42 protein-coding genes, 2 tRNA genes and 1 pseudogene (1 of these 45 running past the window's edge) are annotated in these 57671 nt (G+C 70.7%); 40 read left to right on the top strand and 5 right to left on the bottom strand.

The genetic code is table 11. The features are described from left to right. From RM704_RS38780 to RM704_RS38730, 11 genes are all read left to right on the top strand, one after another. Positions 1-2551 carry the 3' portion of a valine--tRNA ligase gene (locus RM704_RS38780; protein ID WP_033526462.1) on the top strand. The gene continues 74 nt to the left of window position 1, outside the view, so only the last 2551 of its 2625 coding nucleotides appear in the window; its start codon lies beyond the left edge, outside the window; it ends in the stop codon at positions 2549-2551. A 230-nt stretch (positions 2552-2781) separates the two neighbouring features. Next, on the top strand, positions 2782-4290 hold the full coding sequence (folC, locus tag RM704_RS38775) for a bifunctional tetrahydrofolate synthase/dihydrofolate synthase (RefSeq protein ID WP_033526463.1): 1509 nt from the start codon (positions 2782-2784) through the stop codon (positions 4288-4290). Positions 4291-4300: 10 nt separating this feature from the next. Continuing rightward, on the top strand, positions 4301-4654 hold the full coding sequence (locus RM704_RS38770) for a DUF4233 domain-containing protein (RefSeq protein WP_033526464.1): 354 nt from the start codon (positions 4301-4303) through the stop codon (positions 4652-4654). Between the two features lie 76 nt (positions 4655-4730). After that, complete coding sequence (ndk, locus tag RM704_RS38765; protein WP_033526465.1) at positions 4731-5144, top strand: nucleoside-diphosphate kinase; 414 nt, start codon at positions 4731-4733, stop codon at positions 5142-5144. A 434-nt stretch (positions 5145-5578) separates the two neighbouring features. After that, positions 5579-6598, top strand: coding sequence for a rod shape-determining protein (locus RM704_RS38760; protein WP_005479350.1), 1020 nt, complete (start codon positions 5579-5581; stop codon positions 6596-6598). A 174-nt stretch (positions 6599-6772) separates the two neighbouring features. Continuing rightward, complete coding sequence (gene mreC / locus RM704_RS38755) at positions 6773-7726, top strand: rod shape-determining protein MreC (protein ID WP_033526466.1); 954 nt, start codon at positions 6773-6775, stop codon at positions 7724-7726. A gap of 28 nt (positions 7727-7754) precedes the next feature. Next, complete coding sequence (gene mreD / locus RM704_RS38750; RefSeq protein WP_033526467.1) at positions 7755-8426, top strand: rod shape-determining protein MreD; 672 nt, start codon at positions 7755-7757, stop codon at positions 8424-8426. Between the two features lie 183 nt (positions 8427-8609). Then, complete coding sequence (mrdA, locus tag RM704_RS38745; RefSeq protein WP_033526468.1) at positions 8610-10940, top strand: penicillin-binding protein 2; 2331 nt, start codon at positions 8610-8612, stop codon at positions 10938-10940. Further along, positions 10937-12133: a rod shape-determining protein RodA gene (rodA, locus tag RM704_RS38740; RefSeq protein WP_033526478.1), complete on the top strand. Its 1197-nt coding sequence runs from the start codon at positions 10937-10939 to the stop codon at positions 12131-12133. The genes mrdA and rodA overlap by 4 nt, the downstream gene beginning before the upstream one ends. Positions 12134-12222: 89 nt before the next feature. Continuing rightward, positions 12223-13785: a CYTH and CHAD domain-containing protein gene (locus tag RM704_RS38735; RefSeq protein ID WP_033526469.1), complete on the top strand. Its 1563-nt coding sequence runs from the start codon at positions 12223-12225 to the stop codon at positions 13783-13785. Positions 13786-13989: 204 nt separating this feature from the next. Next, complete coding sequence (locus tag RM704_RS38730) at positions 13990-15942, top strand: TIGR03960 family B12-binding radical SAM protein (protein WP_033526470.1); 1953 nt, start codon at positions 13990-13992, stop codon at positions 15940-15942. Between the two features lie 77 nt (positions 15943-16019). Here the strand turns inward: RM704_RS38730 and RM704_RS38725 are convergent, their stop codons facing one another. After that, positions 16020-17516, bottom strand: a complete 1497-nt coding sequence (locus RM704_RS38725) for a collagen-like domain-containing protein (protein ID WP_033526471.1) — start codon at positions 17514-17516, stop codon at positions 16020-16022. Positions 17517-17756: 240 nt separating this feature from the next. On the opposite strand from RM704_RS38725, the gene RM704_RS38720 reads away from it, so the two are divergent. From RM704_RS38720 to obgE, 8 genes are all read left to right on the top strand, one after another. After that, positions 17757-18935: a glycosyltransferase gene (locus tag RM704_RS38720; RefSeq protein ID WP_033526472.1), complete on the top strand. Its 1179-nt coding sequence runs from the start codon at positions 17757-17759 to the stop codon at positions 18933-18935. Positions 18936-19024: 89 nt separating this feature from the next. Then, a complete protein-coding gene (locus RM704_RS38715; protein WP_033526473.1) occupies positions 19025-20194 on the top strand; it encodes a hypothetical protein in 1170 nt (389 codons plus the stop codon). 48 nt (positions 20195-20242) lie between these two features. Then, positions 20243-21103, top strand: a complete 861-nt coding sequence (locus tag RM704_RS38710) for a TIGR03936 family radical SAM-associated protein (RefSeq protein WP_033526474.1) — start codon at positions 20243-20245, stop codon at positions 21101-21103. A 246-nt stretch (positions 21104-21349) separates the two neighbouring features. Beyond that, entirely contained in the window at positions 21350-25549 is a 4200-nt protein-coding gene (locus RM704_RS38705; protein WP_311592559.1) for an Rne/Rng family ribonuclease, read from the top strand. Positions 25550-25825: 276 nt separating this feature from the next. Then, positions 25826-27127, top strand: coding sequence for a phospholipase D-like domain-containing protein (locus tag RM704_RS38700; RefSeq protein WP_033525815.1), 1302 nt, complete (start codon positions 25826-25828; stop codon positions 27125-27127). Positions 27128-27323: 196 nt separating this feature from the next. After that, positions 27324-27644, top strand: coding sequence for a 50S ribosomal protein L21 (rplU, locus tag RM704_RS38695; protein WP_033525816.1), 321 nt, complete (start codon positions 27324-27326; stop codon positions 27642-27644). Positions 27645-27658: 14 nt separating this feature from the next. After that, complete coding sequence (gene rpmA / locus RM704_RS38690) at positions 27659-27913, top strand: 50S ribosomal protein L27 (protein WP_033525817.1); 255 nt, start codon at positions 27659-27661, stop codon at positions 27911-27913. A gap of 145 nt (positions 27914-28058) precedes the next feature. Then, positions 28059-29495 (top strand): GTPase ObgE, encoded by a 1437-nt coding sequence (gene obgE / locus RM704_RS38685; protein WP_033525818.1) that lies wholly within the window; start codon positions 28059-28061, stop codon positions 29493-29495. A gap of 153 nt (positions 29496-29648) precedes the next feature. Here obgE and RM704_RS38680 read toward each other — a convergent pair whose 3' ends face one another. Further along, positions 29649-31718 carry a CDP-glycerol glycerophosphotransferase family protein gene (locus RM704_RS38680; protein WP_033525819.1) on the bottom strand — a complete coding sequence of 690 codons (2070 nt, stop codon included), beginning with the start codon at positions 31716-31718 and terminating at the stop codon, positions 29649-29651. 344 nt (positions 31719-32062) lie between these two features. Between RM704_RS38680 and proB the strand changes: the two genes are divergently transcribed. From proB to RM704_RS38655, 5 genes are all read left to right on the top strand, one after another. Then, complete coding sequence (gene proB / locus RM704_RS38675) at positions 32063-33169, top strand: glutamate 5-kinase (protein ID WP_033525820.1); 1107 nt, start codon at positions 32063-32065, stop codon at positions 33167-33169. 173 nt (positions 33170-33342) lie between these two features. Further along, positions 33343-33810 carry a DUF8830 family protein gene (locus RM704_RS38670; protein ID WP_033525821.1) on the top strand — a complete coding sequence of 156 codons (468 nt, stop codon included), beginning with the start codon at positions 33343-33345 and terminating at the stop codon, positions 33808-33810. 166 nt (positions 33811-33976) lie between these two features. Continuing rightward, positions 33977-35263 (top strand): glutamate-5-semialdehyde dehydrogenase, encoded by a 1287-nt coding sequence (locus tag RM704_RS38665; RefSeq protein ID WP_033525822.1) that lies wholly within the window; start codon positions 33977-33979, stop codon positions 35261-35263. Positions 35264-35393: 130 nt separating this feature from the next. Beyond that, positions 35394-35996, top strand: coding sequence for an SCO2584 family spore wall biosynthesis protein (locus RM704_RS38660; protein WP_033525843.1), 603 nt, complete (start codon positions 35394-35396; stop codon positions 35994-35996). 122 nt (positions 35997-36118) lie between these two features. Then, positions 36119-37189 carry an SCO2583 family membrane protein gene (locus RM704_RS38655; RefSeq protein ID WP_033525823.1) on the top strand — a complete coding sequence of 357 codons (1071 nt, stop codon included), beginning with the start codon at positions 36119-36121 and terminating at the stop codon, positions 37187-37189. Positions 37190-37277: 88 nt separating this feature from the next. On the opposite strand, the gene RM704_RS38650 is transcribed toward RM704_RS38655, so the two are convergent. Next, on the bottom strand, positions 37278-38411 hold the full coding sequence (locus tag RM704_RS38650; protein ID WP_033525824.1) for a M48 family metallopeptidase: 1134 nt from the start codon (positions 38409-38411) through the stop codon (positions 37278-37280). A 98-nt stretch (positions 38412-38509) separates the two neighbouring features. Between RM704_RS38650 and RM704_RS38645 the strand changes: the two genes are divergently transcribed. The 9 genes from RM704_RS38645 (at position 38510) to RM704_RS38605 (ending at position 44025) form a co-directional block, all read left to right on the top strand. Then, on the top strand, positions 38510-38680 hold the full coding sequence (locus RM704_RS38645; RefSeq protein WP_033525825.1) for a hypothetical protein: 171 nt from the start codon (positions 38510-38512) through the stop codon (positions 38678-38680). Between the two features lie 177 nt (positions 38681-38857). Next, positions 38858-39025: a hypothetical protein gene (locus RM704_RS38640; protein ID WP_033525826.1), complete on the top strand. Its 168-nt coding sequence runs from the start codon at positions 38858-38860 to the stop codon at positions 39023-39025. A 58-nt stretch (positions 39026-39083) separates the two neighbouring features. After that, entirely contained in the window at positions 39084-39794 is a 711-nt protein-coding gene (gene nadD, locus RM704_RS38635; RefSeq protein ID WP_033525827.1) for a nicotinate-nucleotide adenylyltransferase, read from the top strand. Positions 39795-39810: 16 nt separating this feature from the next. Then, entirely contained in the window at positions 39811-41607 is a 1797-nt protein-coding gene (locus RM704_RS38630; protein ID WP_033525828.1) for an LCP family protein, read from the top strand. Positions 41608-41756: 149 nt separating this feature from the next. Beyond that, on the top strand, positions 41757-42203 hold the full coding sequence (gene rsfS, locus RM704_RS38625; protein ID WP_033525829.1) for a ribosome silencing factor: 447 nt from the start codon (positions 41757-41759) through the stop codon (positions 42201-42203). Beyond that, positions 42200-42868, top strand: coding sequence for a histidine phosphatase family protein (locus RM704_RS38620; protein WP_033525830.1), 669 nt, complete (start codon positions 42200-42202; stop codon positions 42866-42868). The genes rsfS and RM704_RS38620 overlap by 4 nt, the downstream gene beginning before the upstream one ends. Before the next feature lie 132 nt (positions 42869-43000). Further along, positions 43001-43073 (top strand) — tRNA-Ala (locus RM704_RS38615). A gap of 400 nt (positions 43074-43473) precedes the next feature. Then, positions 43474-43707: a hypothetical protein gene (locus RM704_RS38610; RefSeq protein WP_005479297.1), complete on the top strand. Its 234-nt coding sequence runs from the start codon at positions 43474-43476 to the stop codon at positions 43705-43707. Positions 43708-43952: 245 nt separating this feature from the next. Continuing rightward, a tRNA-Ala gene (locus RM704_RS38605) sits at positions 43953-44025 on the top strand. A 61-nt stretch (positions 44026-44086) separates the two neighbouring features. Here RM704_RS38605 and RM704_RS38600 read toward each other — a convergent pair. Together RM704_RS38600 and RM704_RS38595 are read right to left on the bottom strand one after the other, a co-directional pair. Then, positions 44087-45637, bottom strand: a pseudogene (locus tag RM704_RS38600) (NADH-ubiquinone oxidoreductase-F iron-sulfur binding region domain-containing protein); the annotation flags it as partial. After that, a complete protein-coding gene (locus RM704_RS38595; protein ID WP_311592540.1) occupies positions 45634-47016 on the bottom strand; it encodes a ferric reductase-like transmembrane domain-containing protein in 1383 nt (460 codons plus the stop codon). The pseudogene RM704_RS38600 and the gene RM704_RS38595, both read right to left, overlap by 4 nt. Before the next feature lie 404 nt (positions 47017-47420). On the opposite strand from RM704_RS38595, the gene leuS reads away from it, so the two are divergent. The 7 genes from leuS to RM704_RS38560 all read left to right on the top strand — a co-directional run bounded on the left by leuS (position 47421) and on the right by RM704_RS38560 (position 57576). After that, a complete protein-coding gene (leuS, locus tag RM704_RS38590; RefSeq protein ID WP_033525833.1) occupies positions 47421-50288 on the top strand; it encodes a leucine--tRNA ligase in 2868 nt (955 codons plus the stop codon). A 201-nt stretch (positions 50289-50489) separates the two neighbouring features. Continuing rightward, positions 50490-51290: a hypothetical protein gene (locus RM704_RS38585; protein WP_033525834.1), complete on the top strand. Its 801-nt coding sequence runs from the start codon at positions 50490-50492 to the stop codon at positions 51288-51290. 90 nt (positions 51291-51380) lie between these two features. Further along, positions 51381-52226 carry a DegV family protein gene (locus RM704_RS38580; RefSeq protein ID WP_033525835.1) on the top strand — a complete coding sequence of 282 codons (846 nt, stop codon included), beginning with the start codon at positions 51381-51383 and terminating at the stop codon, positions 52224-52226. Between the two features lie 219 nt (positions 52227-52445). After that, positions 52446-53642 carry a ComEA family DNA-binding protein gene (locus RM704_RS38575; protein WP_033525836.1) on the top strand — a complete coding sequence of 399 codons (1197 nt, stop codon included), beginning with the start codon at positions 52446-52448 and terminating at the stop codon, positions 53640-53642. A 68-nt stretch (positions 53643-53710) separates the two neighbouring features. Next, on the top strand, positions 53711-56269 hold the full coding sequence (locus RM704_RS38570; RefSeq protein ID WP_033525844.1) for a ComEC/Rec2 family competence protein: 2559 nt from the start codon (positions 53711-53713) through the stop codon (positions 56267-56269). A 4-nt stretch (positions 56270-56273) separates the two neighbouring features. Further along, positions 56274-57092, top strand: coding sequence for an arylamine N-acetyltransferase family protein (locus tag RM704_RS38565; RefSeq protein ID WP_033525837.1), 819 nt, complete (start codon positions 56274-56276; stop codon positions 57090-57092). Positions 57093-57159: 67 nt separating this feature from the next. Further along, positions 57160-57576 carry a hypothetical protein gene (locus RM704_RS38560; RefSeq protein WP_033525838.1) on the top strand — a complete coding sequence of 139 codons (417 nt, stop codon included), beginning with the start codon at positions 57160-57162 and terminating at the stop codon, positions 57574-57576. Positions 57577-57671: the final 95 nt, after the last annotated feature.

The raw sequence follows: 57671 nt of genomic DNA, 5'->3' as shown, positions 1-57671 counted from the left end.
AGAGGGGACGCTGTACGAGCGCTGGGTAGAGCGCGGTTACTTCACGGCCGACGCCAAGAGCGACAAGCCCGCGTACACCATCGTCATCCCACCGCCGAACGTCACCGGCAGCCTGCACCTCGGGCACGCCTTCCAGCACACCCTCATGGACGCCCTCACGCGCCGTAAGCGCATGCAGGGTTACGAGTCCCTGTGGCTCCCCGGCATGGACCACGCCGGCATCGCCACCCAGAACAAGGTCGAGCAGCAGCTCGCCGAAGAGGGCAAGTCCCGCCACGACTTGGGGCGCGAGGAGTTCGTCGAGCGCGTCTGGCAGTGGAAGGAGGAGTACGGCGGCAAGATCCTCGGCCAGATGCGTCGGCTCGGGGACGGAGTCGCCTGGGACCGTGAGCGGTTCACCATGGACGAGGGCCTGTCCAAGGCCGTCCAGACCATCTTCAAGCGGCTCTACGACGACGAGCTGATCTACCGCGCCGAGCGCATCATCAACTGGTGTCCCCGCTGTCTCACCGCGATCTCGGACATCGAGGTCGAGCACCAGGAGGACGCCGGCGAGCTGGTCTCCATCCGCTACGGCGAGGGGGAGGACAGCCTCGTCGTCGCCACCACCCGCGCGGAGACGATGCTCGGTGACACCGCCGTCGCCGTCCACCCGGACGACGAGCGGTACCGCCACCTGATCGGCAGGCAGATCAAGCTGCCGTTGACCGACCGCTCCATCCCGGTCGTCGCGGACGCCCACGTCGACCCCGAGTTCGGCACGGGCGCGGTCAAGGTGACCCCGGCGCACGACCCGAACGACTTCGCGATCGGCCTGCGCCACGACCTGCCGTCCCTGACGATCATGGACGAGCACGGCGTCATCACCGTCCACGGCCCGTTCCTCGGCCAGGACCGCTTCGAGGCCCGCTCGGCCGTCGTCGGCGCGCTGCGCTCGCAGGGCCGGATCGTCGCCGAGAAGCGTCCGTACGTCCACTCCGTCGGCCACTGCTCGCGCTGCAAGACCACCGTCGAGCCGCGCCTGTCCATGCAGTGGTGGGTCAAGGTCGCGCCCCTGGCCAAGGCGGCCGGTGACGCGGTCCGCGACGGCCGCGTCAAGATCCACCCCGAGGACATGTCGAAGCGCTACTTCGACTGGGTGGACAACATGTTCGACTGGTGCATCTCGCGCCAGCTCTGGTGGGGCCACCGGATCCCCGTCTGGTACGGCCCGAACGGCGAAACGGTCTGCGTCGGCCCCGACGAGGAGCCGCCCACCGGCGAGGGCTGGACCCAGGACACCGACGTCCTGGACACCTGGTTCTCCTCCGGCCTGTGGCCGTTCTCCACGCTCGGCTGGCCCGAACAGACCGAGGACCTGCGGAAGTTCTACTCCACCGACGTCCTGCTCACCGGCCACGACATCATCTTCTTCTGGGTCGCCCGGATGATGATGTTCGGCCTGTACGCGATGGACGGCGAGGTCCCGTTCAAGACCATCGCGCTGACCGGGCTGGTCCGCGACGAGCGCGGCAAGAAGATGTCGAAGTCCTTCGGCAACGTCGTCGACCCGCTCGACTGGATGGACAAGTACGGCTCCGACGCGCTCCGCTTCACCCTCGCGCGCGGCGCCAACCCGGGCACCGACGTCCCGATCGGCGAGGACTGGGTCCAGGCGTCCCGCAACTTCGCCAACAAGATCTGGAACGCGACGCGCTTCGCGCTGATGAACGGCGCGACCGTCGAGGGCCCCCTGCCGGAGGCGTCGAAGCTCTCGGCGACCGACCGCTGGATCCTCGCCCGCCTCAATGAGACGGTCGAGCAGGTCGACGCCTACTACGAGGACTTCCAGTTCGCGAAGCTCAGCGAGGCGCTGTACCACTTCGCGTGGGACGAGGTCTTCGACTGGTACGTCGAGCTGTCCAAGACGACGTTCATGGCGGGCGGCGAGCCGGCCGAGGTCAGCAAGCGCGTCCTGGGCGAGGTCCTGGACGTCACCCTGCGCCTCCTCCACCCGGTCATCCCGTTCGTCACCGACACCCTGTGGACGACGCTGACCGGCGGTGAGTCCCTCGTCATCGCCGACTGGCCGAAGGACAGTGGGTTCCGTGACGACGCCGCCGAGCGCGAGATCGAGCTGGTCCAGCAGGTCGTCACCGAGGTCCGCCGGTTCCGCGCCGACCAGGGTCTCCAGCCCGGCCAGCGCGTCCCGGCCCGGCTGACGCTCGACGGTACGGCGCTGGCCCCGCACGAGGCCGCGATCCGTCAGCTCCTGCGCCTCCAGCCGGAGGGCGAGGGCTTCGCGGCCACCGCGACCCTGCCGGTGGCGGGCGCCGAGGTCGCCCTCGACCTCTCCGGTGTCATCGACGTCGCCGCCGAGCGCAAGCGTCTCGCGAAGGACCTCGCGGTGGCCGAGAAGGAGAAGGCCCAGGCCACGGCCAAGCTCGGCAACGAGGCGTTCCTCGCGAAGGCGCCGGACCAGGTCGTCGACAAGATCCGGGGCCGCCTCGCCAAGGCGGACGAGGACATCGCCCGCATCGCCGCACAGCTGGACCGGCTGCCGAAGGCGTAACCGATCGTAGACAGGCGTAGGCCCCCGGTGCTCCTCAGGCACCGGGGGCCTTCGCACGCTGGGGGACCGCGCGAGTCGGCGCTCAGGAGGCACCGCCCGCCCACCCGTGGCCGGCCCAGCGGCACGACTGCCCGCGGCCGAGCATGCCCCACCCGCAGCCGCCGCACGACCCGCATCCCGCAGCCATGAGGCGCCCAGGCTCGGCGAAGACCCACCCGTAGACTGACCCCGTGAGCGAACGCAGTGAGCAGCAGCCCGACCCGAGCGACCCGTTCGAGGAGATCATCGCCGCGGAGACCGACCGGGATCCGGACCTCGCGGTGATCGAGGCCGGCAGCCGTACCCTGCGTGCCCAGGGCGGCGCACCGCAGTCCGACGTGCCGACCAGGCCCGCCGACCCGGCCGTCGACAAGGCCCTGCGCGAGGTCGAGGCCGACCTCGCGACCCGCTGGGGCGAGACCAAGCTGGAGCCGTCGGTGACGAGGATCGCCGCACTGATGGACGTCCTGGGCGAGCCCCAGCGCTCGTACCCCTCCCTCCACATCACCGGCACCAACGGCAAGACCTCCACCGCCCGCATGATCGAGGCCCTCCTCGGCGCCTTCGAACTGCGCACCGGCCGGTACACATCCCCGCACGTCCAGTCGATCACCGAGCGCATCAGTCTCGACGGCGCCCCCATCTCGGCCGAGCGGTTCATCGAGACGTACGAGGACATCAAGCCGTACATCGAGATGGTGGACGCGGCCCAGGAGTACCGGCTCTCCTTCTTCGAGGTGCTCACCGGCATGGCGTACGCCGCCTTCGCGGACGCGCCCGTGGACGTGGCGGTCGTCGAGGTCGGCATGGGCGGCTCCTGGGACGCCACCAACGTCATCGACGGGGACGTCGCCGTCGTCACCCCCATCGACCTCGACCACACCGACCGGCTCGGGACGACGCCCGCCGAGATCGCCGTCGAGAAGGCCGGGATCGTCAAGCAGGACGCGACGGTGATCCTGGCGCAGCAGCCGGTGGACGCGGCGCAGGTGCTGCTGAAGAAGGCCGTGGAGGTCGACGCGACCGTGGCCCGCGAGGGTCTGGAGTTCGGTGTCGTCTCGCGGCAGGTCGCCGTCGGCGGACAGATGCTCACCCTGCGTGGCCTGGGCGGCGAGTACCCCGAGGTCTACCTCCCGCTGCACGGCCCGTACCAGGCGCACAACGCGGCCGTCGCGCTCGCCGCCGTGGAGGCGTTCTTCGGCGTCGGTTCGCAGCGGCCCGAGCCGCTCGACATCGAGACCGTCCGCAAGGCCTTCGCGGCCGTCTCCTCGCCGGGCCGGCTGGAGGTCGTACGGCGGTCCCCGACCGTCGTCCTGGACGCCGCGCACAATCCGGCGGGCGCCCGGGCCACGGCCGAGGCCGTCGGTGAGGCGTTCGACTTCAGCCGGCTGATCGGTGTGGTCGGGGCGAGCGGCGACAAGAACGTACGGGGTCTCCTGGAGGCCTTCGAGCCGATCTTCGCCGAGGTCGTGATCACCCAGAACTCCAGCCACCGGGCGATGGACGCCGACGAACTGGCCGGCATCGCGGTGGAGGTCTTCGGCGAGGAGCGGGTGCAGGTCGAGCCACGGCTGCCCGACGCCCTGGAGGCGGCGATCACGCTCGCCGAGGAGGGGGGCGAGTTCGCGGGCGCCGGCGTTCTCGTCACCGGTTCCGTCATCACCGTCGGCGAGGCCCGGCTGCTGCTGGGGAAGGGCTGAGTTCCACGACATGCGTACTCTCTGTGCTTCGACACTGATCGGCGAGTTCTTCGTGATCGGCTTCGCCGGGCTGGTCGCCATGAAGGACCCGGATATGACCATGACCACGGTCTGGACGGTCAGCGGCATCGCCATGTTCCTCTGCGTCCTGCTGTGCGGTCTGGCCACCAGGCCCGGTGGGATCCAGCTCGGCTGGGCGCTCCAGATCGCGCTGATCCTCTCCGGGTTCTTCGTTCCGACGATGTTCTTCCTGGGCGCGATCTTCGCCGCCCTGTGGTGGGCCTCGATCCACTACGGACGGAAGATCGACGAGGCCAAGGCCCGGTTCGCCGCCCAGGCCTCGGCAGAGGCGGGCGCATCCTGACGCTGCGTAATACGGTGCCGGACTCGCCCTGTAGCCTCTGAGCTCCGCACCCGTGTGAAACGAAGGAGTCACCACAGTGAGCCAGCGCACCCTCGTCCTGCTCAAGCCCGACGCCGTACGGCGGGGCCTGACCGGCGAGATCATCAGCCGTATCGAGCGGAAGGCCGGCTGGCAGATCACCGCGCTGGAGCTGCGGACCCTGGACCAGGACACGCTGGAGCAGCACTACGGCGAGCACAAGGGCAAGCCGTTCTACGAGCCGCTCGTGGCGTTCATGGCCTCCGGTCCGGTCGTCGCGCTGATCGTCGAGGGCGACCGCGTCATCGAGGGTGTGCGCGCGCTGGCGGGCCCGACCGACCCGATCGCCGCCGCGCCCGGCTCCATCCGTGGCGACTACGGCGTGATCGTGCGTGAGAACCTCATCCACGCCTCGGACTCCGAGGAGTCGGCCGAGCGCGAGGTCAAGATCTTCTTCCCCGGGCGCGCGTAGTAGCGTTCGCGACGGCGGGGGCCGGCGAGTCCGCTCGCTCCCGCCGTCCGAACACTTCTGGAACACGCGGAACATCCTCGGGAACACCCGGAGCAACCTCTGGAACTCCCGGGGCACTTCTGGAACACCCGGCCACCACCCACACGGCCTACACCCCGGCTGACCAGCCAACCCGCCGAAAATCCGGCCGTACAACGGCATATGCGCGGCGATCGGGGGAACGTGCACCCCCGGTGGACCGTCTCCAGAGGCGAGGCGGCGCATCGCATGCCCACAATGGCGAAGACCCTCGCGCAGTGTTCGTGCGGGCGAGACTACGATGTAAGCCTTCACGTCACAGCACCCACTTCGCCGACCCGGAAAGCCCTGAAAAGCCCTCAAAAGCCGTCAGTGCTCCGCTTGGGAAGGCCACACGAATCCTGATGGGGAACTCAATGTCGTTCATCGGCCGTGACATGGCTGTCGACCTCGGGACCGCCAACACGCTGGTGTACGTCAGGGGTCGCGGGATCGTACTGAACGAGCCGTCCGTCGTCGCGATCAACACCAACACCGGTGGCATTCTCGCGGTCGGCGCGGAAGCGAAGAAGATGATCGGGCGGACCCCCGGCAACATCGTTGCCGTACGTCCGCTGAAGGACGGTGTCATCGCCGACTTCGAGATCACCGAGCGGATGCTCCGCTACTTCATCCTGAAGATCCACAAGCGGCGGTATCTCGCCCGTCCTCGGGTCGTCGTCTGCGTGCCGTCCGGCATCACCGGTGTCGAGCGTCGCGCCGTCATCGAGGCGTCCTCCCAGGCGGGCGCCCGCCAGGTGCACATCATCGAGGAGCCCATGGCCGCGGCCATCGGCTCCGGCCTGCCGGTCCACGAGGCCACGGGCAACATGGTGGTGGACATCGGCGGCGGCACCACGGAGGTCGCGGTCATCTCCCTCGGCGGCATCGTCACCGCCCAGTCCATCCGCGTCGCGGGCGACGAGTTGGACAACGCGATCATCCAGCACATCAAGAAGGAGTACTCGCTCCTCCTCGGTGAGCGGACGGCCGAACAGATCAAGATCACGATCGGTTCGGCGTACGACCTCGACGCTGACGAGCACACCGAAATCCGCGGCCGGGACCTGGTGTCCGGGCTGCCCAAGACCGTCGTCATCTCCGCCGGGGAAGTGCGGAAGGCCATCGAGGAACCCGTCAACGCCATCGTCGATGCCGTCAAGACGACCCTCGACAAGTGCCCCCCGGAACTCTCCGGCGACATCATGGACCGGGGCATCGTCCTCACCGGCGGCGGCGCCCTGCTGCGCGGTCTCGACGAGCGGCTGCGCCGGGAGACCGGAATGCCGATCCATATCGCCGAGGACCCGCTCGACAGCGTGGCGCTCGGCTCCGGCAAGTGCGTCGAGGAGTTCGAGGCGTTGCAGCAGGTGCTCGACGCGCAGCCCCGCAGATGACTTCACCCTTCGATTCCGCCGTACGGGACGTTCTCCTCTCGTGCGGCGGATCGTTGATATTGAGGCATAAGCTCCCACAAAGCGCCCCTGTCGTTCCCGTATCGGGATTCCCAGGGGCTACCCGAATTCCCCAATTCCTGTCGAATTCCTATGAGGAAGGCACGGCCGCCGCACGTGAGGGACACACGAGAGAGCCGGCTGCTCCTGGTGCTGCTGATCGCCGTCGCGTTCGCGCTGATCACGGTGGACATCCGCGGCGGAGAGGACTCACCGGTCGACGGTGCCCGACGTGCCGCCGCCACCGTCTTCGGCCCGATCGAGGACGGTGTGTCGACCGCCGTCGACCCCATCGGCAACGCCATAAGCGCCGTCCGTGACTCCGGCTCCCGCCACGACCGCCTCGCCGCGCTGGAGAAGGAGAACGCCGAACTGAAGGCGGCCCTCGGCAGCGACGACCGCAACGGCAGCAGGGTCGAACAGCTCGACAGGATGCTGAAGACCGCCGCGAACGGCCGGTACGGCATCAAGGGCGCCGAGGTCATCGCCATAGGAGCGGCCCAGGGCTTCTCCTGGACCGTCACCATCGACATCGGCACCAACGACGGCATCACCCGCGACATGACCGTCCTCAACGGCAACGGGCTGGTCGGCCGCGTCACCACCGTCGGACCGAACACCGCGACCGTCCTCCTCGCCAACGACCCAGACTTCACCGTCGGCACCCGGATGGAGGCCACCGACGAACTCGGCTTCGCCTCCGGCCAGGGCGACCGGCCCCTGCGCGTCGAACTGCTCAACGGCAAGGCCAAGGTGAAGGAGGGCGACCGCCTCGTCACCTTCGGCTCCCAGGCCGACAAGCCCTTCGTCCCGGGCGTCCCGGTCGGTGTCGTCTCCCGCGTCGACCCCTCCGGCGGCGACCTCACCCGCACGATCTACGTCAAGCCGTTCGTGGCCTTCACCCAGTTGGACATCGTCGGCGTCGTCGTCCAGCCGCCCCGCAAGGACCCGCGCGACACCGTCCTGCCGACCAAGCCGAAGGCCACCCCCACGCCCACCGTGACGGTCACGGTCACACCGGGCGCGGGCGAACCCGGCGACGGCACCGACGGACAGCCGCAAGAGCAGTAGACGTAGGACAGTAGGAGCTGACCCCCTGATGCGCTTCAACCGGATGCTGCTCTCCACCACCCTGGTGATCGTCGCCCTGGTGATCCAGGTGAGCGTTCTCGCCAGACTCCATCTCCCGGGCGCCGTACCGGACCTGGTGCTCCTCACCGTGCTCGGCCTCGCCCTGGTCTACGGCCATGTCGGCGGCGCCCTCATCGGCTTCGGCGCCGGGCTGCTGTCCGACCTCGCCCCACCCGCCGACCACGCCGCCGGACGGTACGCCCTGGTCCTCTGCGTCATCGGCTACCTCGCCGGGCTGGCGAAGCCCGAGACGGGCCGCCTGAAGTCGGCGACCGGGCCCATGGCCGTGGTCGTCGTCGCCGCGCTCGGCGCGACCCTGCTGTACGCCGGTGTCGGCGCCCTCGTCGGCGACGACGCGGCTCGCCACGTCGGCCTGTCCAGCCTGCTGTTCACGGCCGCCCTGTACGACCTGCTGCTCGCGCCCTTCGTCGTGCCCGGCGTCATGGCGCTCGCCCGGCGTGCCGAGAACGACCCGCTCGCCGATACGGGCAGCGCAGCCAAGGCGTCCGACGTCTCCTCCGGCTGGCTCTCCTCCGGCACCGGCCTGCGCATCGGCAGCCAGCGCGGCGGACTCCGCATCAAGGCCGCGCGCTCACGGATGGCCAGGGCGGGACGCATCAAGGGGGTCAAGCGGCTGTGACGGCACCGCACATGACACATGGGACGGACGCGGAGACACACGTGGGAACCGATCACCGTCGAGCGGTGTACCCCATGTACCAGCACTCTGCGCGGCACCCGCACCATCCGCACCGGCATCACCGGTGCACGCACCGCACGTTCGCGCACGGCACGTTCACGCACTGAGAGGGGGAGACAGGCAGTGACCAACATCCCGGAGACCGGGCGGACACCACGGGTCCAGATCCGGCTCGTCATCATCCAGATCCTCGTCTTCTCCCTTCTCGGCACCCTCGGAGGCCGCCTCTGGTACCTCCAGATCCGTGAGGGCGACGCCTACGCCAAGGAGGCCTCCGGCAACCACGTCCAGCAGGTCGTCCAGCCCGCCGTGCGCGGCTCGATCCTGGACGCGCGCGGAGTGCCGATCGCGGACAACGAGACCCGCCTGGTCGTCTCCGCCTCCCGCACCGACCTGCTGAAGATGGACGACGACGGCAAGGCCGTCCTCACCAAGCTCGCCGGCGTCCTGGACATGAAGCCCCAGGACGTCATGGCCAAGGTCCGGCTCTGCGACTCGGAGACCCCCCAGCCCTGCTGGAACGGCTCGCCCTACCAGCCGATCCCCATCACCGACGAGGCCACCGCCAAGCAGGCCCTGCAGATCCGCGAGCGCTCCGAGGACTTCCCCGGCATCACCGCCGAACCGCAGGCCGTCCGCCGCTACGCGAGTCCCGGCGGCTCCAAGACCTCGCAGGTCCTCGGCTACCTCTCCCCGGTCACCGACGAGGAGATCACCAAGGCCCAGGACACCGACTCGCCGTATCTGCGCTCCGACCAGGTCGGCCGCTCCGGCCTGGAGCGCCAGTACGACAAGGAACTGCGCGGCAAGGCCGGCGTCACCCGGTACGAGGTCGACAACCTCGGCCGTGTCATCGGCGAGGCCGAGGCCGACCCCGCCCAGCCCGGCGCCAACCTCGTCACCAGCATCGACGCCCGGGTACAGCGCATCGCCGAGTACGAACTCAACGAGGCGATGAAGGAAGCCCGCAAGCAGAACGACCGCAACACCGGGACGAACTACAAGGCCGACTCCGGTGCCGTCGTCGTGATGGAGGCCAAGACCGGCCGCGTCGTCGCCATGGCCTCCAACCCGGACTACGACCCGAACGCCTGGGTGGGTGGCATCTCCGCCAAGGACTACGCCAGGCTCACCGGCAAGAAGTCCAACTACCCGCTGCTGAACCGCGCGATCCAGGGCCAGTCGGCCCCCGGCTCGGTCTTCAAGGTGATCCCGACGGCCGCCGCGGTGAACGCGGGCTACTCCTTCAACGGCCCGTACCAGTGCTCCAGTTCGTACTCGATCGGCGGCCAGGTCTTCAAGAACTTCGAGTCCCAGAGCCACGGCGCGATCAGCCTCGGCCGCGCCCTGGAGGTCTCTTGCGACACCGTCTTCTACCGCCTCTCCCACGAGGAGTGGAAGCGCGACGGCGGCACCAAGCCGAAGAAGAACGCCAAGGACTGGTTCTACAAGACCGCCCACCAGTTCGGCCTCGGCGCCGAGACCGGCATCGACCTGCCCAACGAGGTCACCGGTCGCATCCCCGACCGCCAGTGGAAGCAGGACTACTGGAAGGCCAACAAGGACGCCTGGTGCAAGTACGGCAAGAAGGGCGGCTCGTACGCCGAGCAGATCGCCTACGAGAACTGCCTCGAAGGCAACCGCCTGCGCGCCGGTGACTCCGTCAACTACTCCATCGGCCAGGGCGACACCCTGGTCACCCCCATTCAGATGGCCACCATCTACGCGGCCATCTCCAACGGCGGCACCCTCTACGACCCCACGGTCGGCAAGGCCATCGTCAGCGCCGACGGCAAGAACGTTCGGGAGATCGAGCCCAAGGCGCACGGCAAGCTGCCGATGACGAAGCAGACCCGCGACGAGATAGACGAAGCTCTCGAGGGAGTCGCCACCCGGGGTACGGCGGCCTGGCGCTTCCAGGGCTGGCCGCAGGACAAGATCCCGATGCACGCCAAGACCGGTACCGCCGAGGTCTACGGCAAGCAGACGACCTCATGGTTCACCACGTACACCGAGGACTACGCGATCGTCATGACGATCTCCCAGGGTGGTACGGGCTCCGGCGCCTCGGCACCCGCCGTGCGCAAGCTCTACAACGCGCTCTACGGCGTCTCCGAGGACGGAAAGATCGACAAGAGGAAGGCCCTGCTGCCCACCCCGCAGAAGGGACTGCCGAAGATCGAGTCCGACGGCTCGATCGACTCCCCGAAGCTGGAGACCTACCCGCCGAAGAAGTCGGAGAAGGAGGCCGCCGAGGACGGCACCCAGGCCGTCGCCGCGGGGCCGGGCGCCCTGCCGGTCTCCTTCGACGCCCCGGCGGCGATCCTCGGTACGCGTGGCGGCGGCACCAACCGCGCCGCACGCCGACGCGAAGACCGCGGTCGACGGCGTACGGGCGGCGGAGGCCGTTGCGGCGGCCGCGGCAGCGGCACGGGACGGAGGAGGTCCGGATGACCGGCAACAGCTTCTCCGTCTCCGGGTACGGGCCCGAGCGCACCGGCTGGACCCGGCTGTTCGCCCGGGACTCGCTCGCCCGCCGGCTCGACTGGCCGATACTGTTCTCGGCCATCGCGCTCTCGCTGATCGGCGCGGCCCTCGTCTACTCGGCGACCCGCAACCGCACCGAGCTCAACCAGGGCGACCCGTACTACTTCCTGCTCCGCCACCTGCTCAACACCGGCATCGGCTTCGCCCTGATGATCGGCACGGTCTGGCTGGGCCACCGCACCCTGCGCACGGCCGTGCCCATCCTCTACGGCATCTCGGTGCTGCTGATCCTGCTGGTGCTCACCCCGATGGGCGCGACCATCAACGGCGCGCACGCGTGGATCGTCATCGGCGGCGGGTTCTCGCTCCAGCCCTCCGAGTTCGTGAAGGTCACGATCATCCTGGGGATGGCGATGCTGCTGGCGGCCCGGGTGGACGCGGGCGACAAGGCCCACCCCGACCATCGCACGGTCGTCCAGGCCCTCGGGCTGGCCACCATCCCGATACTGATCGTGCTGCTCATGCCCGACCTCGGCTCGGTCATGGTCATGGTGGTCATCGTGCTCGGGGTCCTGCTCACCTCCGGCGCGTCCAACCGCTGGGTCCTGGGCCTCATCGGCACGGGCGCGCTGGGCGCGATCGCCGTCTGGCAGCTCGGAGTGCTCGACGAGTACCAGATCAACCGCTTCGCGGCCTTCGCCAACCCCGAACTCGACCCGGCAGGCGTGGGCTACAACACCAACCAGGCCCGGATCGCCATCGGCTCCGGCGGGCTGCTGGGCACCGGCCTGTTCAAGGGCTCGCAGACCACGGGACAGTTCGTGCCCGAGCAGCAGACCGACTTCGTCTTCACCGTGGCGGGGGAGGAGCTCGGGTTCGTGGGCGCCGGGCTGATCATCGTGCTGCTCGGTGTCGTCCTGTGGCGTGCCTGCCGCATCGCCCGCGAGACCACCGAGCTGTACGGCACGATCGTCGCCGGCGGCATCATCGCCTGGTTCGCCTTCCAGTCGTTCGAGAACATCGGCATGACCCTCGGCATCATGCCGGTGGCGGGGCTGCCGCTGCCGTTCGTGTCGTACGGCGGTTCGTCGATGTTCGCGGTGTGGGTGGCGGTGGGGTTGCTCCAGTCCATCAGAGTGCAGCGCCCCATGTCGGCGTAGGGCACGGCGCTCCTTCGGGGCAGGCCGTCGCTCCCCACCGGGGGCATGATGGTCTGCCCCTTTGCCGAATATGCGACTAGATTCATTTCATGGCGGACACCAAGCGCGAGATCGAGCGGAAGTACGAATCCGACGAGAGCGGCCTGCCGGACCTCACCGGTGTGGCTGGGGTCGCGACCGTCATAGACAAGGGCGTGGCGGAGCTGGACGCCGTCTACTACGACACCCCCGACGAACGCCTCGCCGCCGCGTCCATCACCCTGCGGCGCCGTACGGGCGGCAGCGACGCGGGCTGGCATCTGAAGTTCCCGGTCTCCTCGGGGGTACGGGACGAGATCCGAGCCCCGCTGTCCGACACGTTGCCCGACGAACTCGCCGGGCTGGTCCGCTCCCGGGTCCGGTCGGCCGAGCTGGTCCCGCTGGTCCGTATCCTCTCCACCCGCGACGTCAGCGAGCTCCTCGACGCGGACGGCACGCTCCTCGCCGAGGTCAGCGTGGACGCCGTGGTCGCCGAGCGGCTCACCGAGGAGGGCCGCACCGCACAGTGGTCCGAGATCGAGGTCGAACTCGCCGACGAGGGGGACCCCGCATTCCTCGACAAGGTCGAGAAGAAGCTGCGCAAGGCGGGCGTACGGTCGTCGGACTCGCCGTCGAAGCTGGCCAGGGCCCTTCAGGAGACAGCACCCAAGAAGGGCAGGAAGAGCGGCAAGGGACAGAAGAGCGAGAAGGGCGAAGGGCGGGCCGGGAAGCAGGCGGAGGACGGAGGGTCCGCCGAGCCCGTCACGCCGGGGGACCACGTCCTCGTCTACATCCGTGCCCAGCGTGACGCGATCGTCGAGCTGGACCCCGCGGTCCGCCGGGACGTCTTCGACTCCGTCCACAGCATGCGGGTCGCCACACGCCGTCTGCGCAGCACGTTCAAGTCGTTCGGGAAGGTCCTGGACCGGGCGATCATGGACCCGATCGGCGAGGAACTGAAGTGGCTGGCGGGCCAGCTCGGCGTCGACCGTGACCAGGAGGTCCTGGCGGAGCGCTTCACCGAGGCCCTCGACAACCTCCCCGAGACCCTGGTGACGGGGCCGGTCCGTACGCGCCTGCGCACCTGGACGGAGAAGGACGACGGACCGGGCCCCCGCGGCGAGCTGCTCGACGCCCTGAACGAGCCGCGCTATCTGGAGCTGCTGGAGTCCCTCGACGCCGTGATCGCGGACCCGCCGCTGCTCAAGGCCGCCCACGGCGATCCCGAGAAGGTGATCACCAAGGCGGTCGAGAAGGGCTTCGGCAAGGTGGCGGCCCTGGTCGAGGAGGCCCTGGCGCAGCCGCCCGGGTCCGACCGTGACGTGGCCATGCACGAGTCCCGCAAGAAGACCAAGCGCACCCGGTACGCGGCCGAGGCGGCACAACCCCTGCTGGGCAAGCCGGCCAAGGCGCTCGTCAAGGACATGAAGTCCCTGCAGAGCCTCCTCGGCGACCACCAGGACAGCGTGATGGCCCGCGAGGCCCTGCGCGACCTCGCCTTCCAGGCCCATGAGGCGGGGGAGAGCGCCTTCACGTACGGACTGCTGTACGGCAGGGAGGAACGCCGGGCGGAGCTGGCGGAGGGGGCACTGCCGGGGGAGTGGGCCAGGATCAGCAAGGACATGCCCTTCTGAGCCCGCTCTTCTGAGCCCGCTCTTCTGAGCCCGCTCTTCTGAACCCGCCCTACTGAGCCCGCCCTACTGAGCCCGCCTGGGCCCGCCCTCTGAGCGGGGGACCCGTCCGCAGGCGGTTCACCGGTAAACGGGCGTGCGAGGGGTGTCTCCGGGGGCGTTACGCTAGATGGTCACCCCTGTCCGCTCACGAAGGTAACCCCCGCGATGTCTGTCGAGTCGGTCTTCCCACAGCTAGAGGCCCTGCTCCCGCATGTGCAGAAGCCGATCCAGTACGTGGGCGGTGAGCTCAACTCCACCGTCAAGCCCTGGGAGTCCGCGGACGTCCGCTGGGCGCTCATGTACCCGGACGCGTACGAGGTCGGTCTGCCCAACCAGGGCGTCATGATCCTCTACGAGGTGCTGAACGAGCGCGAGGGCGTCCTCGCCGAGCGCACCTACAGCGTCTGGCCGGACCTGGAGGCGCTGATGCGGGAGCACGGCGTCCCGCAGTTCACCGTCGACAGTCACCGCCCGGTGAAGGCCTTCGACGTGTTCGGTCTGTCCTTCTCCACGGAGCTGGGCTACACCAACATGCTGACCGCCCTCGACCTGGCCGGCATCCCCCTGGAGTCCAAGGACCGCACGCTCGACGATCCGATCGTGCTGGCCGGCGGCCACGCGGCCTTCAACCCGGAGCCGATCGCCGACTTCATCGACGCGGCGATCATCGGCGACGGCGAGCAGGCCGTGCTGGACATGACCGAGATCATCCGTGCCTGGAAGGCGGAGGGCAGGCCCGGCGGCCGCGAGGAGGTCCTGTTCCGCCTCGCGCGGACCGGATCCGTGTACATCCCCGCGTTCTACGACGTCGAGTACCTCGCGGACGGCCGTATCGGCCGCGTCGTACCGAACAGGTCGGGTGTCCCGTGGCGGGTGTCCAAGCACACCGTCATGGACCTGGACGAGTGGCCCTACCCCAAGCAGCCCCTCGTCCCGCTCGCCGAGACGGTGCACGAGCGGATGTCGGTGGAGATCTTCCGCGGCTGCACGCGCGGCTGCCGCTTCTGTCAGGCGGGCATGATCACCCGCCCGGTCCGCGAGCGTTCCATCACGGGCATCGGCGAGATGGTCGAGAAGGGGCTGAAGGCGACGGGCTTCGAGGAGGTCGGACTCCTCTCCCTCTCCTCCGCCGACCACAGCGAGATCGGCGACATCGCCAAGGGCCTGGCGGACCGGTACGAGGAGGACAAGATCGGTCTGTCCCTCCCCTCGACCCGGGTGGACGCCTTCAACGTCGACCTCGCGAACGAGCTGACCCGCAACGGCCGGCGCTCGGGTCTGACCTTCGCGCCCGAAGGCGGCTCCGAGCGCATGCGCAAGGTCATCAACAAGATGGTCTCGGAGGAGGACCTGATCCGTACGGTCTCCACGGCGTACGGCAACGGCTGGCGCCAGGTGAAGCTGTACTTCATGTGCGGCCTGCCGACGGAGACCGACGAGGACGTCCTGCAGATCGCCGACATGGCGACCCGCGTCATCCAGAAGGGCCGTGAGGTCTCCGGCTCGAACGACATTCGCTGCACGGTGTCGATCGGCGGCTTCGTCCCGAAGCCGCACACACCGTTCCAGTGGGCGCCGCAGCTCTCCGCCGAGGAGACGGACGCCCGGCTCGAAAAGCTCCGCGACAAGATCCGCGGCGACAAGAAGTACGGCCGTTCCATCGGCTTCCGCTACCACGACGGCAAGCCGGGCATCGTCGAGGGCCTGCTGTCGCGCGGCGACCGCCGCATCGGCGCCGTCATCCGCGCGGTCTACGAGGACGGCGGCCGCTTCGACGGCTGGCGCGAGCACTTCTCCTACGACCGCTGGATGAGCTGCGCGGACAAGGCCCTGGCCGACTTCGGCCTCGACGTCGACTGGTACACCACCCGCGAGCGCACCTACGAAGAGGTCCTGCCCTGGGACCACCTGGACTCCGGTCTCGACAAGGACTGGCTCTGGGAGGACTGGCAGGACGCCCTCGACGAGACCGAGGTCGAGGACTGCCGCTGGACGCCGTGCTTCGACTGCGGCGTGTGCCCGCAGATGGACACCCAGATCCAGATCGGCCCGACGGGCAAGAAGCTGCTGCCGCTGTCGGTGAAGCAGCCGGTGGGGAGTACGGGTCACAGTCACTGACCCGGCGCCGCGGCCGACAGGCCGTGAGGGGTGCCCGGAAGGCCGTTCGGCCGCTTCCGGGCACCCCTTCTCGCGTATTACCGGCCGGTCACGCGGGGCGTGACGGTCGAGCCGCCGTTGACGATGTTGTCCGACGGCTGGAGCTCGACCCGGTACCAGGGGCGCGGGTTGCCCTCGGCGTCGTCGCAGTTCAGGGTGGCGTGGGGCCGCGTGTCCACCGGCACGCAGGTCGTCTCCCAGATCTGGCCCACGGTGGTGACGACGTTGAACTTGACCAGGCCCTTCGTGGCGCTCGCGTGGTCACCCTTGGGCTGGCCCTTGCCCTCGCCTTGGTCCGTGCCGGGGCTCGCCCCATGGTCCTTGCCGGTGTTCTGGCCAGACCCCTGGCTGTAGTCCTTGCCGGTGTCCTGGGCGTGGCCGCTGCCGGTGCCCTGGTTCTGGCTCTGACCGGTCTGCTGGGCGTGGCCGGTGTGCGTGCCCTGGTTCTGGCTGTGGCTCTGGCTGTGGCTCTGGCCCGTGTTCTGGCTGTGGCCCTGGTTCTGGCCGGTCTGCTGGGAATGGCCCTGGCTCTGGTTCTGGCCGTTCTGCTGGGCGTGGCCCTGGCTCTGGCCCGCCTGCTGGCTGTGACCCTGGCCTGTGCCCTGGCTGTGCTCCGTGCCCGTCTCGTTGCCCGTCTCCTTGCCGGTGTCCTTCTGCCCGTGTCCGTGGGCGGCGTGCGTGTTGACGGAGACACCGCAGGCGAAGCCGACGTAGCGGCCCTGCGAATCACGGCCGCCCGCCGGGAAGTTGGGGTGGGTGCTGAGGTCGGTCCACAGGAACGGGTGGGCGACCGCGCCCTGGAGGTCGCGGATACCCGCGAAGACCCGTCCCTCGGTCAGTACGACCCGGAACTCGAGCTTCTTGGAGTCCTGCACGGCGTCGATGTCGGAGCAGGGGCCGGCGGGCCCCGTGGCGCCCGTGGCGCCGGTGGCCCCTGTCTGTCCGTCCGCTCCGGCGGGTCCGACGGGGCCCTCGGGTCCGATGGGGCCGTCCGCTCCGGTGGGTCCGGTGGGTCCGGTGGGGCCGTCCGCTCCGGTGGGTCCGGTGGGGCCAGTGGGTCCGACGGGGCCCTGCTCGCCGGTGTCGCCCTGGGGACCGACCTCTCCCTGGGGGCCGACGTCACCTTGAGGGCCGACGTCACCCTGGGGACCCGTGTCGCCCTTCGGGCCGGTGGGTCCCTGAGGCCCGGTCGGGCCGCTGGGCCCCACCTCACAGTGGTCGTCGTTCCCACCGAGTGCCGCCGTGCGGTTCCGGTCCTGCTCGTCGTACCAGTCGGGCGCCGATCCGTCGTACGCGTCCTGGTGTTGTCCGTCGTCGGTGTGGTGTTGATCACCGTTCGCGTCGGCGGGCGGGCATGCGTCGTCGCCGGCCCTCGTCACGGTGGAGTGTTCGGACATGCTTGCCGTCGCCGCCGCGGCCGGGCCGGCGAGTCCGGCGGTCATCGCAAGTGCGAGCGAGGCATACGTGCTGACCTTGGTGATTCTGTGGCGTGCCAGCGGGCCTATCAGCGAGATCGTCCTGCGCTCAGGACTCATCTATGTGCTCCTTGTTTCAACCGGTTTGGGGCTTTTCCCCGCACTCGATCGTGAGCCTCGCCCCTGTCCACCGGCTCGACCAGCGAGCTGGACCGGACGGGGATGGAGATCATCAAATCGGCCTAAACCGGCCTCACGGGTGGGCTAATTCGGCGTCGGCTGCTGTTATCTGTGCGATATGAGGAGGTATGTCACGCGGCCGCTCGGGCAGCGTTCCAACGTCCCGGGACCGGTGAGGCCGTGAAGCCGCAGACCATCTGCCTCTGCATGATCGTCAAGAACGAGGCGCCAGTGATCGAGCGCTGCCTCGCCTCCGTCCGCCCACTGATCGACACCTGGGTCATCACCGACACCGGCTCGACGGACGGCACGCAGGACCTGATCCGCGAGGCGCTGGACGGCGTCCCGGGCGAACTGCGCGAGGAACCCTGGGTCGACTTCGGCCACAACCGGACCCGGAACATCCAACACGCCCGGGGGAAGGCCGACTTCCTGCTCACCGTCGACGCCGACCACGTACTGCGTCAGGACGCGCCACTGCCCCGGCTCACAGCGACCTCGTACATGCTGCGCTACGACACACCGGGCACCCAGCACCGCTTCAAGCACCTGATGCGGGGGGACCTGCTCTGGCGCTACGAGGGGGTCACCCACGAGTACCCGTGCACCGACGGGCCCGATGTCCAGGAGAACCTGGACGCCCTCGTCATCGAGGACCACGCGGACGGCGGCTGTCGCGGCGACAAGTTCGAACGTGACGCACAACTGCTCAGGCGTGAGCTGGAACGCGACCCCACCAACCCCCGCACCGTCTTCTACCTGGCCAACACCGAACGGGACCTCGGTCACGCGCGGGAGGCGATCGAGCTGTACGAGCGGCGTGCGGCGATGGGCGGCTGGGGCGAGGAGGTCTACTGCTCGCTCCTGGAAGCGGGAATCCTCCGAGCGGAGGAGGAGGACTGGCCGGGAGCCATGGACACGTTCTCCCGTGCCTGGGAGGCGCGTCCCACCCGGCTCGAAGCCTGCTACGAGTTGGCCTCGCGGCTGCGGCTCCGGCGGCGCCATCACACCGCACACGCCCTTCTCGTCGACGTCGTCGACCGGCCCGCACCGGACGACCTGCTCTTCACCAAGCCCTGGGTCTACCGGTGGGGCCTGCTGTTCGAGTTCTCCATCACCGCCCACTGGGTCGGTGACCACGCCGCCGCGCTCCGGGCATGCGATCGCCTGCTGGCCATGCGGGACCTGCCGGAACGCATCCGCCGCCAGGTCGAGATCAACCGGGAGTTCTCCGCGCCGCACGCCGGCCGGCCGGACCTGTCCGCCGTGGTGCGCCGCCCCAAGGCCGCCCGGACCGGCAGGGCGGCCGCCTCCACGAGGTCCGCGAAGTCCTCGAGATCTTCCAGGCGCAAGCGGTAGGAGACGCGGGCGGTCCACCGGGGACGGTGCGGTCGGAACTCGCCGACGTGGGCGGGATCCGGACGACACGCTGAGGCGTCTACGTCGTCATGGACCTGGAGAAAAGGCCTGCCCGGCAGCAGACGCCGGAGGCGCGCGCGACACCCGAGGCGCGCTTGACGCCCACTGCGCAAGGGAGTGCTGAGGGGCAGCGGGCGCGCGAGCCGCAGCGGGCGCCCGAGGGGTGTCTCGTCGCCGTGATCCGGATTCCGGTGCGGATCGTGGTGCTCGTGCTGGTCCTGCCCGTGCGCATGGCGTGGGACGCGCTGGTGGTGGGCGGGCGGTTGCTGACGGACACCGTGTTGCGGCCGGCGGGCCGTGCGCTGCTGTGGGTCGGTCGGGCCGTTCTCGTGTGGCCCTGTGTGGCGCTGTGGCGCTACGTCGTCGTGCCGGTCACGCGGCTTCTCGGGTGGCTCGGGTACCGGCTGCTGGTCGTGCCGGCGGTGTGGGCGTACCGGTATATGCTGACGCCGGTGGGGCACGCGATCGCGTGGGTGGTCGCCGGTCTCCGGGCCGGATGCGGCTGGGTGGCCCGAGGTCTCCTGGCCGGCCTCCTGTGGCTGTACCGGTGGACGGTGGTGCCGGTCGGGCTGAGCATCGCCTGGCTGGTCCGCTGCCTCGTCGTCGTACCGGCCGGGTGGCTGTACCGGTATGTGCTGACGCCCGTGGGGCATGCGATCGCGTGGGTGGCCACGGGGGTCGTGTGGCTCGTACGGATGATCTTCACCGGGCTCTGGACCGGCGTGTACTGGACGCTGCGCGTGCTGCTGGTGCTGCCCGCGCTCGCCCTGTGGCGCTGGATCCTGGTGCCCGTCGGACGGTTGCTCGCCGTCGTCGGCAGGGAGGTCGGGGAGGCCCTCGGGCACGCGTGGCGGGTGGCCGGGCGGATCTCGCTCGCCGTCGGACGGTTCCTGGCGAACCTGTTCCGGTGGATCCTGGTCGAGCCGACGCGGTGGGTGTACCGGACCGTCCTGACACCCGCCGGTCACTTCGTCCGGGACACGGTGTGGAAGCCGGTCGCGGCGGCCGGACGGGCCGTGGACCGGGTCACCCGGCAGGCGCTGACCACCGCCCGTGAGACCGTCCGCCAGGCCCGCGCCGGCGTGCGCTCGGCCCTCTTCGGACAGCCGACGGAACCGAAGTCCGTCCCCAGGCGGGAACCGCGGGCCGCCGAGGCACGTACTCTTGGTAGCAGTACGACCGCTCTCACGAAGGACTGAACGACACTGGGCAAGCGACAGCCCGAAGGCCCGCCGCCCGCACCCGCGGTGCAGCGCATCCGACTGCGCTACACCAAGCGCGGCCGCCTCCGGTTCACCAGCCACCGTGACTTCCAGCGCGCCTTCGAGCGTGCGCTGCGCCGTGCCGAGGTGCCGATGGCGTACTCGGCGGGGTTCACGCCGCATCCGAAGGTGTCGTACGCCAATGCCGCACCCACCGGCACGGGCAGTGAGGCGGAGTATCTGGAGATCGCGCTCACCGAAGCGCGTGATCCGGAGAAGCTCAGGATCCTGCTCGACGAGTCGCTGCCCACCGGCCTCGACATCGTCGACGCGGTCGAGGCCCGGACCTCCGGGCTCGCCGACCGGCTCACGGCCTCCGTGTGGGAACTGCGCCTGGACGGCGTGGACCCCGAGGAGGCCGCGCGCGCGGTCGAGGTCTTCAAGGCGTCGGACCTCGTCGAGGTCCAGCGCAGGACCAAGAACGGCCTACGGACCTTCGACGCCCGTGCCGCCGTGGTCGACCTCGACAGCCGTGACGGACACGACACACGTGAGGAACACGACGCACGTGAGGGACGTGACGGAAGCGCCGGTACGGACGGTTCTGAGACGCCCGGTCCACAGGCTGATAGGCCGACGGACCAGCCCTGTGCGATACTGCGGCTGGTTGTTCGGCACGTGACGCCTGCCGTACGACCCGACGACGTCCTGTCCGGTCTCCGCGCCGTGGCCGACCTGGCGCCGCCGGTCCCCGCAGCGGTGACCAGGCTGGCGCAGGGGCTTTTCGATGATGAGACCGGCACGGTGACCGACCCGCTCGCGCCCGACCGCGAGGCAGCGCCGGCCCCCTCAACGGCCGAACCCGCTGCCGCCGCGAAGGCGTCGGCGCCGGTAGGCCCCGCGTAGGGACGGACGTCGTAGCGCCGCCCTCTGATCCGGGAGCCACCTGGGTCGGGCAGCGCACCGACCACAAGACTTTCGCCAGGCCGTACGCAACATGGCGTACGGAACCGGCGAGACAGGACACAGAGAGCTCCCGTGCGGCGCCCGCGCCCCGGACGGCGGTAGTCGCGTACGACGCGAGCCGCGGACGTCACCGGCCAACGCCGGACCGGGTGCGGCGCCCGGGAGCCTGACGGGAGAAACGCCCGCATGCCCGAATCGATCGAACCCGCCGAGCCCACGCAGGGCTCCGAACACAACACGCCGAGCGACACCCTGCCGCCGCGCCGTCGCCGCCGTGCCGCGTCCCGCCCCGCGGGACCGCCGTCCGCCGCCTCCGAAGCGGCCGCGGAGACCACCGCGCCGGCCGTACAGGCCGCCGAGTCCGAGGACCTCGCGGCCATCGAGCCGACCGAGGCGGACGAGACCACCGAGACCGTCGAGGACGACGTGACCGTTGAGGACGCGCAGGTCACCGAGGCCGAGGGGACGGAGGCCGAGACCCCCGCCGCCGAGGAGGCCGCGCCCGCCGGGCGTACGCGCCGTCGTGCGACCCGCCGCGCCTCCGCCCCCGCCGGCGCGCCCAAGGACGTCGAGGTCGTCGAGACCGTGGCGCCGGTCGCTTCCCCCGAGAGCGCCGCCGAGATGCCCGTCGCGGTCGAGGAAGAAGCGCCCGCCGGGCGTACGCGCCGTCGTGCGACCCGCCGCGCCACCGCCCCCACGAGCGCGCCCAAGGCCGCTGCGGAGAAGCCCGCCGAGACGGCGACGGTGGCCGAGCCCGAGGCCGCCGCCGCGCCCGCAGCCGTTGCCGAGGCGCCCGCCGCCGTCGAGGACGCCGCGCCCGCCGGGCGTACGCGCCGTCGCGCCACGCGCCGGGCGTCCGCGCCCGCCGGTGAGGCGCAGGCCGCCGAGAGCGTGGAGGCTCCGGCGGAGGCCGTGGAGACCGCGCCCGCCGAGATTCAGGAGAGTGCGCCGGTCGAGGCGGCGGCCGAGGAGGCCGCGCCCCGTCGTACCCGTCGGCGTGCCACGCGCCGAGTCGCCGCGCCCGCCGACGCGTCCGAGGGCGCCGCCGCCGACGAGCGCGCGGACGAGTCCGTGGCCGCCGAGACCGCGCCGGCCGCGGCCGAGCAGGTGCCCGCCGCCGAGGCCGCCTCCCCCGAGCCGGTCAAGGCACCGCAGGCGGCTGCCGAGGCCGAGGACGAGGACGGTGGCCCGCGTCGGCCCCGTCGTCGGGCCACGCGCAAGGCCGCCGTGGGATTCTCCGCGCCCGCCCCGCCGAAGGCGGAGGACGCGCCGTCGCGTCCGTCGCGGCCCGCCGTGGCCGTGTTCCAGGCGCCGGTGTTCACCGAGCCGATGTTCCAGACGCCGGAGCGCGCCGCCGCGCAGGCCGCCGCCGAGGCGGAGGACGAGACCGTGACGGTCGAGCCGGCCGAGACCCCCGAGAGCGCCGAGACCACCGGCCTCGGCGGGTTCGCCGAGGAGGAGCCCACCGGCGGGTCGCGGCGTCGCCGTCGTCGCCGGGGTGAGCCCGCCGAGGCCGAGCAGCCCGCGGCCGCCACCGTGGTCGCCGACGAGCCGGAGGAGCCCGAGGAGTCCGAGGAGCCGGAGGAGTCCGAGGAGACCGGCGAGGACTCCGCCGAGAGCGACGAGTACGGCGAGGAGGAGTCCACCGGGTCGCGTCGCCGTCGTCGCCGGGGTGGCCGCCGTCGTCGCCGGGGCGAGTCGGCCGAGGCCGAGGACGCCGCCGAGGGCGACGAACTCGCCGCCGAGCAGGCCGCGCAGGACGCCGAGGACACCGCCGAGCAGCTGGACGAGGACGCCGAGGACGAGGGCGACGAGCGCGAGGACTCCGGTTCGGGCTCCAGCAGCAGCCGTCGGCGTCGCCGCCGCCGTCGTCGCGCCGGTGACTCCGGCTCCGAGGGCGAGACGACCGACGACCCCGAGCGCACGGTCGTCAAGGTCCGTGAGCCGCGCGAGCGGCGCGCCAAGGACACCGAGCCGTCCGACGAGGTGCAGTCCATCAAGGGCTCCACCCGGCTGGAGGCCAAGAAGCAGCGCCGCCGGGAAGGCCGTGAGCAGGGTCGCCGTCGCGTCCCGATCATCACCGAGGCGGAGTTCCTCGCCCGCCGCGAGGCCGTCGAACGCGTCATGGTCGTCCGCCAGAGCGGCGAGCGCACCCAGATCGGCGTCCTGGAAGACAGCGTGCTCGTCGAGCACTACGTCAACAAGGAGCAGTCGACCTCGTACGTCGGCAACGTCTACCTCGGCAAGGTGCAGAACGTGCTGCCGTCGATGGAGGCCGCCTTCATCGACATCGGCAAGGGGCGCAACGCCGTCCTGTACGCCGGTGAGGTCAACTTCGAGGCGCTCGGCATGGCCAACGGGCCGCGCCGGATCGAGTCCGCCCTGAAGTCCGGGCAGTCCGTGCTCGTCCAGGTCACCAAGGACCCGATCGGACACAAGGGCGCCCGTCTGACCAGCCAGGTCTCCCTGCCGGGCCGCTACCTGGTCTACGTCCCCGAGGGGTCGATGACCGGTATCAGCCGCAAGCTGCCCGACACCGAGCGGGCGCGGCTGAAGACCATCCTCAAGAAGATCGTTCCCGAGGACGCGGGCGTCATCGTGCGCACCGCCGCCGAGGGCGCGAGCGAGGACGAGCTGCGCCGCGACGTCGAGCGGCTGCAGGGGCAGTGGGAGGACATCCAGAAGAAGGCCAAGAACGGCAACGCGCCGACGCTGCTGTACGGCGAGCCGGACATGACCGTCCGGGTCGTCCGCGACATCTTCAACGAGGACTTCTCCAAGGTCATCGTGAGCGGCGAGGACGCCTGGGAGACCATCCACGGGTACGTCTCGCACGTCGCGCCCGACCTGGCGGAGCGTCTGCAGAAGTGGACCTCCGAGGTCGACGTCTTCGCGACGTACCGTATCGACGAGCAGCTGATGAAGGCGCTGGACCGCAAGGTGTGGCTGCCCAGCGGTGGTTCGCTGGTGATCGACAAGACCGAGGCCATGATCGTGGTCGACGTCAACACCGGCAAGTTCACCGGCCAGGGCGGCAACCTGGAGGAGACGGTCACCAGGAACAACCTGGAGGCGGCCGAGGAGATCGTGCGTCAGCTGCGGCTGCGCGACCTCGGTGGCATCGTCGTGATCGACTTCATCGACATGGTCCTGGAGTCCAACCGGGACCTGGTGCTGCGGCGCCTGCTGGAGTGCCTGGGACGCGACCGTACGAAGCACCAGGTCGCCGAGGTCACCTCGCTGGGCCTGGTGCAGATGACCCGCAAGCGGGTGGGCCAGGGTCTGCTGGAGTCCTTCTCCGAGACCTGCGTCCACTGCAACGGGCGCGGCGTGATCGTGCACATGGACCAGCCGACGGCCGTCGGCGGTGGCGGCAAGCGCCGTAAGCGCGGGCGTGGCGGTGCCGAGCACGACCACGAGCACGTGTCCGCTCCCGAGGCCGTCGAGCCGGCGGAGTCGGCCGAGCTGGTCGAGGCCGAGCTGGTCGAGGCCGAGGTGGCCGCCGAGGTCGCCGAGCCCGTGGCGCTGCCCGCCCCGGAGTTCGAGCCGGACGAGGAGCTGTACAGCAGCGTCGCCGAGGCCGAGGCGGCGGTCGGGCGTGGTCGTTCGCGTCGTCGGGCGACCCGGCGGGCGTCCGCGCCCTCCGGTGCCCCGAAGTCCCGTGAGTCGCGTGAGGCCGTGGCCGTCACCACCGTCTCCGAGGACCGTGCCCCGAAGTCGCGGGAGGCCGCCGAGTCGGAGCCGGTCGCGGTGGAGGACCCGGTCGTCGAGATGCCGGCCGCCGCCCCGAGCACCGAGGAGGCCGCGCCCAAGGGCCGTACGCGTCGTCGGGCGACCCGGAAGGTGTCCGCCCCCGCGGGCGCGCCGGCCGGGGCCGCGGCGGACGACGCCGTGGTCACGGTCGAGCCGACTCCGGAGCCGGTGGTCGAGCCGACCCCGGAGCCCGTGGTCGAGGAGCCCGTGGCCGAGGAGGCCGCGCAGCCCGAGGCGGCGGCCGTCGCCGAGAGCGCGGCTCCGGCCCGCCCGCGTCGGCGTGCCGTGCGCAAGGCGACCGCGCCCACCGCGTCCGAGGAGGCGGCCGTGGTCGTGGTCCCGTCGGCTCCGGCCGAGGACGTGGCCGAGGCCCCGGTGGAGGAGTCCGCTCCGGCCGCCGAGGAGACCGAGCCCGAGGCCGAGGCGCCGGCCAAGAAGGCGGCGGCGCGCAAGACGGCCAAGAAGGCCACGGCGAAGAAGGCCGCCACGAAGAAGACGGCGGCCGCCAAGAAGACGGTCGCGAAGAAGACCACGGCCAAGAAGGCGGCCACGAAGAAGTCGGCCACGAAGAAGACCACCGTGGCCGCCGAGCAGTCCTCGGCCACGGTCACGGCTTCGACCGACGAGAGCTGAGCCCCACGGGGCGGGCCCGAGGTCCGCTCCAACTGATGCCCCTACCGGGTGGTTTGCCCGACCGGTGGGGGCATCGGCGTGTTCGGGGAGAGTAACTTCACACCGGCTGGGGAGATTTGAGACGTTTAGTCATCTCTGTCGTCTCATCAGCACCCCCTCCCTCTTGGAGCGTCAGCAGACGCCTGCAACACTCACGTAGTCGAATTCGCAGTTGTATACGCAGTCGTGGGCGCTGTCGTGGACATCCGGGCAGGGCGGTGACGGGGAGGAGATCGCATGGCGCGCGTGCGCATGCGTGGGGCGGTGGCACTGGCCACCGTGCTGGCGGCGGCCGGTGTGCAGGTGACGATGGCCGCGGGCGTCGCACAGGCCGCGCCGACCTGGACCGAAGGCCCGCTCTTCAACGACCCGTTGGGCGACGGGGCCGAGCAACTCGCGATACGCACCCGGCTCATCGAGCTGACGGACGCCGCGCTGCCCGGCTCCACCATCAAGGTCGCCGTCTACCACGTGTGGGAGGCGTCCGTCGTCGACGCGCTCGTCGCCGCCAAGGACCGGGGCGTGCGCGTCCAGGTCCTGCTGGACGAGTCGAGCGTCAGCGACCGCCCCACCAACACCGCGTACGGCAGCCTGGTCGCGGCGCTCGGCACCGACCGGACGAAGGGTTCGTACATAGCGACGTGCGCCGTCGACAGGTCCTGTCTCGGCGATCCGAAGTACGGGCAGTCGATCATGCACAACAAGTTCTGGCTGTTCTCGGCGGTCGAGGGCGCCACCAACGTGGTCGTGCAGACGACGTCGAACTCGACGCCCTCCGCGCACACCAAGTTCTTCAACGACGCGCTGCTGCTGCCGAACAACCCGACGATGTACGACGCGTACGCGGACTACTTCGACACGATGGTCGCCCGGGACTGGGCGGCCTGGGAGTACCGGACCGTCAGCAACGGCCTCTACAAGGCGTACTTCTTCCCCCGGGCCGGGAACACCAGGGCCACCGACACCGTGTACTCGGTGCTCAACAACGTGCAGTGCTCGTACAAGGACGGCGCCGGTGTGACGCGCAAGACCTGGGTGCGGGTCGCGATCTTCAAGATCACACGGTTGGCGATCGCCGAGAAACTGGTCGCCCTGAAGCAGGCCGGCTGCAACGTGAGCATCGTGTACGCCGAGTCCGACAGCGCCAAGAGCAGCGGCGGGACCAAGGGGACGTGGGAGAAGATGCACACGTCCGGCGGGCCGACCGTGCGGTGCTACAACGACGACCGGGACCCGCTGGACCCCGGGAAGAAGCTGACCACGCCGTACATCATCCACACCAAGTACATCCTCGTGGACGGCCAGTACGACGGCGTGCGCAACAAGATCAGCTTCACCGGGTCGGGCAACTACACCGGGCCCGCACTGCGCGAGAACGACGAGGCGATCGTCAAGGTCGACGACGATGCGGTGCACGACATGTACAGGACGCACTTCGACAAGGTGATCGGCGTCGCCTACCCGGGCAAGGCGGACACCACCGACCTCTGCAAGGGCGTGAAGCCGCTGCCGGCGGACGGCGAGAAGCCCGCCGCGTAGCGGGGGGAGGGGCTCGGTTTGACCCCTTCGGGCACGGCCCCGTAACCTTGACCGTCGGCGTGTCCGTAGGTAGCGACGCGTCACATCCCCGTAAACCTCATTCCTTCCGCGCGCCGGGCGCCGTGGGAGAGGCCGTTCGTATGTCGGACGGCTGGACTGCGGGGGTGCCGTTCCCGAGCGAGAGAGTGAGATCCGCTTGTACGCCATCGTGCGCAGCGGTGGTCGCCAGCACAAGGTTGCTGTCGGCGACATCGTTGAGGTTGACAAGATTTCCACCGCCAATGTCGGCGACACGGTCGAGCTCTCGACCCTGCTCGTCGTCGACGGCGATGCCGTGACCAGCGACCCCTGGGTCCTTGCCGGCATCAAGGTCCAGGCCGAGGTCGTGGACCACCACAAGGGCCAGAAGATCGACATTCTGCGCTACAAGAACAAGACCGGCTACCGCCGTCGTCAGGGCCACCGCCAGCAGTACACGGCGATCAAGGTCACTGAGATCCCCGCGGCTGCGAAGTAAGGGACTGAGGAGAGATGGCACACAAGAAGGGCGCATCGTCCACCCGTAACGGTCGTGACTCCAACGCTCAGCGCCTCGGCGTGAAGCGCTTCGGCGGTCAGGTCGTCAACGCGGGTGAGATCCTGGTCCGCCAGCGCGGCACTCACTTCCACCCGGGCTCGGGTGTCGGCCGTGGCAAGGACGACACGCTGTTCGCGCTGAACGCCGGTGCGGTCGAGTTCGGCACCGCCCGTGGGCGCAAGGTCGTGAACATCGTTCCGGTCGGCTGATCGGAAAAGTCTTCGGACAGTCTTTCGCGAGGCGGACCTCACTTCCCGTGCGGGAAGGCGGGTCCGCCTTTCGCGTGTTACCCAATAACTGAACCCGTACCACCCCTGGCCCCCGGCCGGGGGGACCCCCAGGAGGCACCCCACCATGACCACCTTCGTGGACCGCGTCGAACTGCATGTCGCCGCGGGTAACGGAGGTCACGGCTGTGCCTCCGTCCACCGGGAGAAGTTCAAGCCGCTCGGCGGCCCCGACGGCGGCAACGGCGGCCGGGGTGGCGACGTCATCCTGACCGTGGACCAGTCGGTGACGACTCTCCTCGAGTACCACCACTCCCCGCACCGCAAGGCCACCAACGGCAAGCCCGGCGAGGGCGGCAACCGCTCCGGCAAGGACGGGCAGGACCTGGTTCTGCCGGTCCCGGACGGCACCGTCGTGCTCGACAGGCAGGGGAACGTCCTCGCCGACCTCGTGGGCCACGGCACCTCCTTCGTCGCCGCTCAGGGCGGCCGGGGCGGCCTCGGCAACGCGGCCCTCGCCTCCGCCCGCCGCAAGGCGCCCGGCTTCGCGCTGCTCGGCGTGCCCGGGGACACGGGCGACATCGTCCTGGAGCTCAAGACCGTCGCCGACGTCGCGCTGGTCGGCTACCCCAGCGCCGGCAAGTCCTCGCTGATCTCGGTCCTGTCCGCCGCCAAGCCGAAGATCGCGGACTACCCGTTCACGACCCTCGTCCCGAACCTGGGCGTGGTCACGGCCGGCGAGACGGTCTACACGATCGCCGACGTGCCGGGCCTGATCCCGGGCGCCAGCCAGGGCAAGGGCCTCGGCCTCGAATTCCTCCGCCACGTCGAGCGGTGCAGCGTCCTCGTCCACGTCCTCGACACCGCGACCCTGGAGTCGGACCGCGACCCCGTCTCCGACCTCGACATCATCGAGGAGGAGCTGACGCAGTACGGCGGCCTCGGCGACCGGCCCCGGATCGTCGTCCTCAACAAGATCGACGTGCCCGACGGCAAGGATCTCGCCGAGATGGTGCGGCCGGACCTGGAGTCCCGCGGTTACCGGGTCTTCGAGGTGTCCGCCGTCGCCCACACGGGGCTGAAGGAGCTGTCCTTCGCCCTCGCGGACCTCGTCGGCCGTGCGCGCGCCGCCAGGCCGAGGGAGGAGGCGACGCGGATCGTCATCCGGCCCAAGGCCGTCGACGACGCGGGCTTCACGGTCGTGCGGGAGGAGGACGGGCTCTTCCGCGTGCGCGGTGAGAAGCCGGAGCGCTGGGTGCGCCAGACCGACTTCAGCAACGACGAGGCCGTCGGCTACCTCGCCGACCGGCTCAACCGGCTCGGTGTCGAGGAGGAGCTGATGAAGGCGGGCGCCCGCTCCGGCGACGGCGTCGCCATCGGACCCGAGGACAACGCGGTCGTCTTCGACTGGGAGCCGACCGTCATGGCCGGTGCGGAGATGCTCGGCCGCCGTGGCGAGGACCACCGCTTCGAGGCGCCCCGCCCGGCCGTCCAGCGCCGCCGCGACCGACAGGCCGAGCGGGACGAGCTCGAGAAGGAGTACGACGACTTCGAGCCGTTCTAGGACCGGAGGTTCCCTGGGCGCCCTGGGCTTCCTCGGCGCCCGGGCCTCTGTCGCGCCGGCTACCTGGGGTGGGGTCGGCCTCCCTGTGACCTGAACACGACGAAGGGCCCCGGTGGTGAACCGGGGCCCTTCGGCTGTCGTCGTCCGTCCTCGTCAGGCGAGTGCCTCCGTGGGCTCGCCCTCCGAGAGCTCGTCGCTCGACTCCTCCGGCTTCCGGGGCGACGGCACCTCGTCGGCGAGGCGCGACTCCATACGGGCGCGACGGTCGTCGGCCTTGGCGCAGAGCGCCTTCACCGCGAGGTCGAAGCGGACCAGGGACGGCGGGTCCGAGGGGCCGAGCAGCTGTTCCTTGAGCTCGGCGCGGGCCTGCGTGAAACGGTCCTTCTCGGGGTCGCGGACCGACTCCAGCAGCGCCGGCACACCGTCCGCCTTGGGCGTCAGCACGACACCCGCGGAGACGGTCGGGAACGCCGCCCGGAACGCCACCTCCGGCAGACCCGAGGTGTTGGCGACCGAGTACGGCTTCTCGCTCGACAGCCAGTCGGAGACCACCGACGAGACATCGCTGATCAGCAGGTCCGACGCGTTGAAGCAGGCGAAGATCGCGGGTCGCGCCTCGGTGATGATCCGGTGCTCCCACTCCGGGAACGACGCCCAGTACGCCCTCTCCCAGGCCAGCGTCGCCTCGGCGATGGCCGCCTCACGGTTCCCGCTCGGCGTGCCCTGCAGCAGCATCCGCTCCATCTCGTCCGCGCTGGCCCGGAACGACGTCGAGGTCAGCTTGTCCAGCTCGGCCGTACGGCGAGCGAGTTCGGCGGCGGCCTCGGGACCGGGGCGAGCCCCGGACCGCTTGGTGTTGGCCTCCCGGATCATCGCCTTGATCCGCTCGTTCGCGGCACCCGCGCGCGGGTCGACCGAGCCGGTCATCGGGTGCGGCTTGTACAGCAGCCGGACCTTGTCGTCGGCGAGGAGCTGCCGGACGATGTTCTCGCCGGCCAGGACCACGGAGGTGTTGCCGGGGTTGCCGTCCCAGCCCTCCCAGGTGGGGGCGTAGAGGACGGTGGTGTACGCGCCGGTCGGCGGGCCCGCGTAGGGACGGATCGGCGCCAGCTGCGGGCGGCCGACCTCGACGATGTCCTTGTCCTCCACCCCGACCTCGGCGAGCGCGTACCGCTCGCGCGCCGCGGGACCGGCGACCCACACCTCGTCGTACGCCTTGGCGTACGGGTTGCAGGACGACAGCTTGTCGCTCTCGCCGTGGTTGATGAAGGCGTGCTTGATCGTGGGGATGCGCAGCACCTGGGACGTCTTCGCGGCGTTGGCCGGGTGCAGCATCATCTTCAGCGTCGAGTTCTCCAGGGAGAACATCGTCGAGACCTTCGGGAAGCAGATGACCGGCACGTCGGTCGCGTCGATCTTCTGCACCATGAAGCGTTCACGCAGCACGATCAGCGGCTTCTCCAGCTGGGAGAGTGTCGAGAGCCACATGTTCGCCTGGTACGCCGACGTCGTACCGCCGGAGAAGTACATCGCGGTGGTCGGCCGGTACTCGGCGAGCCATCCGTCCAGCCACTCCATGACCTGCTGCTCGTTCTTCGCGCGCTTCTTCGGCAGCAGCCAGGTCGCGAGGTACGTGGTGCCCAGGAAGAGCAGCGCGAGCCCGGCGCCGACGCCGGCGAAGCCCCAGACGGCGTCCTTCGTGGCCGCCGTGAGCAGCAGGCCGGCCGTGACCGGCAGGGAGAAGGTCAGCAGCCGGTGGGCCTGGCGCCGGGCCAGGATGCGCGGCGGGGAGGCGGTCAGGCGCAGCGCGGAGGCGTCGATGTTGCGGGTGACGATCGGCAGGGTCCGGGTGCGGCGGACCAGCACCGAGACGGCCTGGCAGGCGAAGTGCACCGCGTAGAACGCGATGAGGGCGACCAGGAGCGGGGCCTGCTCGCGCAGCGGATCGATGCCGTCGATGCGCAGCAGCCCGACCAGGATCAGCATGTCGCGGAGCAGCTGGCGCACCAGTGCGTCGAAGCGGACCTTGCTCAGCGGTGCGAGCAGTCCGGGATCCCGGTACTGGAGGAACGTGTCCAGGACGAGGCCCGCCGCGCCGGCGGCGACGAACAGGGGGATGTTCGGCAGCAGCGCGGAGACGATCTGGGCCGTGAAGAGCGCGAACATCGCGAGCAGCGCTGAGAGCTGTGCGATGCGGCGGGGTGCGAGGCCTGCGGAGGGCACGGGCTGGGCTCCTGCGGAGGGTGCGACGGATGAAGGGGGGAGGGTGAGTCGGGGGTGGCCTGAGGAGGCCGATCCCTGACCGTATGACCTAGGGAGGCCGAGGAGCAATCTCCCGAGGGCGCAATAGTCGCTAGTCGGACATTACGCCTGGAACCTTGAGCGACGTCACAGCATCTCCTCATCAAGGCCTCCGAGCCTGAGGGCCTCCGTCCGCCCGGCTCGTCGCGCCGTCCGCCCCTCGAAATGAGCACGCGTCCGGTCCGCCCGCTCCCGTAGATTGCGCAGTGCACACACCGGGCTGGTTCGGAACATTGGGGATACAGGTGTCAGCGGCAAGGCAGGGCGTGCGGGACGCGCACCGGATCGTCGTCAAGGTGGGCTCCTCGTCGTTGACGACGGCCTCCGGGGGCCTGGACGCGGACCGGGTGGACGCCCTCGTGGACGTCCTCGCCAAGGTCCGCAGCGGCGGTGAGCGGGAGATCGTGCTGGTCTCGTCCGGCGCCATCGCCGCCGGGCTCGCGCCCCTGGGCCTGCGCCGCCGCCCCAAGGACCTCGCCCGCCAGCAGGCCGCCGCCAGCGTCGGCCAGGGCCTGCTGGTGGCCCGCTACACCGCCTCCTGCGCCCGCTACGGCATCCGGGTCGGCCAGGTGCTCCTCACCTCCGACGACATGAGCCGCCGGGCCCACCACCGCAACGCCTCCCGCACCCTCGACAAGCTCCTCGCGATGGGCGCGCTGCCGGTCGTCAACGAGAACGACACCGTCGCCACGGACGAGATCCGCTTCGGCGACAACGACCGCCTCGCCGCCCTCGTCGCCCACCTCGTCCGGGCGGACCTGCTGGTCCTGCTGTCGGACGTGGACGGCGTGTACGACGGCGACCCCAGCAAGCCCGGTACGTCGCGGATAGCGGAGGTACGGGGCCCCGAGGACCTCGCGCACGTGGAGATCGGCAGCGCCGGCAAGGCGGGTGTCGGCACCGGCGGCATGGTCACCAAGGTCGAGGCGGCCGGCATCGCCACCGGCGCCGGCATCCCCGTGGTCCTGACCAGCGCGGTCCACGCGGCGGAAGCGCTCTCGGGCGGCGACACCGGCACCTACTTCCACCCGACCGGCAAGCGGTCCGCCGACCGGCTGCTGTGGCTCCAGCACGCCTCCACGCCGCAGGGCGCGCTCGTCCTGGACGAAGGCGCCGTCCGCGCGGTCGTCGAGCGACGTACGTCACTGCTGCCGGCCGGTATCGCGGCCGTAGAGGGCGACTTCACCGCCGGTGACCCCGTGGAGCTGCGCGACGGCACGGGCCGGGCCGTCGCGCGCGGGCTGGTGAACTTCGACGCCAAGGAGATCCCCCAGCTGATCGGCCGCTCGACCCGGGAACTGGCGCGCGAGCTGGGTCCCGCGTACGAACGAGAGGTCGTACACAGGGACGACCTCGTCCTCCTGCATCCCTGACCAGGGGCCTCCCGGAGGGGGCCGCGGCACGGGCCCCGGCGTGCGCGTTCCGTAAAACCGCCACGCGAAGTCCCTGAGCCTGCTCAACTTTGTCTCAGGGAGATTCCGCACGCCCTATTGCACGACCTATTGCCAGGCACGACATCGTTGCGAAGGAGGCCGTCGTGAGACGAGTGCGCCCCGGGGCCGCGGCGTCCCGTGGTGGTGGTACCTCCCGTGCGGCCGGCGAGGAGCGGACGCTCACCAGCGTCGCCGCCTCGGACACGTACGAGGGCGACAGCGTCGAGGAGCCGCAGGACCTGCCCCGCCTGTGGCACGTCACGCTGAGCCTCTCGGGACCCGAGGCCCCCCTCAAGGAGGTGCGGCGCGGCCTGGAACAGCTCGCCCACGACCACCCCTTTCTGCTGACCAGCCGCTATGCCCACGACCACGCCGAGATCCGCTACTGGGAGGAGGCCCGCGACCTCCACGACGCGGCCGCCGTCGCCCTGCGCCTGTGGGGTGAGCACCGCCGGACGGCCGGGCTGCCGCCCTGGGAGATCGTCGGCCTGGAGGTCATCGACCGCCAGACGTACCACCAGCGCATCGCCGAGGGCTACGGCCCCTCCCCGGCCACGCCCGTGGGGGTCCACCCGTACTGACCGTCCCGCCGGAAGCCCGCCCCGTCCCGCCGGAAGGCGTGGGAAGTCCCCCGGCGGTGTCCCTTCGCACCGTCCTCCGCCATGTCCTCCGTGGACGTGACGCGCGCGTGTCTCGCGCTGTGGAACACGCGAGGAGCCCCTCCGCCGGGCGGACTACCCTTCCTGTATGACCTCGCTCTCGCCGTACGACTCCATGACGCCGGTCAACCGCGCCGCCTACCGTGCCAAGGCCGCCGCCGCCGACCTCGCGCCGCTCCCGCGCGCCGACAAGGACGACGCGCTGCTCGCCATCGCCGACGCGCTGGAAGTCCGTACGAGTGACGTCGTCGAGGCCAACGCCAAGGACATCGAGCGGGCCCGGGAGGCCGGCACCAGCGAGGCGATCGTCGACCGGCTGACGCTCACCCCGGAGCGGATCCGTGCGATCGCCGCCGACGTCCGCGACGTGGCCGCGCTGCCCGACCCGGTCGGCGAGGTCGTCCGTGGCTCCACCCTCCCCAACGGCATCGACCTGCGCCAGGTCCGCGTCCCGCTCGGCGTGGTCGGCATCATCTACGAGGCCCGCCCGAACGTGACCGTGGACGCCGCCGCGCTCTGCCTGAAGTCCGGCAACGCGGTCCTGCTGCGCGGCTCCTCCTCCGCCCACGAGTCCAACGCCGCCCTCGTACGGGTCCTGCGGGACGCCGTCGGCGGCGCGGGCCTGCCCGCCGACGCCGTCCAGCTGGTCCCCGGCGAGAGCCGCGAGTCGGTGCGCGAGCTGATGCGCGCCCGCGGCCTGGTCGACGTGCTCATCCCGCGCGGTGGCGCCTCCCTGATCCGTACGGTCGTCGAGGAGTCCACCGTCCCGGTGATCGAGACCGGCACCGGCAACTGCCACGTCTACGTCGACGCGAACGCCGACCTCGACACGGCGGTCGAGATCCTGATCAACTCCAAGGCCCACCGCGTCAGCGTCTGCAACGCCGCCGAGACCCTCCTCGTCCACCAGGACATCGCCCCCGAGTTCCTGCCCCGCGCCCTCGACGCGCTCGCCGACGCCGGGGTCACGGTCCACGCCGACGAGCGCGTCATGGCCTACGCCAAGGACTCCAAGGCCACCGTCGTCGAGGCCACCACGGAGGACTGGGAGACCGAGTACCTGTCGTACGACATCGCCGCCTCCGTGGTCGACTCGCTCGACCGGGCCGTGGAGCACATCCGGCTGTGGAGCTCCGGCCACACCGAGGCGATCGTGACCACCTCCCAGCAGGCCGCCCGCCGCTTCACCCAGCTGGTCGACTCCACGACGGTCGCCGTCAACGCATCGACGCGCTTCACCGACGGCGGTCAGTTCGGATTCGGCGCCGAGATCGGCATCTCCACGCAGAAGCTGCACGCCCGCGGCCCGATGGGTCTGCCCGAGCTGACCAGCACGAAGTACATCGTCACCGGTGACGGACACGTCCGCCGCTAGGCCGCGGCGGGACGCGTGGGACGTCGGCAGGTTCGGCAGGTTCCTGTGAACAGGCCGGCGTCCAGCTGGCACGACGGATGAATTTCCTTACCGTCTGCCCAAATTGACCACCCAGGTCTACTCTGGATCCGTGCCGGAGGACGTGGGGGGCACGCCGTTCCCGGACGGCTGGGAGCCCGACGACGACCGCGACCGCGGGGGTATGGACGAAGAGTTCGCCTCCGTGGTCTTCGACGAGGACTTCGTCCGGGCGGCCGTGGTGCACGAGCCGACCGCTGTCGAACGTCTGCTCGCAGCGGCGGAGGCCCGTGCCGCCGCCCAGGAGGCCGAAGCCCGCCGGGCGCACTCCAGAGGAGTGCGCGGCGACGACGACCGTTACGACGACGGCTTCGGCCCCGACGGCCCCGATTTCGGCCACCGCCGCGACGGCGACCTGGACGACTTCGACGACACCGAGATCATGGACGGCCGCTACGGTCCCGACGGCCTCTACGGCAGGCCGTACGGCAAGCAGACCCGCTGGCACCGGCCCGTGGCCTGGCTCCTCGCCCTCGTGATGGGCATCGGCATGGTCGCGCTGGCCTTCACCGCGGTCTACCGGGGTGCCTCGTCCGGGCGTGGCGAGATCACGCCACCCGCCACCAGCGGCGTCGAACAGAAAACCCCGACCGGCCCCTCCGCCTCCGCGGACTACTCCCAGCCTGCGGTCTCCGCGGATCCCCGCACGCCCTGACCAGGCCTCGTACGGGCCCTGCCGGACCGCTCGGCGACGCTGCCCGAACCTGGTGAGGACCTGTCAGAAGTTGACGTGTACCACGGCGTTTACCGAGGCCTTCGAAGACCTACTCTCCAAGTATGGGCGGGCCAGGAAACCCACCTGAGGGGACTCCCGAGGGCGCCCCCGGCGGTGGAGAGGACGAATACCGATCCGTCGTCTTCGACGAATCGTTTGTCCGCGCTGCCCGCCTCCAGGAGTTCTCCGCCGACGAGCGCCTCTCCGACCACGCCCCTGCCGTGCGCCGCCGCCCGCCCATCCGCCGCGGCCTCTCCCGCCAGGCACTGATCCTCGTCCTGCTGATCGCCCTCGCCTTCGGCACCGCGATCTACATGGGCGTCCGTCACCCGTACGACACCCCGGCCGCTGGGCCCACCGAGCCGCTCAGGATGACGGTGATCCCGCTCTCCCCGCAGTCCGCGGTGCCGGGCGCCCAGGACGCGGAAACGCTGTACACGCACAGTCCCGCCGCCCAGTTCCGGATCGGCGCCGAGGGCATCACGATGCCGGCCACCCGGCGCACCGCGCACTTCACCGACAGTCAGGTCGTGTCCGCGCTGACCATCGCCAAGGAGTACCTGGTCGCCTCCGCGCTCGACCCCGAGGTCCTCGGGGGCGCCACCGTCCAGCCCGTGCGGCGGCTGGTCGACTCCGACCAGCTCGACCAGTTCGAGCAGAGTTTCGACCAGCCGGCGGCGGACGGGCGGCACGCCCCCACCGGCTGGCTGGTCCGCTTCGACCCGTCCCGCGCGGAACTCGCCGACCGGCGGATCCGCGTCCACGGCACCCTCCAGGCCGCCGAGTTCGACTCCGGCACGCTGGAGGTCGTCGCCGCCCACACCCTCGTGTACGCGCTGCGACCGACCGGCGACCAGGCCGACGCCGAGGCCTCCCTGTTCACCGTCCGGCGCGAGCTGCACTTCCGCTTCGACCAGGACGACCTGCGCACCCACCAGGCCGAGGTCGTCGTCTCCTACGTCCAGGCCGGGCCGCTGGCCTGCGCCGACGACGCCACCAACCATCTGCGCCCGCTCCTCGCCGGCCAGACCGCCAAGGCGGGCGGCCCGGCCGCGGGCACCGACCCGTACAACACGGGCGCCGCCACCGCCCTGTGCGGCACCCTCGCGCAGAGCGCCCAGCCGAAGGTGTGAGCCGGGGCTGCCCGGAAGAGAAAGCGCCCGGCACGAAGGGACGTCCTTCGTGCCGGGCGCTTTCCGTGCCGGTGGCGGTCGCCTCGCGTCATTCGTCGTCGCGGGGCCTGTCCTCCTGGGCCGTGTCCGTGCCGCCGCCCTGACCCGGGCCGGCGTCGGTGGCCGTACCGCCGCCGTTGCCGCCGCCGAACCCGCCGAAGCCGCGCCGGACCCGGCCACCGAGGTCACCCGCGCCGCCCGCGATGTCGCTGACCAGCTTCATCAGCGGGTCCTTGGAGTTCTTCACGCTGCTCGTGTAGTGCGTCGCGGACTCGCGGAAGGAGTCGGTCACCGAGGTGTCCTTGTCCTCGCTGCGCCGCGCGTAGTGCCCGTCCATGATCCGCTGGTAGTCGCGGGACTCGGCCCACTTCTTCAGCTCGGCCGCGCGCACCGTGGTGAAGGGGTGCGAGCGGGGCAGCACGTTGAGGATCTTGAGGACGGAGTCGCGCAGATCGCCCCCGGCCTCGTACTCCTCGGCCTGCGCGAGGAACGCGTCCACGTTCATCTCGTGCAGGTGGTTGCCGCCCGCGATCTTCATCAGACCGCGCATCGACGCCTGGACGTCCTGGCCGACCAGCAGACCCGCCCGGTCGGCGGACAGCTCCGACTTGCGGAACCACTCGCGCAGCGCGGTCACGATCGCCATGATCGCGAGGTTCCCCAGCGGGATCCACGCGACCTTCAGGGCGAGGCTCGTCAGGAAGAGCAGTATCGTCCGGTACACCGAGTGGCCGGAGAGTGCGTGGCCCACCTCGTGACCGATGACGGCCCGCATCTCCTCCTCGTCGAGCAGCTCGACGAGCCCGGTGGTCACGACGATGATCGGCTCGTCCAGACCGATGCACATCGCGTTCGGCTGCGGGTCCTGGTTCACGTACATCGGCGGGACCTTCTCCAGGTCCAGGATGTAACACGCGTCCCGCAGCATGTCGTTGAGGTGGGCGAACTGCTGGTCCGAGACCCGTACGGAGTCGGACAGGAACAGCAGCCTGAGGCTGCGCTCCGGCAGCAGACCGCTGAGCGCCTTGAACACCGTGTCGAAGCCGCTGAGCTTGCGCAGCGCCACCAGCGCCGAGCGGTCCGCGGGGTGTTCGTACGCCCGGGAGGAGATCCCCTCGAAGCGCCTGCGCTGCCTGCTCGGCACGTTCTCGTGCCCGTTCTGCTCGTGGCTGTCGTCCGGCATGTTTCCCCCATGCTCTGTTTGCCCATGTTGCCCCCGAAGCGGGGTCCAGCCTAGGCGGAGTTACCGTGGCAGGGCATCAACCGTAAGGAGCGATCTCGATGGGACATCTCCCGCACCCGCCCGCGTCCGCCTGGCTCACCGAGGCCGCGGACGTCGCCGCGAAGGAACAGGGAGCGGGCAATCTGCTGCGTGTGGTGCTGATCGTGATGGTCCTGGGCTCCGTCCTGATGGCGTGGCTCCTGCGGCGTGGATACAAGCGGGACGACTGACGCCCGCCGACGACAAGGACGCCGGCGGCGCCCGAACGGTTGTCTCGTACGGGAACTACGCGTTCCGCGGGGCCTCCGTTCATCCCTGGGCGGAGTCGGCGTGATCGCCGGCGGACCCCCCGCATACGATGGGCGGGTCTTTATCCCGATCCCACACCCGGATAGGTCACGCCGACGATGAGCTTCCACAGCACCGCTGCCGACTTGGTCACTTTCGCCGCCGAGGGCGGCGGGGAGCACAGCGGCAACCACGAGAGCCTGAGCCCCTACCTGACCGGCGGCGGAGCCTTCCTCGCCCTGATGCTGCTGCTGTGGATCACCACCCGCTTCAACCGCGATCGCTAATCCGCGCAAAAGGACGTTCGAACGGTGCGCGTCAGCCGGGCCGGTAGGCTCTCCACGCATGGGAGAGCAGGAAACGCCTACCGGTCCGGAGCTCGACAGGGCGGCCGACCAGGCGAACGACACCAGGGACGGCCGGGCCGACAGCGCCTCCGGCGCACCGGGAAACCGCCCGTCGCAGCCCGGTAGGCGCCGTCTCGGCGTCATGGGCGGCACGTTCGACCCGATCCACCACGGGCACCTGGTGGCGGCCCAGGAGGTCGCGGCCCAGTTCGGCCTCGACGAGGTCGTGTTCGTGCCGACGGGCCAGCCCTGGCAGAAGTCCCACCGCTCGGTCTCGGCGGCCGAGGACCGCTATCTGATGACGGTCATCGCCACGGCCGAGAACCCCCACTTCTCGGTGAGCCGCATCGACATCGACCGCAAGGGCCTCACCTACACCATCGACACCCTGCGCGAACTGCACGAGCTCAACCCCGAGTCCGACCTCTTCTTCATCACCGGCGCCGACGCGCTCGGCCAGATCCTGACCTGGCGCGACGCCGAGGAGCTGTTCTCCCTCGCGCACTTCATCGGGGTCACCCGTCCGGGTCACACCCTGGCCGACCCGGGCCTGCCCGCGGGCGGGGTCTCGCTGGTCGAGGTCCCGGCGCTCGCCATCTCCTCCACGGACTGCCGTGCGAGAGTCGCCAAGGGCGACCCCGTCTGGTACCTGGTGCCGGACGGCGTCGTGCGTTACATCGACAAGCGGCAGCTGTACCGCGGCGAGTGAGCCGAGAGGGGCACCGGTGAACGACCGATACGACGCCGGCTACGGGGGCGGCGAACAGAGTTACGAACTCGTCGGCTACGACGAGTACGGGCAGCCGGTGTACCGACAGGCGCCCACCCAGCAGGTGCCTCAACAACAGGCGTACGACCCCTACGGAACACAGCCGTCCCAGGGGCAGCACCAGGGGTACGGCCAGGGCTACGGCTACGACCCGTACGGGACCGGCCAGGACCAGCAGCACCCGCAGGGGTACGGCACGGGTTACGACACGGGCTACGACACCGGTCGGCAGGCACCGGGGCAGGGCTACGACCCGTACGACCCCTACGGCCAGACGGCCGTCACCGGCCTGCAGGCCCCCGTCACGGAGCAGACCGCCTACATCCCGCAGCAGTCGGCACCGCCCACGACCGCCGGGGAGAGCGGGCCCCCCGCCGACGACGTCTCCCCGGAGGGCGACTCCGGGGAGCGGGAGTACCGCACCGAGCAGTTCGCCTTCGTCGAGGAGCCCGACGGTGACTCCGAGGACGTCATCGACTGGCTGAACTTCACCGAGAACCGCACCGAACGCCGCGAGGAGGCCAAGCGGCGGGCCAAGAGCCGGATGGTCGCCCTGGTGGTGGTCCTCGCCCTGGTCGCGGTCGGCGGCGTCGGCTACCTGTGGTGGGCGGGCATGCTGCCCGGGGCGTCCTCGGACGAGCGGACCGGCACCACCACCTCCGCGGCCGCCCAGAAACGCGACGTGATCGTCGTCCACCTGCACGACACCAAGGGGGGCGGCACCTCCACGGCGCTGCTGGTGAACAACGCCACCACCGAGCGGGGCGCCACCGTCCTGATCCCCAACGCCCTCGCCCTCACCGGTGACGACGGCACCACGACCACCCTCGCCAAGTCCGTCGACGACGACGGCTCCTCCGGCACCCGCGACGCCCTCGACACCGTCCTCGGCACCGACATCGAGGGCACCTGGCGGCTCGACACCCCCTACCTGAACAACCTCGTCGGCCTCGTCGGCAACATCGACGTCGACACGAACACGGACGTGCCCGACCCCGAGGCCGAGAAGGGCGCCGCGCCCCTCGTCACCAAGGGCAAGGCGCAGACCCTCAGCGGCAAGATGGCCGTCGCCTACGCCACCTACCGGGCCTCCGGCGAATCGCAGGACGCGCAGCTGAAGCGGTTCGGCCAGGTCATGCGGGGGGTGTTGCGCAAGCTGTCCGCCGACGCCCAGGCCGCCACCGTCACCGTGCAGACGCTGGCCCAGATCCTCGACCCCTCCCTCAGCGACAAGGACCTCGGCACGTTCCTCGCCAAGCTCGCCGACCACGCCAAGGGCGGCGACTACACGACCGAGCTGCTGCCCGTCCAGCAGGACGGCACGCTCAGCGCCGAGGACTCCGACAGCGTGGTCAAGGACCTGCTCGGCGGTGCCGCGAAGAGCCCCGACGCCGGGGACGCCGTCCGGGTGGGCATCCGCAACGCCACCGGCGAGAAGGACGCCACCGAACAGGCCCGTGTCGTCGTCCTCAACGGCGGCTACACGTTCCTCGACGCCGGCACCACCGCCACCGCCCAGGCGACCTCCCGGGTCACCTACTCCGACGCGGCCCGCAAGCAGGACGCCATCGAGGTCGCCAAGACCCTCGGCCTGCCGACCAGCGCCGTCAAGAAGGGCGAGACCACCTCCAACGCCGATGTCTCCGTCGTCCTCGGCCAGAACTACGAGACGACGGAGCCGACCGGGACCACGGGGACGACCGGTGCGACGGGCACGACCGGCACCACCGGCGCGACCGGCACCGCGGGCTGACCGGACCGGGCGATCGACAGCAGGCCCCGGAGCCGCCCTCTCGGCGCCGCTCCGGGGCCTGATCCGTAAACCGTGGGGCGGTGTCGGTGGGCCGTGAGATCCTTGCAGTAGCCCGTGAGGGTTCCTGACCGACGACCGAAAGCCGTGTAGTGACCGCCACAGACCGCTCCCTCGAGCTCATCCACACCGCCGCACAGGCGGCCGCCGACAAGCTCGCGCACGACGTCATCGCGTACGACGTCAGCGATGTGCTGTCCATCACGGACGCCTTCCTGCTCGCCTCCGCGCCCAACGACCGCCAGGTCAAGTCGATCGTCGACGAGATCGAGGAGCGGCTGAACAAGGAACTCGGCGCCAAGCCGGTCCGCCGTGAGGGCGACCGCGAGGCCCGCTGGGTGCTGCTCGACTACGTCGACATCGTCGTGCACGTCCAGCACAGCGAGGAGCGGGTCTTCTACGCCCTGGAGCGGCTCTGGAAGGACTGCCCCGAGCTGGAGCTGTCCGCCGACGCCAAGGCCACCCGCGGCAAGGGCGAGGAGCACGCCAAGCTGCGGGCAGCCGAGGAGGAGGCCGAGCTGGGCGGGGAGCTGCGGTGACGGGCGGCATCGACGCGGCGGACCGCAAGGGCAGGGGCCGCCGCCTGATCCTGTGGCGGCACGGCCAGACCTCGTGGAACGTGGAGCGCCGCTTCCAGGGCACCACCGATGTCGAGCTGACCGAGACCGGCCTCGGCCAGGCCCGTCGCGCCGCCCGGCTGCTGGCCTCCCTCAAGCCCGACGCGATCGTCGCCTCCGACCTCGCGCGCGCCGCGAACACGGCCGCCGAGCTGGCCGCGCTCACCGCTCTCGAGGTCAGCCACGACGAGGGCCTGCGCGAGACCTATGCCGGCGTCTGGCAGGGCCTCACGCACGACGAGATCATCGCCCGGTACGGCGACGAGTACGCCGCGTGGAAGCGGGGCGAGCCGGTCCGCAGGGGCGGCGGCGAGCTGGAGACCGAGGTCGCCGACCGTGCGGCCCCCGTGGTGCTCCGGCACGCCGACAAACTCCCGGAGAACGGCACCCTCGTGGTGGTCAGCCACGGCGGCACCATCCGCACCACCATCGGACGCCTCCTCGGCCTGGACCCCCACCACTGGGAGAGCCTCGGCGGCCTGTCCAACTGCTGCTGGTCCGTCCTCGGGGAGGGCGCCCGCGGCTGGCGGCTCCTGGAGCACAACGCCGGCACGCTCCCCGAGCCGGTGCTCGGCGACGACGACTGAGCCCCGTAAGAGGCCTGGTCACACGGCTCGGGAGCCGGATTTCACTTTCCGGCTGGTCGCAGGCTAAAGTTCTTCTTGTTCGCCCCGCCGAGCGGGGCGAAACACCGAGTGACCGCCGTCCGTGTGGCACAAGGGGCTATAGCTCAGTTGGTAGAGCGCCTGCATGGCATGCAGGAGGTCAGGAGTTCAATTCTCCTTAGCTCCACAGATTGGTACAGAAGATCCCGTTCCCGTGAGGGAGCGGGATTTTTTCGTGTGTGACCTGCGTCCCTTCTTGAGCACGGGTGGCTCCGGAGGCGTATACCTCTGCGGACGGCCTTCTTTCCCGCTCCGTGCTTGGACTGGTACGAAGGCGTCGCTGACCGTATTGGTCCGGCCGTGGCAGAATCAAACGGCCGGAAGGGGGCGCGGCCCGACGGGAGGGAGAAGCGATGCCTGCGAGCATCCGCGGGAGGGTCCACGACCTTCCCGGTGCGGTGGTGATGCGGAGCAAGACCACCCTCCTCTGCCCTTCCTGCGGCTCGCTCCACGTTGCCCAAGTCCTCGGTGACAACGGAGGGATCTCCTACGTGTGCACGGCCTGCGGCCACAGCTGGAGCTGATCGATGGGTGCACACAGGAGAAAGTGCGACTGGTGCGGCAGCGGCACCCCCATCGTCCGCGACATGGAGCCCGTCAACGCCGACTACCAGTACTGGTGCGAGGAATGCGCCCGGGCGCTGATCATAAAAGGCGACCCGATCGAGACGTACCGTGAGCTGGAGGGCGAGCCGATCTACGGCCGGCTCCTCGAAGAGCACTGCACGCTCAAACGCTTCTACTCGTTCGTGACGGCCTGAGCGTCAACTCGGCGCCCGTCCCCGGCTGCCGCACGTCGTAAGGCCGCCACGGTGCCCCAGCGGCCTCGTGGCGGCCGTCGGCGGACGGGAGCGTGAACGGCGGTCGAGCGGTGGGCCCTTCGAAATCCGGCAAAAGCACCCCGATCCATTCATAGTTCGCACCTGCCGGAAACGATTTGGTGGTGCGCGTGGGGGACCGGTAATGTTGGCGTCGTCGCCAGGGGAACCGGGCGGCAACACAGCAAGGGGCTATAGCTCAGTTGGTAGAGCGCCTGCATGGCATGCAGGAGGTCAGGAGTTCAATTCTCCTTAGCTCCACAGAAAAGACCCCGTCCAAGTGGACGGGGTCTTCGCGTTGTTGGCGACGACGACGGCATACGGAGGAGGGGCGGTTGTCCTCCTCGATGCGCAGGGCGAGCGCGGGGCAGCGGCGCACCGCGCGCAGTGCCTTCGCCTCGGCGTACTGCGGGACCTTGGCCTGGGCGACGGTGGGGAAGCCGTCGGCGCCGAGCTGGAAGACCTCGGGGAGGATGTCGGCGCACAGGCCGTGGCCCCGGCAGAGCGTCCAGTCGACGAAGATCTTCTGGCGGCTCGCGCCGCTCTCCTCCTCGCCTCCTCCGCCCGGGATGCCGGTCGGCATGCGGCCACCCTCGAAGAGCGGCAGCACGCCCTCCACGGGCCGGCCGCAGCCGTTGCCCAGGACGTGTGCGGCGAGGTCGTCCGTGAAGGCCTTGATGGTCGATTCCAGGAACATCGCGGAGCCGTCCGGGTGCGAGCAGGCGCCGCGCCGCTTGACGTTCTTCGCGACCTGCTTGAGGGCCTCCAGGGCGGCCGGGCCGCCGCCGTTGAGGATGTCCTCCATACCGCGTGCGGCGGCCGGCAGGCCGAGATAGCAGGGACCGCACTGGCCCGCGCTCTCCTCGGCGAGCCACTTGGCGACCTGCAGCGACTCGCCGAGCGGGCAGGTCTCCTGGCTGATGGGCAGGATCGCGCCCGCGCCGAGCGCGCCGCCCACCGCGTCCAGCGAGTTGCGCGAGACGACCGCCTCGTTGACCGTCGCCGCGTCGATCCACTTGCCGTGGTAGCCGCCGGTGAGTACGCCCTGCGGGACCGGCGGGGCGCCGGCGAGCTGCAGGATGTAGCGCAGCGGCACGCCGGTGGGCGCCTCGATCACCATGGGGCGGGCCACCGCGCCGGAGACGGTGAGCATGACGGTGCCCGGCTCGTCGTACAGGCCGGTGTTGCCGTACCGCTCGGAGCCGATGCGGGCGCCGATGGCGAGCTGGGCGAACGTCTCCGCGTTGGAGAGCAGCGTCGGCGCGCCACCGACACCGCTCTTGGAGGCGCTGGTCTTGCGGCCGGGCGGGATCGGCGGTCCGCCGTCGATGGAGCGGATCAGCGAGCCGGCGGCGCCGGTGACCATGCGGACCGGGTTGCGCTGCACGCTCGCGCGGATGGCGGCGCCGCGCCGGTTGCTCAGCCCGCGCTCGGAGAGGGCGGCCTCCATCGAACGCTGGGTGGATTCACGTGTCACCCCGATGACCAGCTGGCGGGCGCCCAGGGCCTCGGCGACCAGCAGGGCGCCGTCCAGGATGAGGTGCGGGGCACGGTTGATCAGCACCGTGTCCTTGCGGCAGGCGGGTTCGTCCTCGCTGCCGTTGACGACCACGACGGGTCGGATACCGCGTTTGATCGCCGACTCGGCGACCGAGCGCAGCTTCTTGTGGAACGGGAAGCCCGCGCCGCCCCTGCCCTTCAGGTTGATCCGTTCGGACAGCTGGGCGAGTTGCTCGCCGCCCATCGGTTCGAGCGGACCGTGCACCTTCAGGTGCATGGGGAGGTCGAGTCTCTCGACGAGGTCGAAGCCCGAGGTGAGCTGGGGGAGCCCCACCACTCGGACTTCGGGGACGTCGGGAAGGGCCTCGTTCACTTAAATCCTCCGGAAGGCGCGTTCCAGGGTTCGCCTGAGCCCGGCTGGTTGTAGTCCTCGTAGCCGGACAGCGTTTCAGTGGCGGGACCGCTGTTGTACGTGTCGTTCGGGATGTACGTGCCGTAGGGGGCGTTCGTCTCAGCCGTTCCGTAGGAAGTTTCGGCGGCACCCGTGTTGTACGTCTCGCCCTGGTAGGCCTGGCCCGGATACGCCTGGCCCTGGTACGTCTGGCCGCCCAACGGCTGTCCGGCGAAGGTGTCCTGCATCGGGTCGTACGCCGACGGGGGCGCCTCGCCGACCGGCGGCGGCGACGGAGCCGGCCAGCGGGTGCTGCCCGTGGTCGAACCGTCGTCCATGCGCGGCATGGCCTGCGTGGGCTGCATGTCCAGCGGCGGCTGCTGCTGGGTCAGATAGGGCGCCGTGGGCTCCGAGGCGCGCGGGGTCATCGACACCGCGCGGTACGCGGCCGCGAAGCCGGGGCCGCTGTCGGCCGAGGCGGCCGCGCGCTGCGGCGGGACCAGCGGGTCGCCCAACGGGGGGTTGCCCTGTCCGCCACCGAAGCCGGGCAGGGGGAACTGGCCGGTGTCACGCATCTGGTCACGCCGACCGCCCTCGCGGCGTCCGCCGCTCTCGTCCAGGCCCTGGAGGGCCGAACGGGACTTCACGAGGTCGTCGACCTCGGGGGGCCGCTGGCCGTCGGTGCCCAGGAGGGCGGCGACGCGCTCGACCACCTGGCGCTTGACCTCACGGGGCGCGGCGCGCAGCAGCAGGGCGGCCGCGACGGCGATCAGGCCGGCGGAGTAGAGGATCACGAAGATCGGCTTGGCTTCTCGACCCGCGTAGAGTCCGTGCACGAGCGCGAAACACCAGGCTGGGTAGGCCATCATGTGCATCGCTCGCCAGCGTGCCGCGACCGGCGCCGGGGACGCGAAGTTGCTGCGCAGCGCTCCGGTGATGGCGACGAAGATCATCATGGAGCCGGCGGTCGCGCCGAAGCCGATGAGCGCGCCCGAGCCCGCCACGCCGAGGGCGAAGGGGAACAGGGCGATCGCGGAGACGTGGTTCAGTGCCAGCTTGACCGAGACGTGGAGCACGAGGAACGCGACCGCGGCGATGGCGGTCGTCCGGTGGACGGCCTGGCCGATGATCCGCTGACGCACCGTGAGCAGGGTCCGGTCCTGGGCGACGAGCCCCCAGAGCACCGAGCACGTCAGCGAGACGAGCGAGAGGACGCCCGCGCCGAAGTCGAGGAACTCCCGGTACGCGTCACCTCCGATCAGCACACTTACGGGTATCAGCAGCAGAGCGGCAGCTGTGGCTATCCCGTAGGCCGAGCGGCCTGTCTGGGGCAGCGAGCTGTTACTGCGACGAGGGTTCATGGGGGCAACTCCGAACAGTTCGGGAAAGCGGTCCCGTCGTCGAACTGTAAGTGGTGCCAATACCGGGCGGTACGAGGTTTGAGTTATTGCGTTGTTATCAAGGGGCAATCTCACATCTGTGTTGTCCCTTAGTGGCTGTTACGCGAAGTAAGATTTGAATAAAGTTCAACATTTTTGGCCGGATCTCGTGGCCGACACGCGGCGGGTCCGTGCTCATCGGGGCTGCGGTACCCTGATCGCATGCGTGCCGTACGCCTTCTGCTTAGCGGGCCGCGCTGATCAGTCCCGACCGCCGTTGACGGCGTGGTCGGCATCAGCGCGGCGTCCCCTCCTGTGCGAGGGGATTTTTCGTTTCCTGGACGAACAACCCGCCGGCAGAGACGATCGATGGAGCTTTGAGGATCATGAGCGAGACGAACCCCGCTGCCGCCGAAGTGGCCGCGCACCGCTACACGGCCGCCGTCGCGGCCGAGATCGAGGCACGCTGGCAGGACTTCTGGGACGCCGACGGCACCTACGCGGCGCCCAACCCCACGGGCGACCTGGCGGGCGACGCGGAGGTGGCCGCCCGGCCCAAGAAGTTCATCATGGACATGTTCCCCTACCCGTCCGGCGCGGGCCTGCACGTCGGGCACCCCCTGGGTTACATCGCCACCGACGTCTTCGCCCGCTACCAGCGGATGACCGGCCACAACGTCCTGCACACCCTGGGCTTCGACGCCTTCGGCCTGCCCGCCGAGCAGCACGCCGTGGCCACCGGCGAGCACCCCCGGGTCACCACCGAGGCCGCCATCAACAACATGAAGTCCCAGCTGCGCCGGCTGGGCCTGGGCCACGACAAGCGCCGGTCGTTCGCCACGATCGACCCGGACTACTACAGGTGGACCCAGTGGATCTTCCTGCAGATCTTCAACTCCTGGTACGACGACGAGGCGAACAAGGCCCGCCCGATCGCCGAGCTGGTCGCCCAGTTCGAGTCCGGTGAGCGCGCGCTGCCCGGCGGCGGCTCCTGGAGCGAGCTGAACGCCGGTCAACGCGCCGACGTCCTGGGCGAGTACCGCCTGGCGTACGCCTCCGACGCGCCGGTCAACTGGTGCCCCGGCCTGGGCACCGTGCTGGCCAACGAGGAGGTCACCGCCGACGGCCGCTCCGAGCGCGGCAACTTCCCGGTCTTCAAGGCCAAGCTGCGCCAGTGGAACATGCGGATCACGGCGTACGCCGACCGGCTGCTGGACGATCTGAACGAGCTGGACTGGCCCGAGGCCATCAAGCTGCAGCAGCGCAACTGGATCGGCCGCTCCGAGGGCGCCCGCGTCGACTTCCCGATCGACGGCGAGCGCATCACCGTCTTCACCACCCGCCCCGACACCCTGTTCGGCGCGACCTACATGGTGCTGGCCCCCGAGCACCCGCTGGTCGACAAGTTCACCCCGGACGCCTGGCCCGAGGGCACCCACGACGTGTGGACCGGCGGTCACGCGACGCCCGCCGAGGCCGTCACCGCGTACCGTGCGCAGGCCGCCTCCAAGTCCGACGTGGAACGGCAGGCCGAGGCCAAGGACAAGACCGGCGTCTTCACGGGCTCGTACGCCACCAACCCGGTCAACGGCGAGCGGATCCCCGTCTTCATCGCCGACTACGTCCTGATGGGCTACGGCACCGGCGCGATCATGGCCGTCCCGGCCCACGACTCGCGCGACTTCGAGTTCGCGCGCGCCTTCGAGCTGCCGATCGGCTGTGTGGTCGAGCCCACCGACGGCCGCGGCACCGACACCTCGACGTGGGACGACGCCTTCGTGTCGTACGACGCGAAGATCGTCAACTCCACCGGTGCGGGCGTCTCCCTGGACGGCCTGGGTGTCGTCGAGGCCAAGGCCCGCATCACCGAGTGGCTGGAGCGGTCCGGCATCGGCGAGGGCACCGTCAACTTCCGGCTGCGCGACTGGCTGTTCAGCCGCCAGCGGTACTGGGGCGAGCCCTTCCCGATCGTCTACGACGAGGACGGCGTCGCCCACTCGCTGCCCGAGTCGATGCTGCCGCTGGAGCTGCCCGAGGTCGAGGACTACAGCCCGCGCACCTTCGACCCGGACGACGCCGACACCCAGCCCGAGACACCGCTGTCGCGCAACGCCGACTGGGTGAACGTCACGCTGGACCTGGGCGACGGCCGGGGCCCGCGCCCCTACCGCCGTGAGACCAACACCATGCCCAACTGGGCCGGTTCCTGCTGGTACGAGCTGCGCTACCTGGACCCGCACAACTCCGAGAAGCTGGTCGACCCGGAGATCGAGCGGTACTGGATGGGCCCGCGCGAGGGCCGGCCGCACGGTGGCGTCGACCTGTACGTCGGCGGCGCCGAGCACGCCGTGCTGCATCTGCTGTACGCGCGCTTCTGGTCCAAGGTCCTGTACGACCTGGGGCACATCTCCTCCGCCGAGCCGTTCCACAAGCTGTTCAACCAGGGCATGATCCAGGCCTACGTCTACCGTGACAGCCGAGGCATCGCGGTACCGGCCGCCGAGGTGGAGGAGCGCGACGGCGCCCACTACTACCAGGGCGAGAAGGTCTCCCGTCTGCTGGGCAAGATGGGCAAGTCCCTGAAGAACGCGGTGACGCCGGACGAGATCGCCGCCGAGTACGGCGCCGACACGCTGCGCCTGTACGAGATGGCGATGGGTCCGCTGGACGTCTCCCGGCCGTGGGACACGCGCGCGGTGGTGGGCCAGTTCCGGCTGCTGCAGCGGCTGTGGCGCAACGTCGTCGACGAGACCACCGGTGAGGTGACGGTCGTCGACACCGAGCCCGGCGAGGACACCCTGCGGGCGCTGCACAAGGCCATCGACGGTGTCCGCCAGGACCTGGAGGGACTGCGGTTCAACACCGCGATCGCCAAGGTCACCGAGCTGAACAACCACCTGACCAAGGTGGGCGGCCCGGTGTCCCGCCCGGTCGCCGAGGCACTGGTCCTGCTGGTGGCTCCGCTGGCCCCGCACATCGCCGAGGAGCTGTGGCGCAAGCTGGGGCACAGCGACTCGGTCGTGCACCAGGACTTCCCCGTCGCCGACCCCGCGTACGTCGTCGACGAGGCCGTCACGTGTGTCGTCCAGATCAAGGGCAAGGTCAAGGCCCGGCTGGAGGTGCCGCCGACCATCTCCGAGGAGGAGCTGGAGAAGGTGGCCCTGGGTGACGAGAAGGTGGTCGCGGCGCTGGCCGGGGCGCCGATCCGGAAGGTGATCGTGCGGGCGCCCAAGCTGGTGAACATCGTCACGTGAGTGCGGTGTGAGCCTCGCCGCGCGGCCGCGTGGTGACCTGCGGTAGCCGCAGGTGGACCCACCGCTGTCGGTCGGCGGCGGTTCGGGGTCGTCCCCTACGGGCAGGTTCCGGGTTCCGATGGAACCTGGGACCTGCCTGTTGCGTTTACCGTGGAAGAGCGCCGCAGCACATGCCCGTGCCGGTCGGAGAAGGAGCGCGTCGTGGAAGCCGTCATCGCAGTCGTCGCCCTGTTCTTCGTGCTGTTCGTGGTCCTGGGCGCGTACGCCACGGTGAAGGCGGTCGGCGCGGCCAAGCGCGGCGTGGACCGTACGATCACGCAGGCCAAGCGGACCGTCGAGGACACCACCCTGCGCGCCAGGAGCCTGGCCCAGCCCGGCCCCGCCGGGCAACTGGCCGACCTGCGGCTGAAGTTGCGCACCTCCATGCGGGCCACCCAGGAGGCGCTGCGGGCGGGCGTCGGCGAGGACGAGTCGCTCAAGGAGTCCCTGGCCCTCTTCGAGCAGCTCAGCAAGCACGGCCGTGAGCTGGACGACGAGCTGCGGCGCCTGGAGCCCGAGCCCGACCGCGCCAAGCTGGCCCAGCGGCTGCCCGCGCTGCGCGAGCGCACGGAGCGGGTCGTCAAGTCCGCCGACTCGCTGCGCTGGGCGGCGCACGACCGGGCCCGCAAGTTCGCGGAGGACGACCTCGACACGCTCAGCGCGCAGATCGACGTCGAGGCGGGCGCGTTGCGGCACTGGACGACGGAGCCCGCCGCGGTGTGGCCCGAGGCGCCCGAACCCGAACCGACCGCCACCTCCGGGCAGACCTGGCAGGAGACTTCCGAGTCGGGTGGAGCCCGGTCCGGTGGTGCCAGGCCCAGTGGTGCCGGATCCGGTGGGGGCGCGTCCCGCGGCGGGGAGGCCCCCGGTGGTCAGGAGCCGACCAGGCCGGCGATCACACCGCCGAGCGCGCGGCCGACCTACCCGTGGCAGAAGAAGCCCCGTCCGGAGAGCACCACTTGAGCCGCTCCGCCCGGTCGGGCCGCTCCGCGCGGTCGCGGGTGACAGGGGCCGGGCTGCCGTCGGCGCGGCTCGGCGGGTAACCTCCAGCTCATGTCCCGCCATGTCGCGATCGTCACCGATTCAACGGCCTACCTGCCGCCGCCGGCGATGGAGCGTCACGGCATCACCGCGGTGCCGTTGACCGTGGTCCTCGGCGACCAGGCGCTCGAAGAAGGGACCGAGATCTCGGCGCGCTCCCTGGCCCAGGCGCTGCAGAAACGACGGTCCGTCACCACCTCCCGCCCCAGCCCCGAGCTGTTCGCCGAGACCTACCGCAGGGTCGCGGAATCGGGTGCCACGGGCATCGTCTCCCTCCACCTCTCCGCCGAGTTCTCCGGCACGTACGACGCGGCCGTGCTCGCGGCACGCGAGGCACCCGTGCCGGTGCGCGTCGTGGACACGGGGATGGTCGCCATGGCCCTCGGGTTCTGCGCCCTGGCCGCCGCCGAGTCCGCGGAGGCGGGCGGCACGGTGGACGAAGCCGTCACAGCCGCCGAGAAGCGGGCCGCGGGGACATCCGCGTTCTTCTACGTCGACACCCTGGACTACCTCCGCCGCGGCGGACGGATCGGTGCGGCACAGGCCCTGTTCGGTTCCGCGCTGGCGGTCAAGCCGCTGCTGCAGCTGGAGGGCGGCCGTATCGAGATGCTGGAGAAGGTCCGTACGGCGTCCAGGGCGATCGCCCGCCTGGAGGAGATCGTGGCCGAGCGGGCGGGCGGGGCGCCGGTCGACATCGCCGTCCACCACCTCGCGGCGCCCGAGCGGGCCTCCGCGCTCGCGGAACGGCTGCGGGGGCGGGTGCCCGGGCTGGCCGATCTGCATGTGAGCGAGGTCGGGGCGGTGATCGGGGCGCACACCGGGCCTGGGTTGCTGGGGGCGGTCGTCTCGCCTCGATGAGGCGGGTGGGGGCGCTGGTCTCGGTCTGGTCACTCGTCTCGGGCTGTTCGGCGGTCTCGGGCTGTTCCCTGGTTTTCGGTCCGTTCGCCGGTCTCGGCCCGTTCGCTCGATTCGGCCCGTTCATTCGTGTGGGTGACGGAGTTATCCACAACTGGGTAGTAATCCACGGGAATTGACCAAGATCATCATGGGTGGGTGAGTCTGCCCCATCCTCGTGCCATGGCACTTCGATCACGTTCACGCACGGCCATGGTCACCAGCGGCCCCGGCCGGGGCCCCTCCTCCGACGGACGCGCCCGACACCACCACCCTCGGCGGCCGAGGGGGCGGGCCGGCCGCCGTCACCAGGCATCGGCGGAGACTCTGCGTCTGCGCGCGGAGGCGTTGTTTCCCGAAGCGGCCAGGGAGCCCCGGGAGTTGGGGCATGGACCGCCGACGCAGGCGCCCAAGGGGAGGACGGAAGGTGCGGTCCCGGACGCCGGTGGACCGGCTGGGGAGCGGGCCGTGAGCTGTGGAGCTCCTTCGCGCATTGCCGGCCCCGGCAGGGCTGATGACCGGGTTGCGTCTGTTTCGGGAGCCGACGGCGGGGCTGGTGACCGGGTTGCGTCTGTTTCGGAAGTCGGTGACGGGGCCGTCGGTCGTGACCCGAGGAGTGCGTGGCGCGAGCGGGTGGGGCCTGCCATGCGGGACCGACTGCCGTTGTGGTTGCAGCTGCGGTGCGGCCTGGAGCGGAAGAGTGTGGTCGCGCTGAGCGTGGTGCTGGTCGTCGCGGCGGTGTTCTCGGCACAGCACTTCTGGGCGGGCCGGACCCAGTCGGTGAGCGCACCCGAGGTGGTGCGGGCGGGCGTGCCGGGTGCCTCGGCGGCGCCAGGGGGCACGCAGGCACCGTGGGGTGAGCCCGGAGACGGCGGCGTGGCGGCGGTGCAGGGCGCCTCGTCCGGGGCGGTGGACTCCTCGGCCGGGCCCACGATCGTGGTGGACGTCAGCGGCAAGGTACGCAGACCCGGCATCCAACGGCTCCCGGCCGGTTCGCGGGTCGCCGACGCGCTGCGGGCGGCGGGCGGGGTGCGGCCGGGAGCGAACACCGACGGGCTCAACCGCGCCCGGCTCCTCGCGGACGGCGAACAGGTCCTGGTCGGCACTCCGGCGCCGGTGGCCGGAGCGGGCGTGAGTGGCGGTGCTGCGGCTGGGGCAGGCGGAGCCGCGGCGGGATCGGCGCCCACGGCCCCCGTATCGCTCAACACGGCCACCGCCGACCAACTGGACACATTGCCTGGCGTGGGCCCCGTCCTCGCCCAGCACATCATCGACTACCGCACCCAGCACGGCGGCTTCCGCTCGGTGGACGAGCTGCGTGAGGTCAACGGCATCGGCGACCGCCGCTTCGCCGACCTACGGAATCTCGTACGGCCATGAGGGCGACGGCAGAGGAAGAGAGCGCGTCGGCGGGGGCCGCGGTGCCCGGCGCTCGGCTGCGATCCGCCGTGCACGCGGCCGCCGGTAGCCGACTCGGCGACGCGCACCCCAGGCAGGAGGGGCCCACGGATCTGCGCCTCGTCCCACCGGCGCTGGCCGCGTGGGCGACGGCGGCGCTGACGGTGCACGCCTCGCCGGGGTGGGTCACGGCTGTGGTCCTGGTCTGTGTGGTGGCGGGGGTGATTCTGCTCGTCTTCCGGCAGGGGCAGGGGCAGGGGCAGGGGCAGGGGCAGGGGCAGGGGCAGGGGCAGGGGCAGGGGCTCGCTGGGACTGGGTATCGGCAGAGGCATGCGTGCGGGCGTGGGCGTGGGCGTGGGGGCGGGGTCTGGACGAGGGTGTCCTTCGCCGCGGTGCTGCTCTGCGCGGGCGCGGCTGCGGCCTCCGCCGGGCTTCACGGGGCGGATCTGCGGCGAGGGCCGGTCCCCGGGCTGGCCGAGCAGTACGCCCGGGTGACGGCGGACGTGGAGCTCACCTCCGACCCGCGCCTCACCCGCCCTCGGATCAAGGGCAACCGCGCGGCCCCGGCCGCAGTGCTCCTCCAGGCCGAGGTACGGCGCGTGCGGAGCCCGGACGGGGCCCTTGTCGCCACCCGGACTCCGGTGCTGGTCATCGTCGACGTGGAGGCGGGTGCCGGGCGGGCGGCATGGCTCTCGCTGCTGCCGTCCACCCGGGTGCGGGTGGTGGCGCAGGCCGTGCCGGCCATGGTCGGGGGAGATCGGGTGGCGGGCGTGCTGCGGGTGCGGGGCGGTGGGGCCCCGGTCGTGGTGGAGGGGGCGAGCGCGGTGCAGCGGGTCGCGGGGCGGTTGCGCGCGGGGCTGCGGGAGGCGACCGACGGGCTGGACGCGGACGCGCGGGCCCTGTTGCCCGGGTTCGTCGTCGGGGACACCTCGCGGGTCACGGCGGAGCTGGACGAGGCGTTCAAGGCGACCGATCTCACGCATCTCCTTGCTGTCAGTGGCGCGAACTTCACGATCCTGCTGGCCCTGTTCATCGGCCCGCCGGGGCTGGCTCAGCGGGCCGAGCGGAAAGGGCTGGCGCCCCGGCTGGGGATCCCGTTGCGGGCGACCGCGCTGGCCGGTGCGGCGCTGACACTCGGCTTCGTGATCGTGTGCCGGCCCGACCCGAGTGTGGTGCGGGCCGCGGCGTGCGGTTCGATCGCGCTGCTGGCCATCGCGACCGGGCGCCGCAGGTCCCTCATCCCGGCACTGGCGACGGCGGTGCTGCTGCTGGTGCTGTACGACCCGTGGCTGGCCCGCAGTTACGGCTTCCTGCTGTCCGTCCTCGCGACCGGCGCCCTGCTCACCCTCGCGCCTCGCTGGAGTGCGGCGCTGCGGCGGCGCGGGATGCCACCGCGTCCGGCCGAGGCGCTGGCGGCGGCGGGAGCCGCGCAGGCGGTGTGCGCGCCGGTCGTGGCCGTGCTGTCGGCCAAGGTGAGCCTGGTGGCGGTGCCGTGCAACCTGCTGGCGGAGTTCGCGGTGGCCCCGGCCACGGTGCTGGGGTTCGCCACCCTGGCGACGGCACCGATGGCGATGCCCGTGGCCGAGGGCCTTGCCTGGTGCGCGAGTTGGCCGACCGGCTGGATCGCCGACATCGCCCGCACCGGGGCCTCGTTGCCCGGCGCGGGTGTGGACTGGCCGGGCAGCTGGGCCGGCGCGCTGCTGCTCGGCATGGTCACCGTGGTCGTCGTCCTCGTCGGACGGCGGCTGGTGAGCCATCCGTGGTTGGTGGGGGCCTGCCTGATGGCGTTCCTGCTGGTCGTGGTGCAGCCACCGCCGCTGACCAGGGTGATCACGGGGTGGCCGCCGCCCGGATGGCGTTTTGTGATGTGCGACGTGGGCCAAGGGGACGCCACCGTGCTCGCGGCGGGCGACGGGGCCGGGGTGGTCGTGGACGCGGGTCCCGATCCGGTGCTGGTCGACCGCTGTCTGACCTCGCTCGGCATCACCGACATTCCGCTGGTGGTCCTCACGCACTTCCACGCCGACCATGTGGTGGGGCTGCCGGGGGTGCTGCGGGGGCGCTCGGTGGGGGCGATCGCGACGACGGGGTTCGAGGAGCCCGTGGAGCAGGCCGCGTTCGTGCGCAGGGAGGCGGCGGCCCGGCGGATCCCGCTGACACGGGCCGTGGCCGGGGAGGAGCGGCGCACGGGCAGCCTCGCCTGGCGGGTGTTGTGGCCGCCGGGAGACGCGGTCACGCCGGAAGGACCGAACGACGCCAGCGTCACCATGCTCGTCCGCTCGGCCGGGCTGACCCTGCTGCTCCTCGGCGACCTGGAACCGCCCGGCCAGAGGGAGCTGGCGAGGTCTCCGGAGGCTGCCGCGCTGGCAGCCGTGGACGTGGTGAAGGTCGCCCACCACGGTTCGGCCTACCAGGATCCGGGGCTGATACGGGCCATGGCTCCCGAGCTGGCTCTCATCTCCGTGGGCGCGGACAACCCGTACGGTCATCCGGCGCCCAGTACGGTCGCGGCGCTGCGGGCCGGGGGTGCCACGGTGCTGCGTACGGACGAGGACGGCGCGGTCGCCGTCGCGGGTACGGCGAAGGAGTTGCTCGTGGCGAGAGACTGAGGGCATGGACACCGCAGAGCTTGACGCCTACCTTCACCGTCTCGGGGCCGAGCAGCAGGCCTGGCCCACCGTCGACCTCCTGCGTGAACTGCACGTGCGCCATCTACGGGCGGTGCCGTTCGAGAACCTGTCGATCCACCTCGGAGAGGAGATCGTCCTGGAGGAGAAGCGCCTGCTGGACAAGGTGGTGGGGGCGCGCAGGGGCGGCTTCTGCTTCGAACTGAACGGGTTGTTCGGGGCGTTGCTCTCGAAGCTCGGGTTCGACGTGACGCTGCTCGCGGCCCGGGTGTACGGCGAGGAGGGGCGGCTCGGTATCCCGTACGACCATCTCGCGCTGCGGGTGCGGACGGTGGATGGGGGCGACTGGCTGGCCGATGTCGGGTTCGGGGCGAACAGCCACTATCCGCTGGAGTTCGGGGACCGGGCCGAGCAGGACGATCCGGGCGGCGTGTTCCGGGTGGCCGAGGCGGACCGGGAGAGCGGGGGCCGGGAGTTCGGGGACCTGGACGTGTTCCGCAACGGCAAGCCCCAGTACCGGTTGGAGACACGGCCGAGGGTGCTCGGTGACTTCGTGGCCGGGGCCTGGTGGCACAGCACCTCACCGGCCTCCCACTTCACCCAGTCCCTGGTCTGCTCCCGGCTCACGGAGAACGGCGGTCGCATCACGCTCAGCGGTCGCACGTTCACCGTCACCTCGGCGGAGGGCGACCGCGAGGTGACCGAGCTGGGCTCGGACGCGGAGGTGCTGGCGGTGTACCGGGACCGCTTCGGGATGGAGTTGGACAGGGTGCCGGAGGTGGGGGAGGGGCGGGGGGTGGGCTAGGCCGTTTCGTCTGGATCACCGAACCCCTCTGTAGCCTGGCGTCGCTGTATGTCGGGGGGAGCTGACCGTGGGAAACGTCCTGCCCGTGGCCATCGGGGCCGCTATCGGACTCATAGGGGCCGTGTTCGGGGCGTGGTTCACCGCGCGCCGACAGGACCGCATGTGGCTCCGCGAACAGAAGCTCAAAGCCGGGATCGGCTTCAACACGGCCGCGGTGCAGCTGCTCGACCACCTCAAGGAAACGCAGCTGAGTGACGACGGTCCGGGAGCCAACGAGTTGGCGAACCGGCTGCAGGAAGCACGCTCAGCCCTCTACCTGCTCTGCTCCGACGACACCGTCGATCTCGCCGATGCCCTCGCGCGTCGGGTCTGGAGCACCCGGCCCACCGAGGGCAGGGACGACCGCCGAGCCGAGTTCCGGGAGACGCTGGACCTCCTGCGTCGCTTCACCCGCCAAGTCCGGCAGGAGATCGCCAGAACGTAGTCCGCACTGGGCACCCCGGGTGCCGTCGCCGGCCCTCATCCGCAGCCGGGTGTGGACGACCTCCGGGAGATCGGAGGTAGGGCGGGGGAGGGGAG

Source organism: Streptomyces gottesmaniae, assembly GCF_031845845.1.
Lineage (GTDB): Bacteria > Actinomycetota > Actinomycetes > Streptomycetales > Streptomycetaceae > Streptomyces > Streptomyces akebiae.
This window is presented reverse-complemented; position numbering and strand designations above follow the sequence as displayed.

Excerpts from the sequence above, each read along its gene's own strand:
- RM704_RS38700 (WP_033525815.1), top strand. The coding sequence starts at position 25,826 with ATGGCGCGCGTGCGCATGCGTGGGGCGGTGGCACTGGCCACCGTGCTG.
- RM704_RS38730 (WP_033526470.1), top strand. The coding sequence starts at position 13,990 with ATGTCTGTCGAGTCGGTCTTCCCACAGCTAGAGGCCCTGCTCCCGCAT.
- rpmA (WP_033525817.1), top strand. The coding sequence starts at position 27,659 with ATGGCACACAAGAAGGGCGCATCGTCCACCCGTAACGGTCGTGACTCC.
- rodA (WP_033526478.1), top strand. The coding sequence starts at position 10,937 with ATGACCGGCAACAGCTTCTCCGTCTCCGGGTACGGGCCCGAGCGCACC.
- RM704_RS38735 (WP_033526469.1), top strand. The coding sequence starts at position 12,223 with ATGGCGGACACCAAGCGCGAGATCGAGCGGAAGTACGAATCCGACGAG.
- RM704_RS38610 (WP_005479297.1), top strand. The coding sequence starts at position 43,474 with ATGGGTGCACACAGGAGAAAGTGCGACTGGTGCGGCAGCGGCACCCCC.
- RM704_RS38645 (WP_033525825.1), top strand. The coding sequence starts at position 38,510 with ATGGGACATCTCCCGCACCCGCCCGCGTCCGCCTGGCTCACCGAGGCC.
- RM704_RS38725 (WP_033526471.1), bottom strand. The coding sequence starts at position 17,516 with ATGAGTCCTGAGCGCAGGACGATCTCGCTGATAGGCCCGCTGGCACGC.
- RM704_RS38640 (WP_033525826.1), top strand. The coding sequence starts at position 38,858 with ATGAGCTTCCACAGCACCGCTGCCGACTTGGTCACTTTCGCCGCCGAG.
- RM704_RS38595 (WP_311592540.1), bottom strand. The coding sequence starts at position 47,016 with ATGAACCCTCGTCGCAGTAACAGCTCGCTGCCCCAGACAGGCCGCTCG.
- RM704_RS38580 (WP_033525835.1), top strand. The coding sequence starts at position 51,381 with ATGTCCCGCCATGTCGCGATCGTCACCGATTCAACGGCCTACCTGCCG.
- leuS (WP_033525833.1), top strand. The coding sequence starts at position 47,421 with ATGAGCGAGACGAACCCCGCTGCCGCCGAAGTGGCCGCGCACCGCTAC.
- RM704_RS38770 (WP_033526464.1), top strand. The coding sequence starts at position 4,301 with ATGCGTACTCTCTGTGCTTCGACACTGATCGGCGAGTTCTTCGTGATC.
- RM704_RS38715 (WP_033526473.1), top strand. The coding sequence starts at position 19,025 with ATGGACCTGGAGAAAAGGCCTGCCCGGCAGCAGACGCCGGAGGCGCGC.
- RM704_RS38650 (WP_033525824.1), bottom strand. The coding sequence starts at position 38,411 with ATGCCGGACGACAGCCACGAGCAGAACGGGCACGAGAACGTGCCGAGC.
- RM704_RS38665 (WP_033525822.1), top strand. The coding sequence starts at position 33,977 with ATGACCTCGCTCTCGCCGTACGACTCCATGACGCCGGTCAACCGCGCC.
- mreD (WP_033526467.1), top strand. The coding sequence starts at position 7,755 with ATGCGCTTCAACCGGATGCTGCTCTCCACCACCCTGGTGATCGTCGCC.
- RM704_RS38705 (WP_311592559.1), top strand. The coding sequence starts at position 21,350 with ATGCCCGAATCGATCGAACCCGCCGAGCCCACGCAGGGCTCCGAACAC.
- RM704_RS38655 (WP_033525823.1), top strand. The coding sequence starts at position 36,119 with ATGGGCGGGCCAGGAAACCCACCTGAGGGGACTCCCGAGGGCGCCCCC.
- nadD (WP_033525827.1), top strand. The coding sequence starts at position 39,084 with ATGGGAGAGCAGGAAACGCCTACCGGTCCGGAGCTCGACAGGGCGGCC.
- RM704_RS38575 (WP_033525836.1), top strand. The coding sequence starts at position 52,446 with ATGGCACTTCGATCACGTTCACGCACGGCCATGGTCACCAGCGGCCCC.
- RM704_RS38760 (WP_005479350.1), top strand. The coding sequence starts at position 5,579 with ATGTCGTTCATCGGCCGTGACATGGCTGTCGACCTCGGGACCGCCAAC.
- obgE (WP_033525818.1), top strand. The coding sequence starts at position 28,059 with ATGACCACCTTCGTGGACCGCGTCGAACTGCATGTCGCCGCGGGTAAC.
- RM704_RS38565 (WP_033525837.1), top strand. The coding sequence starts at position 56,274 with ATGGACACCGCAGAGCTTGACGCCTACCTTCACCGTCTCGGGGCCGAG.